We start from the raw sequence: 57671 nt of genomic DNA, 5'->3' as shown, positions 1-57671 counted from the left end.
AATTTCAGCTGTGGTAATCTCACCATCAAATTTTAAATCTTGAGGTTCCCCAGAGATTACTGCACCGGGATATATTTTACAGTTTTTTCCAATTCGAGCTCCATCCATGATCGTCACATTTGATCCTATCCAAGTGCCTTCACCAATGACGACATCTTTATAAATGGTTACAAATGGCTCGATGACCACATTTTTAGCAATTTTTGCCTCCGGATGAATATAAGCTAATGGCTGTATCATCTATACTACTTTAGTTGTTATTTACTCTTACGATCTGTGCCATAAGCTCCGCTTCACACACGATTTTCTCTCCTACCATAGCCACACCTTTCATTTTTGCGATACCTCTTCGGATCGGCTCCATCAAGTCACATCTAAAAATAACAGAATCCCCTGGAGTTACCTGCGCTTTAAAACGTGCATTTTCAATTTTAAGGAATAAGGTCAACCAATTCTCTGGATCAGGAACCGTCTTCAGTACTAAAATTCCCCCTGTTTGTGCCATAGCCTCTACTTGCAAAACACCAGGGAATAATGGTGCACCAGGAAAATGTCCCATAAATAAATCTTCGTTCATGGTAACATTCTTCAAACCCACAACATGTGTTTCTGTCAATTCAAGAATTTTATCGACCATAAGCATGGGTTGACGATGAGGTAAAATCTTCATGATTTCAACCGTATCGTATAATGCCGGCATATTGGGATCGTAAACTTTAATTTTTTTACGTGTTTTATCTTTCTTGATCTGCTCCTTTATCTTTTTTGCAAAAGCCACATTCGCTGCATGGCCTGGCCTTGCAGCCATAATATGCCCTTTCAAAGGTCTTCCGACTAGCGCTAAATCTCCAACCATGTCCAACAATTTATGTCGAGCAGGTTCATTTTGGTAACGCAATTGATTATTGTTTAATATTCCTTCCTTAGCAACTGCAACGGTTTCTTTATGAAAAAGATGCGCTAATTTTTGCAATTCCTCAGGAGAAGTCTCCTTGTCCACAATAACGATTGCATTACTTAAATCACCACCTTTAATAAGGCCATGATCAACCAACATTTCCAATTCGTGTAAAAAACAAAACGTACGCGAAGAGGCTATTTCAGATTTAAAATCCTCAATCGATGTTATTGCTGCATGTTGACTTCCCAACACAGGCGAATTAAAATCGATCATACAAGTCAAACGATAACCATCCATTGGCATGCCCAGTATTTCGACTTTGCGATCTGGCTCTGCATAATGAATATTATTCGAAATCTCATAATAATCCCGATCAGCATCTTGTTCTTCAAATCCCGCTTCCTCTAACAACTTCACAAAAATAGCTGAACTACCGTCTAGAATTGGTATTTCAGGACCATCAATATCAATCAGCACATTATCAATTTGTAAACCAATTAACGATGCCATCAAATGTTCAATTGTACTCACACTTGCTCCATTCTGCGTTATTGTCGTCCCCCTGGAGGTATCCGTAACATTATCCGCATCAACCAAAATTTCTGGTTGCCCCTCTAAATCTACACGTCTGAACTTAAACCAGTGATTTTCCGGAGCGGGTTTAATAGTCATCGATACAATTTTTCCTGTATGAAGACCTACCCCCGAAATTTCAACCTCGTTTTTGATGGTTCTCTGTTTTACATTCATTTCTAATAACATATTTTTAAATCAAAACTTCTTTTGACAAAACATTTATCCTTTAAGCTATATCGATGTTCGCCATCGCCTTGCTAGGAATGATTATTTCATCACAATTAAAGAACAGTTTATTTTCAATGAAAAATAATTATTTCAATTTTTTTTCTACTAACTTTTCTAACTCTTGGATTCGTTTTTCCAACTCAGGAAGACGTGCAAAAATTACATTGGAGCGCAACTGCGGCTGGTAAGGCATCACTGGCGTACCGCCCCACTTTTTACCTTCTTCTTTAATCGATCTATTCACTCCTGATTGGGCTTGGATTTGAGATCCCTTTGCAACAACAATATGTCCAACGACACCAACCTGACCTCCTAAAACCACATGTTCTCCAATTTTTGAACTACCAGAAATACCTGTTTGCGCTGCGATTACGGTATTCTTTCCAATATCAACATTATGTGCAATTTGAATCAAATTATCCAACTTAACACCATCGCGCACTATTGTAGCGCCCATTGTTGCCCTATCGATTACAGTATTGGCGCCAATCTCGACATTATCCTCCACTTGCACATAACCAATCTGAGGTACTTTTTTATATGTTCCGTCTTCTTGTGGAGCAAATCCAAATCCATCCGATCCAATCACAACACCAGAATGTACTACCACATTTTTCCCAATCTTACAATCATGATAAATCTTTACGCCTGGGTAGAGTGTTGTATTATCGCCAATCGTAACTTTATCGCCAATATAGACTTGTGGGTAGATTTTCACATTATCTCCAATGGAAGCCCCACGCCCAATATATACGAATGCACCAATATAACCTCCTTGGCCGATCTCCGCTTCAGTATGTATAAAATGAGGCTCCTCACGTCCGCTTTTGTCAAGACGGAACTCATTATACATATTCAGAATAGTAGAGAAAGCAGCATATGCATTCTTTACCCGTATGATCGTTAAAGTCGGCTTAGTTGCTTGGGTCAATTGTAAATCTTCATTCACAATTACAATCGAGGCGTCAGTAGTATAAATAAAATGCTCATATTTTGGATTTGACAAAAAAGAAAGATCGCCTTTTTTACCTTCCTCAATTTTGGCAAGGTTACCTACAGTAACTTCTGGATTTCCTTCAATCCGTCCTTCTAATAATGTCCCTATTTGTTGAGCAGTAAATTGCATGGTACAAATCTATGTTTTTTTATTAAAAAATAACTACTTGATGGAAGTAATTGCAACATATCCCACCTCTTTTGGATAACATAAGGCGTATTTAGCCACATTTTTCGATAGTGCTTCTAAATTCCCTAGATCAGAAGCCTCTGTTATATCCACGAGCTCACCGGATTTCAATAATATTTTTATTTGATCCTTGGAAGAATTATAGGCACGGTTTTGAATTTCCTGCATAAATACATAATAATGAATATCCTCCTGAGCCACACCCAGCTCAGCTTGTACTTTCGATTTCACTAAATCTACATATGCTGGCGAGAATGGTTTATTGCTCATGACAGAGCGATATAGATTACGTTTCATAACGCGCTGGCACATTGTACTTAAAATAGAATCCTCATGATGTTCCCATGTTTTTATCGCAGACATAATATCCGTATCATCTAAACGAGTAAACCAATCCAAATGTAACGGATCATCCAAAAAATTAGTTTTGTTGACCTGCTGGCTTAAAAACCAATGAAACGCCGGAGTAGAAAAGAGCTTATGACCAGTAGCCGTTAAATATTTTGCCCGCTGCAGAATTTTAATCAATAATTGTTCAGCACCGATAACGGTCTTATGTAAATAGACTTGCCAATACATGAGCCGTCGTGCAATCAGGAATTTCTCCACAGAATACAGCCCTTTATATTCCACCACGATTTCATCCGCCACGACATTGAGCATTTTTATGATACGATCAAATGAGATCACGCCTTCCGATACACCGGTAAAAAAACTATCTCTATTGAGGTAATCCATTCGATCAACGTCCAATTGGCTCGACACCAATTGATGGAGAAATCTGCGTTCATATTTATTGTTAAAGATTGTAATTGCCAAGCTTAACCTTCCGTCCAAATCCTGGTTGATACGATCCATCAATAGGGAGGACAATAACTCATGTGAAACTCCTTCAATCAAACTATGCTCCAAGGAATGTGAAAAAGGGCCGTGACCTATATCATGCAGCAATATTGCCGACAGAACAGCCTCCTCTTCATCCCCTGAAATTATAACACCTTTACTCCTCAAAGTTTCCAATGCCATCGACATCAAATGCATCGCTCCTATGGCATGCTGAAAACGAGTATGCAAAGCTCCGGGATAGACGAGATGTGTCATGCTCACCTGCTTAATATAGCGGAGCCTTTGGAAATAAGGATGTTGCACTAGGTCAAAGACCAATCCTGTAGGAATAGCGACAAATCCATATACCGGATCATTAATAATTTTATTTTTGTTCAATGTGGAGACAAATTAATACGATCATCAACACTATAAATATGAAACCGAGCCCTTTAATCGTGAACTCCTGGTTAACACTAGTATAAACTTAAAACAAAGATAGTTAGTTCATCGTTAAGAAATGTTAAAAATAAAATCTGAAGCACGATATTTGCTTATGTTAGCATGAGATCGAAAATCCGATCCTCCCCTCTACTACTAATAGACATATAATAACAAGATGCAAAAAACACATATTCTTTGGGCTGACGATGAAATTGACTTTCTAAAACCACACATTTTATTTTTAGAAAGCAAGGGTTACAAAGTTGACACAGTCAACAATGGAAATGATGCCGTTGAAGCCTTTAAAAATGGTTTTTTCCACCTCGTTTTCTTAGACGAAAATATGCCTGGGCTAACCGGGCTCGAAACACTTGCCATACTCAAATCGATCAACCCTACTGTCCCCGTTGTTCTAGTCACAAAAAATGAAGAAGAACATGTCATGGAAGATGCCATCGGCTCCAAAATAGATGATTATCTTATCAAGCCGGTCAACCCCAAGCAGATCTTGATGACAATAAAAAAATTAACGGAAAACAAACGTCTTGTCAATGAGAAAACATCCATGGCTTATCAACAAGACTTCCGCAATTTGGGGATGATCCTGAATGACAATCTGGATTTCAACCAATGGTCAGAAGTTTACAAAAAACTTGTCTACTGGGAATTGTCCCTCGAAAAGCTTGAAGATAACAATATGCATGAAATTCTGACGATGCAAAAATCCGAAGCAAACATGCAATTCTCCAAATTTATAGAAAACAACTATATCCAGTGGATTAATCGCCCCGAAAACGCGCCCATTCTATCACACCAGCTATTTAAGAAGAAGGTATTTCCGACCATAGAAGATGATATACCGACATTTTTCTTTTTAATAGACAATTTGCGTTTCGATCAATGGAAAATTATCAATGAGGTAATCACCGACTATTTTAGACTTGAGGAGGAGATAAACTATTACAGTATTTTACCAACAGCAACACAATATGCTAGAAATGCCATCTTTAGTGGATTAACTCCACTGGAAATGGAAAAACGCTTCCCTAAATTATGGCAAAACGATGAAGATGAAGGTGGCAAGAATTTATATGAGGATAAATTTTTAGAAGATCAGATCAAGCGACTTTACCGCAAGTCTATAAAACACTCTTACACGAAAATTTTGACCCTGGAACAAGGAAAAGACGTGTTAGACAATCTCGGCAATTTGATGCACAATCAACTGAATGTATTGGTGTATAACTTTGTTGACATGCTTTCGCACGCGCGTACGGACAGCTCTATGATTCGTGAATTAGCAAACGATGAAGCGGCTTATCGCTCCCTCACTTTGTCATGGTTTGAACACTCACCTCTATTGGAGGCTTTAAAATGGCTCTCACAAAAGAAAGTTCGTGTGATTATTACAACCGACCATGGCACGATCCGTGTAAAAAAGCCAAGTAAAATTGTTGGTGATCGAAATACAAATACAAATTTGAGATATAAGCAAGGGAAAAATCTGAACTATATTGACAAAGATGTTTTTGCTATCAAAAATCCCCACGAGGCACAGTTGCCTAAACTTCATGTTAGTTCAACATACGTTTTTGCCAAAGAAGATTCGTATTTTGTTTACCCCAACAACTACAATCAATTTGTCAATTACTTTAATGGAACATTCCAACATGGTGGAATCTCTTTGGAAGAAATGATTATCCCCTTTGCGACATACTTACCGAAATAGTAATTTTGCAACATGGAAATCATTGTAAATACGACAGCAGATCTATCTCAAGCGGCTCAGACACTTTTAAATAGTTTTCCAAAGGACCGGATTTTTCTATTATATGGTTCAATGGGAGCAGGAAAGACAACTTTTGTAAAATACCTGTGTAAACAATTAAATGTACAAGATAGTACATCTAGTCCAACATTCTCCATTGTTAATGAATATGAGTCTCCCGCAGGCCCCATATATCACTTTGATTTTTACCGCATTAAAGATGAGCAGGAGGCATTCGATTTTGGCTATGAGGAATATTTCTATTCAGGTGCATATTGCTTTGTTGAATGGCCGGAGAAAATCCCCAATTTACTTCCTAAAGAAGCAAAAGAGATACATATTAGCATCATAGATGCAACAACACGTAAAATTTCTATTCGTTAACTACCTTTTCTCTACTATGGCTCATTTATCATCTTGTCAATATATTCCATCTGATATCCATGTTCCCGGACTAGCGGCTATACACGCCGAGCACCTTAGCTTTTCCTTTCATGAGAACAATATGCAGTTTGCTGTTGAAAATAGTTCTTTCGATATCGATGAAGGAAAAATAACAGCAATCATTGGTGAATCTGGCAGTGGAAAAAGTACATTACTGCGACTTATCTACGGTCTTTTGGAACCAACTGGGGGCATTGTGCGCTATAAAGGTTGGCAGGTTCCAACGCGCAAGGACAAGTTGATCCCCGGACATGATGCCATGAAATTAGTCTCGCAAGGCTTTGACGATTTGAATACTTATGCCAATGTATGGGATAATGTTGCATCGCAGTTGCCAAACACAGATATCAAACGCAAACAAGACAAAACTGCGGAAATATTACAACGCCTACGGATAGATCACCTCGCTAAAAAAAGAGTAGCAGACATCAGTGGCGGAGAAAAACAACGTGTCGCCATCTGTCGTGCTTTGATCAACGAGCCTGAAGTTTTACTAATGGATGAACCCTTCAATCAGGTTGATGCCTCTTTTAGGGATACCTTGCAACAGGACATAAAAGATATTGTTAAAGAAACTGGGCTGACCGTCATTTTAGTTTCACACGATCCTACGGAAGTACTTGCTTTAGCAGATAACCTCATCGTGATGAAATCTGGTAAAATCCTAGATCAAAACAATCCACATGTATTGTATAGCAATCCATCGCACCCTTATACGGCGCAATTACTGGCAAAAAGCAATATATTACAAGTTGAGCAAGCTCAAAATTTAGGCATAACAAGCGAAAAACCAGTCGCGATACACCAAGAATGGATTTCAATAAGTCCTTCTGAGCAGTCTACTTTTTTTGTAAAAGATGTGCGATTCAGAGGTTTTTATTATGAAATCGTAGTCAGTAATAATGAGATTAACTTACATGCGATTATAACATCGCAAATAATTCCACAAAAACTACAGGCTGTCGATCTAACAATATCTCACTGGATATCTTTTGACCATTAATTGTATATCCTAGTCTTGTGTGTCTAGCCAAGATAAAAATGCGTCAAACCATAACTTGTCTGAGGTTTTGTTAATTAACCCAAAGCCGTGCCCCCCTTGCTCAAAGGTATAAAGCTTGTTGGGCACTTTTGACTTGTCCAAAGCTGCCATCATTCTATAGCTATTTTCTATTGGCACAGCCATATCGTCTTTGGCATGCACAAAGAAAACCGGACAAACCTCAGAAGATACCTGCATATTGGAAGAAAACAGTTTGATTTGGTCTTCCGAAGGGTTTTCTCCAATCAGATTTATACGCGAACCTTTATGTGTTATATCATTTTCCATAGAGATTACCGGATAAATCAATCCTGCAAAATCAGGTCTTAGGGATACATGGGAAGGATTCGCTATATAATCTTTCTTAAACTTCGTAATTAAAGTGGAAGCCAGGTGCCCGCCAGCGGAAAATCCTATAACCCCAACCTTTCGAACTCCGGGGTGCAACGTTCGGATCAATTGCATCGCCCGCTGGGCATCTTGAAGAGGTCCTATTGATTTGTCACGCATGATATTTGGTGAAGGCAATCGGTATTGTAAAACAAATGCCGAATAGCCATTTTTTATCAGCTCTTTTGCAACGGCATGCCCCTCATGATCCATTGCTATATGAGAATACCCTCCTCCCGGAATAACCAGTACGGCAATATTTTTATCTATACTTTTATCTGCCATATATGCAAATAACTTTGGTACATTCTTTTCTAAATTTACCTGCTCTTTATCAGTCGCATTTGGAATGGAATCTGCATAAAGGTTGATTGTTTCCTGCGCCTTAACGAGAGAAATCAACGAACATAAAATCATAAAAATTCTTTTCATTAAAATGATATTTTAAAAGATAGCTCCAGACTACATATACTAGAAAAAACGAATCAAATATGAGCTGGATATCCATGGTTTATAAGGAAGAAACAACTAAAAGATCTAAATCTTTCGCCGTCATATTAAATCTTGAGGCCATGTCAACATTTGTAAGGTTTCCTTGGTACAAATAAATTGAACTCCGAATACCGGGATTCTTCCAAATTGCATTTTTCAGTCCCCCGAGTTCAGCAAAATCAAGCAAAATAGAAGTGAAGATATTGCTCATTGCATAGGTAGCTGTTCGCGCTACCCGAGACGCTATATTGGGAACACAATAGTGAATAACATCAAATTTACGAAAGATAGGTTTATCGTGAGAGGTCACCTCCGATGTTTCAAAATTGCCTCCCTGATCAATGCTTACATCTATAATAACGGAATTGGGTTTCATTTTAGAAACGGTTTCTTCCGAAATCACACAAGCCGAACGTCCATTACGCGCTCGTAAAGCGCCAATAACTACATCCGAACTGATCACGGCCTTGTTTAAAATAATCGGTTGTATAACGGAAGTGAAAACACGGCTACCAAGATTGTTTTGCAGTCGTCTAAGTTTATAAATCGAATTATCAAAAACCTTTACCTGTGCACCTAACGCCAAAGCCGTTCGGGCAGCTTGTTCACCTACCGTACCCGCACCTATAATAACGACTTCTGTGGAAGCTACGCCTGTCACACCACCGAGCATCAGTCCCTTCCCTCCAAATGCATTGCTCAGATACTCTCCCGCAATTAAGGTTGCCGTTGCCCCCACGATTTCGCTCATCGCACGCACCACTGCTAGGCAACCGCCCTCATCTCTTAAATATTCGTAAGAAATTGCAGTGATTTTTTTATGCATTAACGCCTTTAGTACCTCCAGGTTCATGAGTGAAGGTTGTTGAGACGATAACAACAGCTGCCTTTCTTTCATCAATTTCACTTCACTAAGGATAGGGCTACCAACTTTAATGATCAGATCTGCTTGGTACACCTCTTCCCGAGATGAAACGATACGAGCCCCCTGTTCACTATAATGATGATCTAAAAAATTGGCTCCAGCACCCGCTCCAGCCTCAATGATAACTTCGTGTCCATTTTCTACCAATAATGCAACCGCTAATGGCGTCAAGCAGATCCGCTTTTCCTGAAGCGAGATTTCCTTTGGAATGCCTATAAATAAACTCTTTGCATTCTTTTTCTTCTCAAACAGCATCTCTTTTGGAGAAATCATAGCCTGACTCGCAAGCTTTCCTAACTCATTCATCTTGTAAAATTGATAGTTAGCTAAAATTACAATAAAAAATCAATCTTATCAAACGAAGATAAATTTGGTTTGGCACGGCTTTGGAATGAAACAAATTTATCTACATTTGTTTAAATTAATCAGATATAGTACCATGCTCAGTAAAGTCAATATAGTGCCACGATGGATCATTTTTTTATTGGACATCTTTAGTGTTTCCATCGCTTATCTCTTCGCAAATGTTATTTACTATGATTTTAACTTCGATTTTCTGCTCGACATTGATTTTAGCATTCGTTACATTTTATTTATAGCCATATGTTCTTTATCATTCTATCTCTTCAAGATGTATACTGGTATAGTTCGTTACACGAGCGCTATCGATTCAATACGTATATTATCAACAATAACATTTAGTGTTTTCGTTCTCCTGGTTATAAAATTAGTGATCCAGGCAAACGAGATAGAGCGAAACATTCCAACTGCACTCATTATCTTCTTTGCACTCTTCTCCTTTCTTATTTTGACCGTCTATAGAACGATTATCAAAATTTTCTTTCTATACACCAAAAAAGTCAGCGGCTCCAGAAAAAAGACACTGATCTATGGTGCCGGTGATTTGGGGATTGCTGTAAAAAGAACCTTAGACCATGATGTACGATCCAAAAATGCTATTGTTGGATTCTTAGATGATAATGAACAAAAAATCAACAAGGTAATTGATGGGACCAAAATATATTCCTCGCAGAAGTTCAGCCATCTGATCAATACATTGAATGTTGAGGAGGTTATCATCGCTTCGCACAACATTCCTTCGGACCGTAAAAATGAAATTACAGATGTTGCGCTCGAAAAAAATGTCAACATATTAACGCTCCCTCCTGTTAAAAAGATCATGAATGGTGATCTTAATCCCAATCAGATCCAAAAAATAAAAATTGAAGATTTACTAGAACGGGAGCCGATTAAGATTAACGACGATCACATCCTAAGCCAAACGAAAGGTAAAAGAATCTTAGTTACTGGGGCAGCAGGCTCCATAGGTAGTGAGATTGCATCCCAATTGGGAAAATACGAGCCCCAAATGATTATCCTTTGTGACCAGGCGGAGTCTCCGTTACATAATCTCCAACTTGACCTTCAAGATGAATTTCCAAATCAAGTTTATCATACTTATATAGCAGACGTCCGAAGTACAAAAAGGATGCAATTACTTTTTGATACTTTCAAGCCGCATTATGTATATCATGCGGCAGCATACAAACATGTGCCAATGATGGAAAACCATCCTTTGGAAGCAGTACAGACCAATGTCATGGGTACTAAGAATCTAGCTGATTTAGCCGTGGAATTTCAAGTTGAAAAATTTGTTTTTGTCTCTACCGATAAAGCTGTCAACCCCACTAATATCATGGGAGCGACAAAGCGTATCGCAGAAATCTATGTACAATCGTTAAACAATCATTTGGAAAACTCCTTAGGGGCAACTGTGCACACCAAATTTATCACAACCCGCTTTGGCAATGTCTTAGGCTCCAATGGATCAGTTATCCCTCGATTCAGAGACCAGATTCAAAAAGGTGGTCCTGTAACAGTTACTCATCCAGAAATTACGCGGTATTTTATGACCATTCCCGAAGCATGTCGACTAGTCCTTGAAGCTGGAACAATGGGACAAGGTGGCGAAATTTTTGTATTTGATATGGGTAAATCTGTAAAAATAGTTGAGTTAGCTAAAAAAATGATTCGTCTTTCAGGATTTAAACCGAATGAAGATATTGAAATAAAATTCACTGGATTAAGACCTGGTGAAAAACTGTATGAGGAATTGCTGAATGATTTAGAGAATACCTTACCGACTCACCACGAAAAAATCATGATCGCCAAAGTCAGAGAAAATAATTATGATATCGTGTGTATGAAAATTGGCGAATTGCAACAGCGTTTAGCGACACAAAACAAAAACGAAGTTGTCTATCAAATGAAAATTATTGTACCTGAATTCAAAAGTAAAAATTCCATCTACGAACAGCTAGACAAGGAAATTGAACTATCGAATGAGTCGGAAAACCAAAGTTAATTCACTTTAAAATTTGCAAAACACTTGCAAATTTGCTCGAAAAGTGTATTTTTGCAATCCATATTTTACTGATTAGTAATGTCTAAAAACACAAATAATACAAATCAAGGTTTCAAACCTTCAAAAGGATCTTTTTTTCAAGATAACCAAAAAAGTGTAGTGTTCATTTTAGGTGGTATCGTTGTATTGATCTTACTTTATTTTGGATATCAAAAGCTGTATCTAGATCCAAGAGCAGAAGAAGCTTCGAACCGTATGTACAAAGCAGAACAGCTTGCTACAATTGATTCTTTACAAAGTAAAGCAATCATGGGCGATGGTGCGTTTCTTGGATTTAAACAAATTGCGGACGAGTATTCCAATACAAAATCTGCAAATATTGCAAACGCCTATTTAGGAGGTTTATATTTGCGTCAAGGTAAATTCGATGAAGCTGCGAAAGCGCTTGAAAAATATGCTCCAACAGGAAGCCAAATTCTAGACCCACTCGTAATTGGTTTAACAGGTGATGCTTTTTCAGAGTTAAAAGACTACAAAAAAGCCGCTGATTACTACAAGCAAGCTTCTGAAAAATCAAGCAACTCGTATACAACTCCACTCTTTTTGAAAAAACTAGGACTTGTATATGAAGCACAAAATGACTATAAAAGTGCAGAGACTGCTTACAAGAAGATTAAAACAGATTTTCCAGAGAGCCAAGAAGCTTCAACAATTGATGGTTTATTGGGGCGTGTACAAGCACATTTATAAGAGAATAATTATAAAAATATAATAAAAAGAGGCTATTTGATAGCCTCTTTTTTTGTGACCATCTAAAATCACTATCTTTGTTGCTATTATGGCAAGTAGCATTAAAAATTTATCCGACTTTTCGCACATCCAGGTTGCGGATGCAAGTCCATTCAAATTTGCAATCGTTGTTGCACAATGGAATGCAGAAATTACAGGTGCATTATTGAATGGTGCAATAAAGGGCTTGGAAGAGCATGGCGCTAAGGAAAACAATATCCAAGTCATAGAGGTTCCTGGAAGTTTCGAGTTAATTTCAGGAGCAGACCTCGCATTCAGAAATCAGGGTTTTGACGCTGTTATCTGTTTAGGTTGCGTCATTCAGGGTGAGACCAGACACTTCGATTTTATCTGCGATGCAGTTGCAAATGGCATTGCCAATGTAGGGCTCAAATATAATAAACCAGCTGTTTTTGGCGTATTAACAACTGACAACCTTCAGCAAGCATTGGATCGTGCCGGAGGGAAACATGGTAATAAAGGTGAAGAAGCTGCTATTACAGCAATACAAATGGCTCATATTGCCAAAAAATTCTAGTTTGGTATTAATTTTGCCTACCATTCAATGATGAAAAGTATTACTGAGCACGACTTATTACTCAGGTACTTATATTTTAAACAAATCGATTAATAAAATATTCAGTTATCTTATTAATCGATTTTTATTTTTTCACTAGAATAAATTGTTATTGAATTGTCTTGATTGTAGTGTAAATCGGTTATACAACAGTCGGTAGTTTTATAGACAATGACGCAATGATGAAGTTTCATGGGATCAATTTTGATACGAATTACTTGATGATTGTTTCTTTAAAAAATAGGATTATGAAAACATTATCGAATGTACTCTTGGTCGTTATACTGACGTTATTTTGTCAGTTGGATCTAGTGGCACAAGACGATAGTCTAAACAAGCAGATTTGGCAAAGTATCGGTGGCCAGGAAAAATGGGATTCTTTGCAGTTTTTGGCTTTCTCAGCAAAGGGAAATACCATCTCAGACCAGTTGTCAAACGACGAACGAAAGTTCCTGTTCAATAGAACAACTGGAGCATGTCGATTTGATGGTTATAAGGGAACGGATCAGGTGACCTATTTGTTTAATTTTAAAAACCCAGGGTCAGACAAACTCTTTATTGGAGGGAATTTATCTACAGATGGGCCAGAGCTCAAGAAATCAATTAAAAATCAGCTATTTTCGGATCTCAATCTACTACTTTTGCCTACTTTGATCGGACAGAAGAATGTGCAGCTGAAAAGCCAGAAGGAAAGTTTCAGTGCTGGACAGAAATTAGCGATAGCAAATATCAGCTCGTCAGGCCCTATCTTTGGTTCAAAGATTGATGGTTTGCTTTATATTGATCAAAATACCGGTGAGATTGTCCGTTACGAATACGCAGATAAGGGCGAAAAAAACACCTATGAAGTGAGCAAATATAAGGAGATTGGCGACGGGATACGTTTACCCAGTTTCTTCAATTCCACAAGCAATGACCAAAAGAGTTGTATATTCTCCTCTATTTCATCTTTTGTACAGGTAGAACAGAAAAAATTTACAGAACTATAATATGATTAATTGGATAGAATTAAATACAGAAGAACAGCTACAGGAGCTTTATCAATCCGATAAAGTTGCGGCCATCTTTAAACATAGCACGACTTGTGGTATTAGCAATATGGCTAAGCGTAGTCTTGAGCGTATGTCTGCTACTTCAGACCATGATTATGCGATTTATCTTTTAGACCTTTTGCGTTACCGCCCACTATCGAATGAGATTGCCCAGCGTTGGAATGTAGAACATCAATCACCTCAAATACTGATTGTTGAAGGAAAAGACAGTTTATATGACGCTTCACATGGTGATATCCAATTTGATGAGATAGAACAATACCTAACGGCAATTTGACATAATAGGCCATAACTGCTGTTCAATAAAAATAGTTAGCATAAAATATCCCAAGCGATCTTCAACATGTATTGTATTGATCACTTGGGATATTTTATGATGCTGAAAACAGCTGAATTGGCTATTTATAAATTTCTACTGTTATTTTACCGTCTTTAGTCACCGTACCCCGATACATGCCGGCGGTATTAAAAGGCATAGCAACATGTCCATTTTTATCTAATGCTATCATGCCGCCATTACCGCCCATTTCACCAATCCGATCGATTACTTGCCTGCTCGCTTGATCAACACGTTCACCTTTATATTCCATTAAAGCGGACACCGAATACGCGGCCACGGTGCGGATATAATATTCACCCCATCCAGTACAGGAAACAGCACAGGTATTATTGTTCGCATACGTTCCAGCACCAATAATTGGTGAATCTCCGACCCGCCCAAACTTCTTGTTTGTCATCCCTCCTGTAGACGTACCCGCGGCCAAGTTTCCTGCTTTATCCAAGGCAACACATCCTACTGTACCAAATTTAGCGTCTTTATTGATGATGCCTAAACGTGAGCTTTGTTTTTGATCGTGATCTAGTTGTGTTCGTGTACTGTCATCCTTGCTCACTTTCTGCAAAGCCTCCCAACGTGCTTCCGTCCAAAAATAAGAAGGATCTACGATGGTTAATCCCACTTGCTTCGCAAACTCTTCGGCACCTTTACCCACCATCATAACATGCTCAGATTTTTCCATCACCGCCTTGGCTGCCGAGATTGGATTTTTGATCGTCGTCACTCCTGCAACGGCGCCTGCGGCCAAGGATTTACCTTCCATGATGGAGGCATCCAGTTCGTTATGTCCGTCATGTGTAAAAACCGCTCCTTTCCCTGCATTAAACAAGGGTGAGTCTTCCATAACATGGATAGCAGATTCGACGGCTTCCAAACTGGATTTACCTTCTTGCAACTTTTGATAGCCCATACGAAGCGCTTGCTCCAAGACGATCCTATAAGCTTGCTCCATCGAATCTGTCATATTCTTTTTCAAGATCGTCCCCGCTCCACCATGGATCGCCAAAACAAATTCACCCTCCGTCATGGCTACAGGTTTTTTATACGATTTACAGGAAATTGCCAACAGGCTTCCCACAATTATCATGGCGCATATCTTGAGGTTATTCATCTTCCTTCTCCCACCATTCTGAAGATTGTAAATCATCTATCTCACGACGGTCTTTTTTAGTAGGTCGCCCTGTACCGCGGTCGCGTTTCAGGACAGGAGCATGAAATACGGATTTAAACCCTACAGTTTCTTCAACAGGTGTTTGATCCTCGTAGAATTGAACAGCAGTCTTGGCGTCAACACGACGTTCCAAAAGACCTGTCACCATCACCACTTTTTTCTCAATTCCCTTTTGGACATGGTATACATCTCCGATCTTAACTTCATAAGAGGGTTTTATATTTTGGCCTTTTAGTTTCACCCGACCTGCCTTACAGGCCTCTGTTGCCAAAGTTCTTGTCTTAAATAAGCGAATTGACCACAAATATTTATCAATTCTCAATTTTTCTGATGTTCCAGCCATAATACAAAAATAATTATATTTTTAGAACCATTATAACCAAAAGCAATTATGGAAAATTCCTATTAAACTGAGTTCAATTATTAAAACGTCTTTCATCCGTTCGCCGGAAGAGTTTAAGAGCTAATTGCGGACAAGTTGTCATCAAATCCATACCAACTCCTGACTGCAAGCGGGTTGTTAAAACAATGTCTGTAGCGTGAATGCACCTTAAAAAGGTGGACTCAACGTGGACTCACTGTGCACACACTGTGGTTGGAGTCAGAAGTTGATCATAATTTGGTAGGCTGTTGTTATCAGGAAAGTCTATTGCAAGGAACAATGGATAAAGTTGTTTTTAAGTCCAACTTTATCTAAGTTTGTACATCAAAATAAACTAATTCAAATAAGAAAATAAATAATATGGTAGAGCCACTTAAAAAACTGATTGAGGAAGCTTGGGAAGATAGGCAATTATTAGAATATAAAGAATATACAGAAGCCATCCGCGCTGTTATCATGAAATTAGATAGCGGTGAAATCCGCGTCGCTGAAATGATCGGTACAAGATGGCACGTCAATGACTGGATTAAGAAAGCTGTTATTTTATATTTTCCAATCAATGATATGCGCGAAATGACTGCAGGTCCTTTTGTGTTTCATGATAAAATGAAATTAAAGACAGACTACAAGCACACTGGAGTACGTGTTGTACCAGGGGCTTCTGCTCGTTTAGGTGCATATTTGGCTAAAGGAGTGATTATGATGCCTTCTTACGTTAACATCGGTGCTTATGTAGACGAAGGTACCATGGTGGATACTTGGGCAACTGTTGGATCTTGTGCACAAATTGGTAAACATGTACATTTAAGTGGCGGCGTCGGAATTGGTGGCGTATTAGAGCCCGTACAAGCAGCTCCAGTTATTATTGAGGACAATGTTTTTATAGGTTCAAGAGCGATTGTAGTTGAAGGTATTCGTGTAGAAAAAGAGGCTGTATTGGGTGCTAATGTCGTATTGACAGCGTCAACAAAAATCATCGACGTTACGGGACCTCAACCAGTAGAATATAAAGGTTATGTACCTGCCCGCTCTGTTGTTATCCCGGGTTCTTACACCAAAAAATTTGCGGCAGGGGAATATCAAGTTCCTTGCGCTTTGATCATTGGTCAACGTAAAGAGTCTACGGACAAAAAGACTTCATTGAATGATGCACTACGTGATCATAATGTAGCTGTATAAAGTTAAAACTAGTATAAAGATAAGATGAGTGCATTCGTAGATCGTGAGGATTTGAATAAGGCCTTGGAGACGTTAAAAAACGGCGGATTAATTCTATACCCCACCGACACCATTTGGGGGATCGGTTGTGATGCCACCAATCCTGATGCCGTGGAGAAAGTTTTCCAGCTGAAAGGAAGAGATAAATCCAAAAGTCTGATCGTCCTTTTACACAACGACAATCAATTAGCAAGTTATGTAAATGAAATCCCGGATGTGGCTTATCAACTTATTGAATACACTGAAAAACCCTTGACAATTGTCTATTCGAATGCCAAAAATCTTGCGCCCAATGCGATTGCTGAGGACGGTTCAATTGGCATTCGAATTGTCAAGCACCCTTTTTGTGAACAACTTTTACAACGGTTTCGCAAACCGATAATTTCAACTTCAGCAAATATCAGTGGTGAACCAACGGCGAAAGATTTTGCTGAAATATCTGATGCCATCAAAGATGGGGTAGATTATATTGTCGCCTATGACAGAGACGTAACAACAGATGGAAAATCATCTACTGTCATGAAGCTGGATCCAAGTGGTAAATTTGAATTTATTAGAAAATAGCATGAAAAAGATCGTTTTATTTTTTGCATTAGCATTTGCTGTTACCAATTTATCTTTCGCACAGCAAAAAGATATTCCCGCCGCCAAGCCTGGTGTAAAATATGGAAAAGAAATCTCTGCGTCCAATGCGATTTCAGTGGCAAAGCTTGAAAAAGAACTCACGCAAAAGAACGCATTCAACGGAAAGGTGACAGGTAAGGTCGTTGAGGTATGTAAGAAAAAAGGCTGTTTCATGACCCTGCAACGAGAAGGCGAAGAGCCTATTACCGTCCGTTTTAAAGACTACGGATTCTTCATGCCAGCAGACATTGTCGGCAAAACGGTTGTTGTCGAGGGTATCGCAAAGAAAAAGGAAGTTTCTGTAGCATCGTTACAACATGCGGCAAAGGATCTTGGTAAATCACAGTCTGAAATAGACCAGATTACACAAGCTAAAAAAGATATTAGCATTATTGCTGACGGTGTTTTGGTTGTCAAATAAGACGCTCTCACACCAAACCTAGCATTGTTCTGATGAAAAGATTCCACACTTCACCCTGTCACTCCATACTGGTCGATGGTACCTTAATGACCTTCGAAAAGCCCATTATTATGGGGATACTCAATGTGACTCCAGATTCTTTTTATGACGGAGGTGACAATACAACCGTCGAACTTGCGGTAGAGAAAGCAAAGAAGCTATTGCTTGAAGGTGCTCAAATTCTTGATATTGGCGCATATTCCTCACGTCCGGGCGCTCCATTAATTTCATCACAGGAGGAAATGGATCGAGCTCTTCCCGCTATTCGAGCAATTAAAACTGCATTTCCTGACGCTATTTTATCAATAGATACCTTTAGGGCAGACGTTGCTGCTGCTGCCATCAATGCGGGAGTGCACATCATAAATGATGTTTCGGGAGGTACACTCGATGATAACATGTTCGCCACGGTAGCAAAATATCAAGTTCCTTATATTCTCATGCATATGCGCGGTATTCCCGAAAATATGCAGGAAAAAACAGATTATACAGATATTGTAACTGACGTAGCCACCTTTTTAGGTGACCGCATTGCGACGCTAAGAAGTATGGGGGTGAAAGACATTATTCTTGATCCGGGATTTGGTTTTGCAAAGACAGTCGAACAGAACTATGAATTGCTCTATCGTGTCAATGAACTTCACTACTTCGAATTACCAATTTTGGGCGGAATATCCCGTAAATCTATGATTTATAAAAAAATCGGAATCACCGCCCAAGAAGCTTTAAATGGCACCACTGCTTTAAATACCTTACTTCTGGAAAGAGGCGTACAAATTCTCCGCGTACATGATGTAAAAGAAGCGAAACAATTGGTTGATCTCTTCTATTCATAAATCAGCATTATTTACCTACAAATTTGGGATCACTTAATGTCTTAATAAAAGCTATGATAGCTTCCTTTTCTTCTTCTGTCATCGAAATTTTTTTGCCATTTTCTTTAAGAATCGGATCAAGGTTAGCTGCATCCAAAACACCTTTGTCAAAATAATCCAGGACAGATTTTAACGTTGGGAACTGCCCAAAACTTCCATAAGGCGCTGTATATTCCGCATTTCTTAAAGAAGGTACCCGAAAAGCCATATAGTCCATTTCAATACCTGTGATACGTGCTCGCCCGGCCTCGTCTGGATGTTTATTTAAAGGAAACCCTACATTTCTAAAACTCTGATCGGTAAATAATTCTGTTGCATGGCAGCTTTCACATTTCAACTTAAACAGCTGATACCCCCGTTCTTCCTCAATCGTGAATTGCTCCCCTTCACCTCGTTTTACCTTATCATATTTACTGTCGGCCGAAATTAAGGTATACTCATATTGCGCAATACTTTTATAAATTCGTTCAGGTGTAATATTCTCGTCGCCAAAAGCCTTCTTGAACAATACTTTGTAGTCAAAATCCCCATTAATTTTACCGATAACCTCCAGAATAGAAGAGTTCATCTCCTCATGCGTGATAATTGGCACTAAAGGTTGCTTTTCCAGTTCAAGTATATTGCCATCCCAATTATAATATTTCATAAAAGCCAAATTCTGCAAAGGTGGAGTGTTCCGAAATCCGATGCGATCATCTATACCCACTGCCTGCATCTTTCCATCGGAAAAAGCCAATGAGGGATTATGGCAACTGGCACATGATATCGTATTATTTCCACTGAATCTTTTTTCATGAAATAGCTTTTCACCCAATTCAACACCATACTTTGTTGGCTTATTGCTATTAAATGTATTATTCAGACTCGGAAAATCCGCAGGAATACTGAACGTGACTGTTGGGTTGTCTTCCTGCGTAGATTCAACGATATCATCCCTACTACAGGATAAAGCAATCACTATAACTGTCAGGATTAAGATGACTTTTTTCATCCTTTTATTTTTATCAATGGCTGATGAATATTCAGAATGCACATTCGAAAGTCATGGTACAATCAGATGGCGTTCTTTTTTTTATGCACAACGTATTTTCAGCAAATGGCTACAACCTCATTCAAGATCATAGCCATTTACGTAAAATTTAGTTAGAAACACTCTCAACAGTGAACATCCCAGCTGTATCACTGCTACCGTTACCACCGAGATTATCAACAAACTTCACCATTTCCACTGCAGAATGAATACTAGGCACAGCATTGTTGGCACCCAGTGTAATGGTATTCGTTTTTCCGCTTAAGAGCTTATCGAAATCCGCCCTGATATTAATCTGTGGTACACTTTTTCCAACAGTAACTAAGGAAGGTAAATTCAACGTAATATCCCGATAAGCATCGACCCCCTGTTTATAAGTGGATTCATCACCATTTGTTCCGTTGATCGTACTTCCAGTGTGAATAGATAACTCTTTATGATCTGCATCATAAAAGCCTTCCAATTTCGTAAATCGGTAACCTGTCCCCCATTCCCAGTGCATTTTAGTATCGTTGGCCCCAGCTGTTGCATAAAACACTGGGAATCTTAACTGATCCAATGTATTTATTTCCTGTTTTACCCCCAAACCGAATTTGATCTGTTTATACTCGCCAACAGGTATATTACTCAGTACATAATTTAAAGTTGCCGCTTTCGCCTGATCAATTACTGCAGCCCCTTTATCCAGGTCATTTACATTATAAGGGATCTCCGATCCATCGGCTTTAATAAGTCTGATATTGCTAATTACATACTTCAGCTCAGAAAACTGATGCAGTTGCCCACTGGCTGATGTATTTGTTGAGGCAGCTGGTGAATCTGCACTACCCAGCACAATTGTTGTATTTTTAAATGTATTGTTGAAATGTAAGTTAACACTGTTGGCGACATCTTCACTTTTGCTACAAGAAACCATAACCAAAGAAATCATCAGGAGCTTAATTGCATTGTTTATCATTTTATTCTAAGTTTTAAGGTATTTAAAAATTGATTTTTAAGGATGTAAAAATATTCCTACCCATGCGTGGTATATTTCCCCAATCTGCATAGGTACTATAGTATTCATTGAAGAGGTTCTCCGCACCGACCTGAAACATTGCATTCAATTTTCCAATAGTGAAGGTATAGTCTGCCGAAACATTCCATATCTTATAGGATGCAGTTTGGTCCTCTCCGTATTCAGGGCTAAAATTGACCTGGCTAAAGTCCCCGTTCATTGAAGTTTGCACACCGATCATTTTGTATCGGTAATGCAGTGATGTTTGATAACTTAAGGGACGTATAAAAGGCAGGTTTCCGCCCATATTGTCTTGCCCTCTGGCATAGGTAAGTACGACTTTCCAATCTAGACCTGGCAAAACTTGATATTGCGCATTGAGTGCAAGATTAAACAGAGTCGCATGATCTAAAGAGGTATAGCCTTTCACGCCTACCGATTGATAGTTCATCGGGCTACCCAAACTCAAAATCCGGCCAATAATGTAGTCTTGGATAAAGAAATAATTGGCCTTGGCCCCAATGCTTAACTTTTCGGTCTTAAATCCGGCACTGGCATTGGCTTCATAAGAGACTTCATTTTTTAAATCCGGATTTCCGATATAGTCATAACGATCGAAACTGTTGTAAATGTAATAACCATACGCTTCCGAAACAGAAGGAGCACGATGCCCAAACCCTGTTCCTAAGGAAAAGTCAAACTGACCAATATTTAACTGATAGCTAGCATGTAGGCTCGGAAGAATTCTATTTTTCTTCTGAGGAGAACCAGGATGGAAGATCCAATTGAATTCAACGTATTTCGAATAGTTATAGTTCAAACCCAATGAACCTCCAAAGACAAGTCTACTGATATCAGAAAGATCTAACGAGTTATTAATGGCTACACTCGCAAAACGGGTGGTCACCCATGGCCAGCTATAGGCAAACATGGTCTGTTTGGATCGATCCTGCGGATACATGCGCATCTCAGCTATCGATAGATTATCGTAAGCATTTACCTGTATTTCCGAAGAATAGCGGTCTTTCTGCAGATTAATTTTAGATAAAAGACCATAGGTCGTACTCCAGCCTGGCATATCCATATGGACCAAATTTTCCGGACGGGTCGTATCATCCATATAGTGCTCAACTGCATTAAAATAAACTTTGGTGTCCCATACCTTTACCAAACCCTCTTCAAACAACTGTTTGTATGCAGCGGAAGTGATAATCGCTCTGGATAAGGATAAGTCCATTGGCAAAGCAGGAAATCCCACATCTTTTGCGCGATCAAAAATAGCATCAACCCGAACAGCAGAAAGCGGACTTGTTTTATAGGCCAAGCCCAACGACGCATTGAATTTATTATATTGCGAATGCCGTACTTCATCGTCATTTCCATCGTAATAATTTCCAGCCTTCCGGAAGGCAATACTTCCATCTGCCACGAATTTGTCACTTGAGTAATATAAATTCCCAAGATTGAAAGTCTGCTTATTATTGAATTCAAAACCTGTCTGATAGGCTCCGCCAATTTTTTTCTGCAGGCCAAACGACGTATTCCTTCTTTTTAGATCTATACTGCCAGCGACCGTAGCACCATGCAGATTACCTTCCTGCCCCGATTTAATATCTATCGCAGCAAGGTTATTACTTTCAACATACGAGGTTATCGGGTCCATTTTATCCGTACATGCTCCAAAAACATGCATCCCATCGATCGTAATTGTCGAACGCTCGCTACTCATATTATTGAGCAGGGGTTCCCAAGCATAGGCACCACGTTTTATGAAGCTGATATTACTTGCAGAAGCCAAATATTCATCTACGGAGACTGTCATCTTCAGATCGTTTTCAATCCTCTTTTTGGCAGCTGCATTGACTGTAACCTCGGCTAGACGTCTCGTTGTATCGCGGGTAACAGGATTGTTTTGTCCGTGTACGTTCCATCCCAAAGACAACATAAAGAGAATAATACTTATCTTCCTCATAGCCGCTAGAATAGAATATCAATGTATAACTCACTTTTACGACCTTCTACTCCAGGTGTAAAGTCCTTGGGTACCTCAGTTCCTGCTATTACCCTTCCATTTTGGTTGACCAAAATAAAATTCAATGTCCAGTTACCTGTCATTGTGTAATTCACAACACCATGGTACAACCCGTCGGCCTGTTGTACCAAGTCCTTATTATTGGGCGACGAATGGTTGCCCATCGAAGGTTCTGGCATACGCGGATCCAATTGTAAGGTATATCCATTCACTGTCGTATAAGACAATTGTGCAGCGTCTAACTTATAAATCCCGGCGACCAGTTTATTTTCAGAAACAGTTGGTTTCCAAGGAGCAATCAAGGCGATTAAATACTGTTCGCCATCTTTCCCAGTGAAAGTGGTTAGGTTACGATTTTTATTTACCTGCGGCTTCACAGTTACATGCTGTGTAGCGGTGAAGGTCTGACCACCAATTGTAAAATCGATTTCCAAACTCCAGTTTGCTGCTGCAGAGCTTTCATCTGTAAACACACTGTAACCCGAAAAGTAGCGACCATCCAACGTGTAGGCCATTTCGGACTGGTGCGGACAAACAATTTTCATTCCTTGCACATTGGTTTGGACTGGCAGCAATTTGACTGAGGAAACGGCTACAGGTTCATTATTTTGCTGCTTATTGATTATCACGCGGATATCATTATAACCGCGATACAATACCCCGCCTAGAGCCTCAACACGAATACTATACCCTGACGAAACAAGGCTTGTAACCTCTTCAAACGCTGTATTCTCTGCCACAGTATTTCCCCGCTCTGCCTCATAGTCTGTTTTCTCCTTTGTACAAGCGATTAGGAGAAAGGATATAATCGCGATATAAAAAACCATTTTTTTTATAAATAAATCTCTCATCTATAATTTTTCATTTGTTAGGAAGCTATCCGATTTATTGCGTGAGCTCCGGAACTCACGCAATAAATCAAAATGATATCCTATTGTGACGAACGGATATATTTCATCGTAATAGATGCGCTCCATTCAACTTCTAGCGAAATGAAACCATCATACTGATATTAAACAGATTATTAGCTATTATCAATATTCAAATGATTCGGATCCACACCGCGATGTAGCCCAAATAATTAGGAAGGTTTCATTGAAATAAATAGTTATTGAATAAATAGCTTAACCGAAAGATCGATTTTATGGACAAAGCATCACTAAAAGCAGTTTCACAGCGAAATTATAACGCGAAGGAAATCTTAGCATACCTTGTAATCCATCGTCAGTGATCGACTACTTAATCAAATAAATTATTAACTGGATTTAAACCAAAGGGGGGTGAAATATTGTAAAAATGGGATTATAGGAATAATCTTCTTTATATACTGGAAGCAGGCGCTCCACAGTGTCTTCATAAAGAGCCGTGTTTTTAAAAGTAAAATCTTGCGTATTATTTATAAAAACGACATCAATAATACGTAATTCAAGATTTTTTTGTTCCTTTTCCTCATGCTCGCGCATTTTCTTCATCAAAATACACTGGCCTCGACAGGCAAGCGCATTATCGTTAAAGCGATTGATACATTCGTAACGTGCGATATAATCTCGATTCAACTCGAAAACTGTCCATAGCCATACCGTTGAGAAGCTCTGCAGGAGCATCAAGGGTAATAGAATCCATATAAACAGTCTAATTTTCATTCGAATATTTTATTCTCAATAGCAGCTTACATCGTTAAGATTGTTTCTTTATCTTGTAAACTTACCAAATCGAGCTCATGATGATTCATCTTGAGTTTGGGCAAATATAACAAATGAATTTTGGAATAAACAAATGCTATTTAAAAGAAAAAGTCCTAGGCAGACTACTACCTAGGACTTATAAAACTCAATTTCAATTATTTTGATTCAACCGTCAAAACCGCTTTCTTATTGCCGGCAGTTAAATCCAATGTAAAAACATAGGTTTTACCTGCCTCTAAAACTTTACCCGTTTTGATACCCAGATTGCCTGAATCACGACCATTCTTGCCATCCCCCACAAAGACGATATCATTTGAGGTTGTCACATCTGTACCCCCAAATTCACCTCCCCATCCTTTTTGATGAAAAAATTTGAAGTTGATGTTATCAGAATTTATAGACTCTCCTGCCTTAACAGTTATCTGGTATTTCTTGTTACCTAGTGGAACCAGACAAAGCGCTTTATCCGTGTTCCAGCCCACTTGGTTACTGGATACTTTAGGCTTTCCGATTCCCTCACCAATAATCCACACAGCACCAGATCCATCATCTTGTAGTTTTGCCAAATCATTGCCTGTCATCGCCTCAACCACAAAGTATTTTAAGTTAAAGTCTGCGGTAACACGGTATTTTCCAGTTGATCCTTTAAACGATAGGCTTCCATCGGCCGCTTTGGTAAAGAAATCTGGATCGATCCACCAATCTTGCAGATCCGCAATCCCTTCAAAAGTCGTCGTTTTCCCTTGAGCCAGCTCGAGTTCAACTTTAGCATGTTTATCATCCAGTCGACTGAACTGCGATCCATTTAGCAGTACAACAATAAATGGAGATGCCTGAAATGTCAATGTATTAAATTGAATTGGATATACACCAGAGGTTGAATTTGAAAAAGGAATTTCAGCGGTAGACCCCAAGTTAATAACATTATTGACCCAACCAAAATTCATCGCATTGCCCTGTGTACCTACTTTTGGCGCTTGAATATAGCCTTTTACCTCAGCTGCAAAATTTTCTTTTGCCGCATATTGATTACGTCCTACCTTTTCCATGCGATAGGATTTGGATTCTGTGACTAAAGTTAAATATGGAAAGTCGGGTCTGCTCAGATTAATATCAAAAGATTGTTCCGTTATTTTTTGGCTAATATTCTGTAAGACAAACTTAAGGGTTGCTTTTCCATCGGGAATATCTTTCAAGAACGGAACATAAATTTTTCCAGCATAGTCTCCATTTTGTTTGGTACGGATGACGGTTTCTGTTACCTTGTCGTCTGTAAAATACAATTGTGCTTTAACAGTAGACAGCGCAACTTCACTATCCGACACATGGACCTGAAACTCGAGACTATCCCCAAAATTTGCAGCCGAGATAGGCGATTTCAATTCGATTTTAGGATCCCCTATTTGATAGGTATATTTTTCATCCTTTTTACAGGAACTAACTGCAGTAATAGCAGCAGTTCCCAATAGTATATTGATGAGATATCTTTTCATTTGTTCATAATTTATGCGCTATCAATGTGATAGCGCTTAGGGTTTATCATCCTCCAGTTAATAGGTCCAACGGTAAGAAACAACCGATTTAGCTGGCACATCATAGCTAAAATGATGTTTACCGTCTGCGACGGTAATTTTACGGCTATCTCCCGACTCGTTTAACAGAACAATAGCGTAGGTCCCATCTGTATTTTGAAAGGCTGTATAAACTAACCCTTCTGCTGTATACCCAGAAGTACCAATCCGCGAGGCTCCTGATTTGACAACCGAAGAAAGATGACCAACAATATAATAATGCGAATTGCGCGTTATATTCTTATAATTTGCCTTACTAATATCCACGGCGCCATAACATGTCTGACAGCCACCTTCGCGATTTGGCCCTTTGTCAGTATCAAGCATCAGGTTCCATACTATGACACCTTTACTCCAATTGTTGACGGTGCCCAATGCAACTTCACGCATATCCTCCATCAAACGTTTTTCAAGATTGCGTCCATCATTCCATTCCCCAATGGATGTTTCTGTAAATACCAGTTCCTTGTCTGGCCGTTGATTATGAATATCGATAAGTTCAGCTTTATCCCCACCATAATTATGGTACGCCGCTCCGGCGAAGAATGAAGCTGCTCCGGCATCGTTATAAATCTTTACTGGGTAATCAGTCTGATCGGCAATATTATCATAGTTATAATTATGATCAAATGCATAGATCTTTGTTGATAAGTTAGCCGCTTTTAATTGCGGGCCCAAAGCTTGTTTGACAAAAGCCTGTTGTTCCTGCCATGACATATAAAGCGAAGCGGAATTTTTTCTATTCAATGGTTCATTTTGAACAGTAATCGAATAAATATTAATGCCTTCTTTCTTCATTGCCTGGATCCATTGAACGAAATACCAACCATAGTCCTGATAATATTTTGGATTTAACTGACCACTGGTCCATGAATCAAAGGGCTTTAAATCAGTTAGATTGTTAACTTTCATCCATTTCGGTGGAGTCCATGGGGAGCCCATGATTTTTATGGATGGATTGATAGCAAGTATTTCTTTCAGCACCGGAATGATATATTGGGTCTCTTCAGACTGCAATCCAAAATTTTCCTTTCCTTCTTTGTCCCAACAGGTATATTCACTCAAAGAGAAGTCGGAACATCCAATAGCAATACGGATATAGTTCATTCCCATTCCATCTTTATCTGAAAAAGTCTCTGTAAGGAATTTTGTCCGATCTTCCTTACTCATTTTCATTAAATTATAACATGTTGAGCCTGTGATGGCTGCACCGAAGCCGTCCATCGTCTGGAATTTCTTAGTAGGATCTAGCGTAATTGTATTGGGCGACATATTAAATTTGGAGCTGAAATCAACAAAGCGCTTTCCAAAATCCAAAGACCGACTGCCTGTCGTCGTATAAATGGTAACATCTCCACTTTTTTTAATTTCATCACCTTGCGAAGGTGTATAGCTGTCACGGTTACAAGATGTTGCCGTCACTAGACAGGACAACAAGAATGTATATATCATAGTTTTTTTATTATTACGTTTCATCTGTTAATATATTTGTCTCCATCCATCAGATGGGAGATTCCACTTGTTAAATCAATTAATACCCCGGATTCTGAACTAAATTAGGATTCTGATCAATTTTTGGTTGCGGAATCGGTAAACGGTAAGAGTTCTTCGTGAAGGGATACACCTGTGGCTTTCTTCCAGCGTCTTTTGCATAGACCGCATTCATGACAGATTCCACCTTGTCCAAGCGCACGAGATCGAACCAGCGTTGTCCTTCGAAGGCTAATTCCAGACGACGTTCTTTCAAATAAGCATCTAATAAAGCATCCTTATTTGAACGTATCGCAGCTGACAATTTTGGTAATTTAACACGTGTGCGAATTTTGTCAATAATGTCTGCTGCGCCGGACAAATCTGATCCCTGTTGAATTAAAGCTTCTGCCTTAAGCAATAAAAGATCTGCGTAACGAAGCTTGACAATACTATTAAATGCAGACCGCAGTTTAAACATGAATGGATAATGATTGGAAGGATAATAGTTGCTCCAAGTAGTGGAATAATAGACAATAGATTGCCCCAAACGAATCTGATCCCCTTCATTCGTATATGCTTGTATCAAATCCCGTGATGGGGTTATCCATTTTGCCCATGTGAAGTTATTATCATAATTGGACAAATCCCGTCCAAACATCCAAGTCGCCCAGTTACCTCCACCTGAAGTAAACTGTGCCTCCAAAATCGATTCTTTCGTATTCCGTTGCGCAAGATCGGTGTTGCTTGCATTCATTGCATATAAATCCGAGTAATTGGTAGTCAGATCAAAACCATCCGCAGTCAATGCATCAACAAATTGGATGACTTTAGCATAATCGCGAATTGGTTTTTCGGCATAGATCTTTGCCAGCATAGCTCGCGCTACGGATTTAGTAAATAAAGTTTTATTTCCGCTATTGTTGGCTGGCGCATCTGCCAATCCATCCATCAAATCTTTTTCGATCTGTTTGTAGGCTTCTTCTTCGGTAGCTTGTTTTGGAAAATATTGCGGATAAACTTCATTGACATTATCACCGGTAATATCGGGTGCAATTGTGGTGATGACAGGGATAGATCCGAATATACGGACCATATCAAACATCGCCAATGCTCTGAATAGTTTAGCTTGTGCTTTATAAGTCCTAATTTCTGTATCGCTCACCGATTTATCGGCGACACTATCCACATAAATGATCAATCGATTTGCACGTCCAACATCTTCCAGATATCTTCCCCAATCCCGGTCAACCACAGAATTAGACCCTTCAATAGAATTATTTTCAAAAGGTACAACTTCCGCACCGGTTGTTCCCGCATAGGAATTATCGGCGTGCGAATCGCCAATCAAGAGCAGGTCGAGGTACCAATGTTCCTGCCGATCTTTCATCTGTTGGTAGATCCCCGCCAAGTAAGTTTCAACTTCGGCTTTGTTCTTGAAAACGATCTGCGTTCCTGTCTCTGTCTTTCCTTGACTAACATCCGAATAATCTGAAAGTGGATCACGGTTCAAAGAGCAAGAAAATAAAAACAAAGAGCCGGTTAGCAAAGAAAGAGCGTTACTTATATATTTTTTCATGATACAGACAATTAAAACTCAATATTAAGACCTAAAACAAATGAACGATTCTGTGGATAGGTTCCCCAATCAATACCCTGGATTCTGGAATCAGATCCACCGGAATACTGGTTTACTTCGGGATCCATACCGGAATATTTAGTCAAGGTAAATAGATTACTTACAGATAGATAAGGCTGAATTTTATGGATACCAATACGTTTCAGTCTCTCGGGAGAAATGGAATAGCCTAGGGAAACATTTTTCATCCGCAAATAACTACCATCTTCAACAAAATAAGTTGAATTTTTCATGTCAAACCCAGCTTTCGGAACGTTGGTAATCTGTCCCGGTACACGCCAACGATCCAATACAACAGTAGTTTGATTTCGGCCATCATACATCCCCTCTGTTTCCATGCGGCTCGCATTGAAGATATCGTTTCCGTAAGTTCCCTGAATAAATATACTGAGGTCGAAATTTTTCCAGGAGAAGCTGTTTGTCATACCATAGACAAACTTTGGAAGAGGATTACCGATATATGTACGGTCGCTCGATGAAATCTTTCCATCGCCATTCAAGTCGCGGTACATGAGTTCGCCGGTTTCAGGGTTTACACCATCAGAGATATAACCGAAGAATCCTGCAAGTGATCTTCCTGGCTCATTCTTCACGACAAAATCATTGACATAATCGTTTGTCTTTACATCGTAGTACACTTGTTGTAGATCCAGTTGTTTCAGTTTATTTCTGTTAAAAGAAATATTAAAATCGGTATTCCAAGTCAAGTTTCCGGTCAGATTTTTTGAATTTACCGCAAATTCAAAACCATGGTTATTCAACCTGCCACCATTTCTTTGGATTGTGGTTGCTTGCTGTCCTGCGGGCAAACTTGCATTCATTAAAAGATCTTTCGTATCCTTGTTGTAATAATCTGCACTGATGCTGAGTCGATTATTCAACATCGTGATATCAAAACCAATACTGGTTGTACTTGTCGTTTCCCAAGTCAAGTCTTTCGCCCTTAAGATTGTTGGCTTATTGATATTTGGCAATGAATTGTCTTTTCCCTCAACGAACCACTGTTGACGTTGGATACCGCTCAATTGCAGGTAAGCATAATCGCCTAATCCGTATTGATTACCTGTCTGTCCCCATCCCCCCCGGATTTTTAAGTCGTTTATCCAGGTTACATCTTTCATAAAATCTTCAGCAGAGATTCTCCAAGCAGCCGATACCGATGGAAAATAGCCCCAGCGTCGTTCTGGACTTAGCTTGGAAGAACCATCGGCACGCATATTTGCGGTCAATAAATACTTGCCATCATAATTGTACATTGCGCGTGCGAAATAGGACATAATCCCCCAATTGGATGCTGTAGATCCTGTTCTATCCCAAGAGATCTTATTTGCAGCATTAAGTGTCTCAATGATTCCATTTGCATAGTTTGAACCATAGATATAGCTTCTGGAGTACTTAGAATCCGTCCATGACGAACCGCCCATTACTTCCAAATTATGCTTTCCGAAGCTCTTCGTGTACGTCAAGAAATTGTCCCACGTTAACACGGTATTTGTATTACGAATATCCGAAGCTTCCCCGAATTGATTTCTTCCCCACGCTGTCGTCCAAGGATCCAAAAAGGTGGTCATCACCCCGGATCTTCGATCTAATGAAAATGAAGTTTTCCATGTTAAGTTAGGCATAAAGGAAATCAATGCACTTCCTGTGGCAACAAGTCGGTTTTCGCGGTTATTGTTATTCCTTGTCCGGGCTAGGTTTTCCAAAGGACTGGTGATGTTGTTGATCCCATAAAAATTATTATAGAATCGATCTGGATTTGTTGGATCCCATACAGGGGCGTAAGTAGGTGTTGTGATTACAGATGTAACTACTCCACCACGGTTAGAACCCAATCCGGAGGTAATTCCATTATCATTGTTATCGGAATAATTGATATTCGCATTCACCTTTAGCCATTTTCGAACTTGGTTATCAATATTAGCACGAAAATTATATCGTCTAAAAAAGGATCCTTGTAATGTTCCTTTTTCGTTCAAGTACCCTCCACCTAAATAGTAACGAAGCTTCTCATTACCATCCGAGATGGATATTTGATGATTTTGTTGAATACCTGTCTTGTAGGTTTCTTTGAACCAATCCGTTTGATCCAACAATCCCTCCGGCAGATTGATCATACCTATTTCATCCTGTAAGTCTTTGTATTGACTGGTATTTAAAACTTTAACCGTGTTATTGACAACATTGGCCGTCCACTGTGTTCCAAGCGTAATTTTTGCTTCGCCGGCTTTTCCTGATTTTGTCGTAACCAAGATGACACCGTTTGAACCACGCGAGCCGTAGATCGCTGCCGATGAGGCGTCCTTTAGAATTTGAATGTCCGTGATGTCATTGGGAGACAAGAACTTAATATCTTCCACAGGAACTCCATCAACAACATATAAAGGAGTGGTATTACTATTAAAAGACGTTATCCCCCGAATTTGTATCTGAGGTGCTGCACCAGGCTGGCCACTCGGTTGAATAACAGTGACGCCGGCAGCCTTACCTTGAATGGCTTGTCCAAAATTAGTCACAGGTCGCTTTTCAAGGTCTTTCGTGGAAACAGAAGAGATTGCAGTCGTGACATCTTTTCTTTTAACACTACCATAACCGATTACAATGACATCCTCCAGCATATTGGTTGATGAATTCAATTGGACGACCATGGTACTGTTGGCAGGTAATTCTTTGCTGTCGTAGCCAACAAACGTAAATTGGAGTATACTGCCGATGCTAGCAGAAATTTGAAAACGCCCATCTGCATTACTGGAGACTGCATTATTACTTCCTTTTTGTGTAATGGTTACTCCAGAGAGTGGTTTCTGATCTTGAGCATCCAAGATACGTCCACTGACTTGAACTCGGTCTTGGGCAAATACCAAATTCACCAAAGTAAACAAGAAAGCTAGCCCCATTGAAAAGGCAACTTTTCGTGTAAAGTAAATCATATGAAATAAAAAAATTGGTTATTGTTTAATCTTTTGGTTATTCCAAAATGGCAATGAGTTTCCCCTGCTTCATTGCTCAAAACAAAACTAAGATCAGCTTGACGGAGAAAAAAGAGCTAGTACTTAAAAAGTACCGAAGAAAAAACATAAATAACTAAAAACAAGATACCTATAAAAAATACACACCCTTAAAAAGTACCTAAAGGAGCGTACAATTGTCTTTAACATAGCTAATTTTCGGGTATTATAGCACATTTTATGCCCGGTCGATCACCGCAATCTGACATACAGCCGCCTCGAAAGCATCACGATTTCCCGCGGCTTTATTCCGTACTTTTGTTCTGTAATTATAAACCGTTCGAAGCGAGTATCGCAGGAAACTTGCAATCTTCACGGAATCATCGATCCCTAATCGAATCAATGCGAATATCCGAAGTTCGGTATTTAACAATTCTGTCTTTTTGGGATAGATCTTCTCCTCTTCCTGCAGTAGTGCATTGAATTCATCAACAAAGGTTGGATATAGATTTAAAAAGATACGATCAAAATTAACATAAAGCTGCTGCACTTCCCTTTCTTCCATTTGCGTTGACTTTAACTGTTCCCGCAGTGCATCCCATTGCTGATTTGTCGCTTTTTTCAGTAATGCCTTTCTGATATCTTCCATTTTATCGATGTAACTCGAACACATGTCAAAAAATTGGGCGATATATTCTTCTTTAATATGGTTGGATTCCGACAATTTAAGGTTAGTCTGGTTAATTTCGTTATTCAATGAGCGAAGCTGCTGATTTGTGGCAGACAATTCTGATCGTATTCGCCGCAAATGTTGTACCTGTCTATAGATAACAACAAGTCCAATAATGACACCGATCAATAAAATACTAACGATAATGACCAGTCCAACCAATTGTCGATTTTGACTACTGATTTTCTGCTGATAGGCGGCATTGATAATGGGATAAGAAGAGGTCCCCTCAATAATGCGATACCGTACTTTACATAACATCGCATCGTCGATTGCTTTTTCAATAAACTGAAAAGCCCGATCAAAATCCTGTTGGTCGTAATACGTTAACGCCAGATCATGAAAAGATGCGTTATCACGATTTGCCATTTCAATATCTGCACTGGCCGATATTGAAAGGTAGTAAATTTGGCTTTTCGTATCCTTTTCATATTTATAAATGAGCCCCATAAAATAGGCGATCAGCGCGCGCTGCTCAATATCCTTTTTATTCTCATTCCATAGGATTAACAATTGCTTTTTAGCGTCCTCCCGGTTACCGTTAAACAGCGTTTTTATCGCAATGGTGGTACGATATTCCAAGGAAGACTTCGGTAGTACCGTTAACAAAGAATCACGATATTTTTCACTTGCCTGGTAATATTCTGACCGATTATTGCTCTGACCGTAATGACTATAAAAGGAGCTGTAGGTATCGTAATATTTTGCCAGGAGATCCCGGCCAAGATGAGCAGATTCGACTTGCTTCAACAATTGTGAAGCTTCTATATATCGTCCGATGGTGGAATACACCCAGGCCAAATCGAGATGAATCACTGCCTGCAAGGAGTCATTATGCGGTGGAGCGAGCTTTTGACACAGTAAAATATAAGTAAGCGCTGCGTCAGAATCAAACTTCTTATAATTTTCAAAGATTTCGTAGTTCTTCTTCAAAAATTGAGCAGGATTGCCTTCTAATGCTTTTGCCTCCTGTTTTAATTTCTCCAATTTATCTTCACGGTTCTTGATGTAAATTTTCTGATTTTCCATCAGATATTCCAATCGTTGCAAAACCCGGGTGCTATCGGAAGCCACTTGTGCAGATAGGTAAAGACTAAAATGTGCGAAAAGAATAAAAAGAAAAATGCGCTGCAACATAATAAAATCGGTTCAAGATAGTGTAGACTAAACTACATAAAAATAACAACAAAAAAGAGGACGTCTCACGACGGCCTCTTCCCCTGACCCAGTTAAGGGTCCAAGAATTAACAAGTTAATTCTTTATCGCATGAAAAATAGTTTTCTTTTTAATCCTTAATCACCTATTTCCAACCTCCTCCCAAGGCTTTGTAAAGTAGAATCTGATTTAAAGTATTCTCTTTCTCCAATTCTACTTTTCCGATTTGGGCTTCCAGAGACTCTTTTTGTGCTGTAACGACATCGAGAGAAGTCACCCGCCCAGCAATAAATAGTTCCTGTGCCGCTTCAATAGAGAGGTTTAACGCTTGAACATGTTCATCGACAAAGCTACGTCGTTTGACGATCGCCTCTTGCGTCATGACAACATTGGAAACTTCGTTATAAGCGTTTACAACTGCTTTTTCATAGTCTACAAACGCAATTCCATAATCTGCTTTCGCGATCTCATACTGCGTTTTAAGCTGTCTTTGATTAAATATCGGCAGTGTAATACCGCCAAATAAATTATACGCAATAGATTTATCCAAATTAAATAACTTGTTAAAGCTAAAGCTCTGTAATCCGATAAATGGACTTATTGCAACAGAAGGCAAAAAAGCCAAACGTGACGCTTCCTGATTATTCGAAGATGCAATGACTTTCAAATAAGCGGCTTTAATATCTGGGCGTTGGTTCACGAGATCATCTGGCGTACCAAAACGCATTGCATGATACAAATCTGCATTTTCGGTATATGTACTTCTTACAATAGGTTGATAAAAACGCCCCAACAGGCCGTTGATATGGTGTTCCCAAAGTGCTATTTCCTGACTCAATTGTTCTTTGGCAGCTTTCGAGTTGGCTAATAGTGCTTTAAATTGTTGCACAGAAAGTTCAGTCGCATAACCGGCATCTTTTTTCACCTCAACAACCTCCAGTGCATTTTTATGTAATTCAATATTCCGATTGTAAACTTTTATCTTTTGATCCAAAGCAATTAGTTCATAATAAGCTGTCGCAATATTGGATACCAATTCCGTTTCTAATAGACGCTTGCCTTCCTGCTCAGCTAAAAAGCTAAAATAAGCGGCCTGCTTTTGACTCTTCAACTTTCCCCAAAGATCAATCTCCCAGGACGAACGAAGTCCTATAAAATAATCTGGGATAAATGGTTCGGGCAATTTTTCATCACTTTTCAAGTTCTCCGAAAAATTTGAATCATAATTACCTATTCCTGATTCTGTATAATGCCCATATTTCCGAATTCCTCCTTCTACTGCAGCCTCTACAGTTGGCCCCAAGGCCGCCTTCCGTTGTTTAAAATACGCTTGTGCAGATTCCAACCGCAAAATGGATTGACGTATATCTAAATTGTTCTGCAGCGCAGAATCAATTAGAGAAACCAACTTCGGATCTTTAAAAATTTCCTTCCAAGACCGGCTTCCTACATTTAAACTATCTGGAGAAAGATGTTTGGAAAAAGAAGTCGGTACATTTAATTTCTCCGGTTGAAGCGTTTTTTTGGGAACCGAGCAACTACCAAATAAAATAAGTGCAGCTATGACTAAAGAAGCTTTTTTAACGACCTGTTTCTTGTTGTCTTTTTTTGAAAATAAGATCACTAATCCCGGGATGACAATTACCCCGAGTATGGTTCCGATAAGCATTCCTCCCACCGCAGCGGTACCGATACTTCGGTTACCCAATGCTCCTGCTCCACTGGCCATCATCAAGGGAATTAGACCTGCAATAAATGCAAAGGAAGTCATTAATATCGGACGCAAACGGGCAACAGCTCCTTCGATTGAAGCGGTCACGATATCCATTCCCTGCTTATATTTCAAATTGGCATATTCCACAATCAGGATCGCATTCTTACCTAGCAAACCAATCAGCATGACCAATGCGACCTGCGCATAGATATTGTTTTCCAATCCAAAGACTTTCAAGAAGATAAATGCACCAAAGATCCCTGCCGGAAGACAGAGCAGAACAGGTAAAGGCAACAGAAAGCTTTCATACTGTGCACATAACAACAGATAAACAAACAGAAGACAGAGTGCAAAAATATACAAGGCCTGATTTCCGGAGATTTTCTGTTCACGAGTCATCCCCGACCATTCGATACTATACCCTTGCGGCAAAGATGATGCAATTTTCTCGACTTCTTCGATAGCTTGCCCGGAGCTGAAACCAGCTGAAGACTGTCCAGTAATCATTGCTGAACTAAACATATTGTAACGGGTAATTTGTTCAGGACCATAAATTCTTTCCATCGAAATAAAGGCATTGTATGGTACCATCTCACCCGTCTCATTCTTCACATATAAGCGTAATACATCTTCTGGTCTTTGGCGATATTCGGGACCAGCCTGTACCATGACTTTATACATCTGTCCGTAACGGATGAAATTTGTCGCGTAAAGACTTCCCATTAAGGTCTGCAGCGTATTCATGGCATTCTCCACCGATATTCCTTTTTTTGCAGCCATATCGTAGTCCACCTTCAGCATATACTGTGGAAAGTTCACATCAAAACTGGAGTTGATGTCCTGAAGAACATCACTTTTTTCCATATCGTCCATAAACTTCTGTAATACCTCGGCCGTCTTGTTGAGATCCTCATTACCGCTACGGTCCAATAAACGTAATTCAAAACCCGAAGAGTTACCAAAACCGGGGACTGTTGGCGGCGGAAAGAATTCAATCTCTCCATCAGCAAAATCCTTTGTTTTATCCCGCAATTCTTTAATGACATCATTTACCGTTTGATCTCGCTCTTTCCAAGGTTTAAGATTGATCATCCCCATCCCATAAGAAGCACCAGATACTTCAGTTATGATACTATACCCCGACAATGTAGACACCGTTTCAACAATATCGAGTTTCCGTGATACGGAGTCAATTTTATCCAAAACACGTTCTGTACGGTCTACGGTTGCTCCCGGTGGGGTTGTTACAGCTACATAGATCATTCCTTGATCCTCGGTTGGAATAAAACCTGAGGGTAAGATGGCACTACTTCCCCAGGTCGCTAGAAAGAATCCTCCAAGTAGAAGGAGAGTCAGTCCACGTCGCGCACTGGTTTTTACCAAAATTCCCTTATAGCCGAAGGCAGTCTTGTCATAAATGGCATTGAATTTTTTAAAGAAACGGTCCAACCAGTTATTCGAAGGTTTACGGTCATGGGGCGATTTTAGGAAAAGCGCACATAAAGCGGGTGTCAATGTCAACGCGTTGATACCTGAAATAACAATGGCAGCCGCGAGCGTCAATGAAAATTGACGATAAAATATCCCCACCGGCCCTGAAAGAAAGGCAACAGGAACAAACACGGCAGACATTACCAACGTAATGGCCACAACAGCGCCACCGACTTCTTTCATTGCCTCCAATGTCGCTTCCATAGGTTGAAGATGTTCTTCTTCCATTTTTGCATATACAGCCTCGACAACGACAATTCCATTGTCTACTACAATACCTATGGCCAGTACCAAGGCAAACAAGGTCAGTAGGTTGATTGAGAAACCTAACATCTGCATAAAAAATAATGCCCCAATCAAACACACTGGTACAGCCAAAATTGGTATAATAGTCGCCCTAAAATCCTGTAAAAAGATAAATACAACGATAAAAACTAAAAGAAAAGCCTCCAATAAGGTTTTGATGACAGAAGAAATTGAGGCATCCAAAAACCGCGACACATCATACCCCATGGTATAGGTCATGCCAGTCGGGAATTGCGTTTCTTTCAATTCTGCCATGCGGTCTTTTACACGCTGAATAACCTCTTGTGCATTTGATCCCGGCAATTGCTTTAGCATGATGGATGCGGATGGACGTCCATCAGTTTTGGATACCATTTCATAATCCAATGAACCAAATTCAACATCTGCTACGTCTTTTATACGGATAATAGAACCATTTGAAGTAGCTCGAATAGGTATATTGGCATATTCCTCAATTTCAGTGAATTTACCTGGATAACGCAATACATATTGTTGCATGTTACGCATTTTATCGGAACTGATACCGGTTTGTCCTGGCGCAGCCTCGATATTCTGTTTTCGTAATGCGGCCACCACATCCTCCGTAGAGATATTATAAGCTGCCATACGGTCAGGTTTAACCCATACACGCATTGCATAATCACGCATTCCCATAATCTGAGCGAGACCGACACCTTCGATCCGTTTCAGTTCCTTTAGAATGTTGATATCTGCGAAATTGTAAATGAATCTTTCATCCGCAGTTTCATCATCGGTAAAAACATTCAGATACATCAGCATGGAGTTGACCTCTTTTTCGGTGGTTACCCCTGCTTTGATGACCTCTTCAGGGAGTTCATCCAATACAGTAGTTACCCTATTCTGTACGTTTACAGCCGCAATATCTGGATCTGTACCAACTTCAAAAAAGATTTGAATAACCGTGCTGCCGTTATTGGTAGACACTGAATTCATGTAAGTCATCCCAGCTACACCGTTGATTGCTTTTTCCAAAGGAATAGCGACAGCATTTGTACTCACCTCAGCATTGGCACCTGTATAATTGGCATTGACGACTACCGAAGGTGGTACAATGTCCGGAAATTGTGTGATGGGCAATGTAAATAAGGCCAACAACCCTAAAAGTGTAATAAACACCGAAATAACCAACGACAATATGGGTCGTTTTATAAATGTTTCAAACATAATTTATCCTCCCCTACAGTTTCCTCATTTTTGGATTAATCTTCATTCCACTCCGCAGTCCCTGTACTCCCTCATAGACAATCTTGGCGTTGGGATCTAAACCTCCATCCACAATGTAATAATGCCCCACACGCGGGCCCGCTGTAAAAGGTGTCATTTTTACGGTACTATCTGCCTGTACTGTATAAACGTATGTCTTATCCTGAATTTCAAATACTGATTTTTGGTGTACAAAGGTATGTTCCCCTGTCTGCATTGGCACCGCAATCTTACCTGTTGCGCCATGCTTTAAGATATGCTCGGCATTGGGAAATTGAACCCGAAGGGCAATGGATCCCGTATTGGCTTCAAATTCACTTTCTACCAAATGGGCAATTCCCTCGTGTGGATACAGCTCACCATTGGCCAAAATTAACTTGACCGATTTTTGCGTTTCCTTACCGTCCAGTTTATCACGCATAAGTGTCAGATACTCTCTTTCAGAAATATCAAAATAAACGTTCACTTTGCTTAAATCGGAGATCGTCGTAATTAAGCTACCCTCGGTCAATAAAGAGCCTTCTCTCAATAAGATACGGTCTATACGGCCGTCAAAAGGAGCCTGTATAACAGTATAGTCCAATCTTGTCTGTGCCTGATTAACCAAAGCTCGGGCTTCTTCTATCTTAGAATTGGCCGCTTTTAATTGAATTTTTAATAAATTATATTCGGAAGAGCTTACAATATTCTTGTCAACCAATTTTTGAGTTCGTTCCATTTCCAGCTTAATCTTTTGCGCTTCGGCAATGGCATTATCATACTGTGCTTTGGCCTTGGCTAATTCCGAACGATATTCCTCATTATTATACTTAAACAGCATTTGGCCTTTCTTTACCCAAGCCCCCTCGTCTACATAAATTTTATCCAAAAAGCCATTCAATTTGGAACGAATTTCGACGTTTTTTAGGGCTTGAACATCCGCAATATACTCCTGATAAACAGTCGTATCCATTACCATTAAAGGTACTACAGGTATATTTTTGAGTTCTTCTTTCGAATCAGCGTTAGCGTTGGATGAATGGCATGAAGCCAGCATCCCAACCATACCCACGAAAAGGCACAGTAAAAGTAATTTCTTCATAAACGATAAAAAATGTAAAATGTTAAACCCTCCTACGGTATTTTAAAATCAGTCGTTAGGAGAATGTGTTAGATGGGAGCTACAGCAATTCTATAGCGTAAAGAGCGGCCCAAAGCCTTCCATACCATATATAGAAATAAAACTAAATTGTTGCAGCCTCCGCTAGAAAATTAGAGGAGCGTAACTAGAATGGCCTAAAACGGGATAGGAAGCGATAATACCCTGGTAAGCATAGGGTTTTAGATCGGTAAAAAGGATGTTCATCATCTTTTGCAAAACATAATGCAGTAAAGACGATTCCAAAAACAAAAATAAAAATTGGTAGTACTTGACTATTGAGTGAAAATATACGATAATCATCTTGCAATAGTACTTTTTCTTCTTGGGAAGAATGAATGGGTTCCAAATCCAATACGTCATCCAGAAAATACTCCACAATGGTCTCACCTGCATGCAGCACCTGTCCAGTTGCCGAAGAGAAAGACTCATAGGTCAACAGATTAAGGTATGCAAAGAGTGTTAAAAAATGAAATATTTTGCCTAACATATCGAAATTTCGAATCACAAAGGTATGACTTTAAATAGCTAAGATTATTTTATTCGTGTAAAAAAACCATGACAGCCTAAAAAATTAGCTGTCATGTCCTTAAATATCTCTAGTTTATTAGATTAAAGGCGATAAATTTCAAATGTTACAATTTGATTTTCACCACTAATGGAAAATGATCCGATGGTAATCTTGTCTCGTACTGTTTAAAAGAAAGTTCTTTAGGGAAATCACCCTTTTTAACCTCTTCACTATTTTCTTTAGCACTACGATAAGATTCTGTTAAAACAGCATAATGCTTTACTTTAATCCGAGGAGTTACGAATACATGATCTATACGGCTGTCTGTCCAAAGATTATTATCGAAAGCATTAAATGTACCGTTCCATGTAAATTTAGTCGGAGCAAGCTCAAAACTATCTTCTATAAAATCGGATTCTTGTAGGATGTTATAAATTTCATTATTTTGATCGACATTGAAATCACCGGTCAATATAGCTAGTTCCCCTTTTACAAACTCTTTCATTTTTTTGACAACCAACCGACTACTTTTTCCCCGGGCTTTGACACCAACATGATCCATATGCAAATTAAAGTACCAAAATTTCTTCCCAGAATTAATTTCCTGCAACTGCACCCAAGTACAAATACGAGGTAAGGCAGCATCCCAACCTTTTGAAGGGCGATCTGGCGTCTCAGAAAGCCAGAAGACGCCACTTTTTAATTTCTTAAATTTCTTCTTTTTGAAAAATATAGGCGCAAACTCTCCCGCAACTTTACCGTCATCCCGACCAACACCAACATAATCATAATCAGTAAGACGTTTTTTCAAATCTACCAATTGATTTACCAATACCTCCTGTGCTCCAAAAACATCGTAATCCACAAAATCAATTAAAGAAGTGATTACTGGAAATCGCTGATCCCAACCGTTACCATTTTTACGATCTCCGTCATTGTCATAACGGATGTTGTAGCTTCCTACTGTAAGACCTATTGAATTTTGTGAAAAGGCATTTAAAACAAATAAATTGATTACAAAAATAAGACTTAGCGATATAATACGTAATTGCTTCATAATATATTATTTTATTTTTTCGTTACTAAAGGAATATGGAGCATCTTCTTTTTTTGTACCTCTATTTTTATTCGGTGCTTCGCTCATTTTGAAATCAAGTTTGGCACCCTGCAATAAATCTTTATAACGGATATAATTATGACTATAAGGCTTTCCATTCCAAGTTAGTTGATCTACGTAGACCTGATTTGCTCCCTGTTGTTTAGCTTGGATATTCACTTTTTTCCCATTTTCGAGATTTAGTGTCACCTTATCGAATTGTGGTGAACCAATCACGTATTCGCCCGAGGCAGGAGAAACAGGATAAAATCCCAGCGAAGAGAAGACATACCAGGCTGAAGTCTGCCCATTATCTTCATCACCACAATAGCCGTCTGGTGTAGGCAAATAAAGTTTATCCATTATTTTGCGTACCCAATATTGTGCTTTCCAGGGCTCTGCAGCATAATTATACAGATAGGGCATATGTTGGATAGGCTGATTTCCATGCGCATACTGCCCCATATTCATCACCTGCATTTCACGCATTTCATGGATCATTCCGCGACTTTTCATGCCCTCATAACTCGGAATAACAAACACCGTATCCAACATGGACACAAATGATTTATTACCACCCATCAAATTAATTAAACCCTGAGGGTCATGGAACACACAAAAACTCCAATGCCAAGCATTTCCCTCCGTATATTCTCTTGACCAGGCACTTGGATCAAAATCTGAGACGAACGATCCGTCTGCTTTTTTTCCACGCATAAGTTTTGTACTTGGGTCAAACAGATTTTTATAGTTCATCGCGCGTGTTGCATAAATAGCTGTTTCAGCTTCCGGTTTGCCCAGTGCTTTGCCAAATTGATAAATACACCAGTCATTGTATGCATATTCCAATGAACGTGCTACATTTTGGTCTACTTTTACATCAGCAGGTATATAGCCCAATTTATTATAATATTCATAACCGAAGCGTCCCGTCGAAGAGTGTTTCGGATAGGCACTATTGGCCCCATGCTTGAGCGCTTCCCATAACAGGTCTTTATCATAGCCTTTCCGATCAGTCATCAAGGCATCTGCGACAATAGAAGCAGAATTGTTTCCAATCATCGATGCACGATGTCCTGGCGAAGCCCACTCCGGAAGGTAACCACTCTCTTTATACGCATTCACCAAACCTTCTTGCATGCGATCGTTCATGGATGGATATAATAAATTCAACAGCGGAAACAAACTTCTAAAGGTGTCCCAAAAACCTGTATCTGTAAACATTTCACCAGGTAGGACCTGCCCATTGTAGGGGCTATAATGCATACGCTTGCCTGTTCCATCAATTTCAGAAAAATCCCTTGGAAAAAGTGTTGAACGATAGAGGCTGGAATAAAATGTACGTAACCGGTCAATATTATGGTCTTCAACCTGTACACGTCCGAGGATTTCGTTCCACTGTGCTTTACCTTCGTCAACAACCTGTTGAAATGTTTTGGACTTCACTTCGTTTAAATTAAGTTCTGCCTGCTCAAAACTTATAAAGGAAGAAGCAATACGGGCGGTGACCTTTTCCCCTCTTTTCAAGGAAGAGAAACCAACGACTGCTCCGGCGTGATTATCCTGAATTTCCAATTCGTCTTTACTTATCGCTCCACTTTTAACAGCAGCTTTGTAAGAAAATGGTCTATCGAAAGTAATGACGAAGTAATTCTTGAAATTCTCTGGAACACCACCGCTATTTTTTGTTGAATACCCGATAATCTTATTTTCCTGCGGAATTACTTTAATATAAGACCCTTTATCAAATGCATCAATAATAACATAAGCACTGTCTGTTTTGGGGAATGTGAACTGAAAGATTGCTGCCCGTTGTGATGGAGACAATTCTGTTGTCACATCGTGATCCGCAAGGTAGACGCTATAATAATAAGGTTTTGCAATTTCCGCTTTATGCGAAAACCAGCTCGCCCGCTTTTCCTGATCAAATTGCGGTGTGCCTGTTATTGGCATGATTGAAAACTGACCATAATCATTGTTCCAGGGGCTTGGCTGGTGGGTTTGCTTAAATCCTTTAATTTTATCTGCCGTGTAAGTATATACCCAGCCATCGCCCATATTTCCAGTCTGTGGGGTCCAAAAATTCATACCCCAAGGCCGAGCGATCGCAGGATAAGTATTGCCATTAGACAATTCATACTTCGATTCAGTACCGATCAAAGGGTTAACGAAATCAACAGGCGAGGTTTGTTGCGCCATTCCAGCATGCGCCGCGAATAGAAAAAGAATACTACCTGTTAGTTTTTTAATATTAAACATAAATGAAGCGTTTGGTTAAGCTTAAAATTATTAGCAAAAAAGCTAAAACGTATTAGTAAATATAGGTAAGAAATTTAAATATAGTCGATTGCCTAGGTCTTTTTCACAAGATGGTTACAAAAAAAGAGTAGATCGTATCCCTACCCAACATAAAAATAGCCGTAGAGTATTCCTCTTTCAAGCGAATACCTTACGGCTACTTTTGAGCCAATCACCCTCTTGTCGCTAACTAGCGTGCTGATGTCGTTCTTTAGTATCTACTGAGGTAGTTCCAAAAGCCTAAATTCGCTCATTTGGAAATTTGATCCAGAGGAGACTGATTTCACAACATACCGATAATGGGTGTAAGGTTTTGAATTCGTAAAGGTGAAATTGACCGATTTATTTCTATCTGCCGGCATAGTACCAAAACCAATTCCTTTCATTTCGTGCAACGTTGTCCAGGCCACACCATCTTCCGAGGCCTGTATTTCCCAATCTTTAGGATCCCTTTCAGGAGAATCATTTCCGGTTGTTATGGTATAACCATTAATGATTTGTGGTTGATAGAATACAAATTGCCAATACATTCCCGGCTGATACCCTCCAATAAATAATTTCGTCTTGGTATCACCATCTATTAACTTCTTCGATCCTTCACCTGCATCAGGGCCGCTCGAGTTGTCCTGAGAGATTCGAAAGGTATTATCAATATTTGTCCAGTCTTTTATAATGCCTAGATCTGTAAGCATCTTGGTAACGATGATTTGAGATCCTTTAGGAGTTTTTACATTTAGCTGGTAGGTTTCGAATTTTCCCACCTCAATCGAAATATCGGCTTTCTCCTTATCAGAAACTTGCTCATATTTATCTTTATCAGTCATCTTTGACCAAATGACTCCTTTAACTGCAATATCACTAGCATAACTTAGGATCAACTTTCCTGTTCCGTTCTTTGTCGCATTGAATCGAATTAGCTTCTCCGCATCAATTTTAATGACCTCCTCCCGTTGAGCCCAATCGCCATTTTCATTGAGCACTTTAAGTCTAACAGTGAAATCACCCGTCCCTAAAAAAGTATGTTGCGGCGAAGTTTTCGAAGAGGTGCTATCGTCACCAAAGCTCCATCGCGTTTCAGTATAATCTTTAGACTGATTTGTAAATTCAAAAGTAAATGGGTCATCCTTCGCAACCTGCTTAATAGAAAAAGCAGAAACGGGATTGGGAAGCTGAGGTTTGTCAACAACCACTTCCTTTTCTTTACTGCAACCTAATAAGGTAACCAGTAAAAGTATATAAAAGTTATATCTTACTAATTTCATCTTCATAAATTCATCGTTGTAATACCATAAGTTACCGTCTGTCTATAAAAATTCGATCATCCTCCATTCAGAACACTGGAATAAACTACTTCCCACGTTTTCTGTAATATTTAGGCGATAAAATTTATAATTACCTGGTTTTTGGATATTAAATCTTCTTGTTTGAATTCTATTTGGGAAACTTTCATTTACTCTGGTATCAATAGTGACCCAATTTATACCATCTAATGATCCCTCAAGAAACCAACTTTTTGGATCACGTTCTATCGCGTCATTTCCAGATGTAAGCGTATATGCTCCAATCTTCAGCGTTCTGGTAAATGTAAGTGTGCACTTCAGATCACCTGTAAATGCGCTCTGCAAGAATTTTGTGTTCGTTAGATCATCCACCAGCTTGAGACTTCCCTCACCTGCATTTGCGCCGCCATTATTATCACGATTTACCGTTAGAGTTGCTTCCCCAGTTACATCGAATTCGACAACCTTTGCACAATCAATTAAAATCGTAGTATAATTTTTCTGAGGATTGATCACATGCAGCGTAGGATCCTTCAAGTAGACCGTTACAGCGAGAAACTTATCTTTATTCTTGGTTATAACATCCCAAGGAATTGATATATTGAACGCCGCTGCAGATTTATTACCCAAAACCTGCACGCGTGAAGGAATGGAATATTCATTCTCCTTTAAACCGATCGTGTTAACAGGTACCTTTTTCTTGGTTATCCAATTTGAAATTGAATCAGTTGTTCCTCGCACTTCAACATAAAAAAATTTACTAGGAAAGGATGCTAACGAAACACCGATCGGTATTTCAATTCCAGAAGGTGTTGTATTGTAATTATTATGATCGCTTGCCAGGATAATATTGCCAGGTGAATTTGTTATCGAAAGATAATGGATATCTTGCGCAGTCAGCAGATCCTTTGAGTCCATCGTTACAATTATGCTATTTGGATTTCCCAACTGATTACCTTTTCCTGGATTAGACAACTTATACGACAGTGCAAACTTCTTACCGTAAACACGTTCAATTTCTGTTCGCGAAATCGTTAACAAAAAAGAGGTGGTATCAGCACCATATTGAAACTTCACTACATTGGGAAAAGAAAATGCCGAATTCGGAAGTGTAACCACATCTTTTAGTGTTCCCGATTCAATTAATTTAGTAACTGTATCGGTATTCAATTGAAGCTCAACATCAAAAGTCTGGGACGCAGGACTACTCAATTTCACTTTCATCGGAACTTGTACATAATCATTTGTTTTGATCAGATCTTTTCCCTCACCTTCTGCGATAACCTGAACAGGAGCCCCTCCTTGTAAATTAAACACTTCTAGATTATCTTTTGAACAAGCCAAAAATTGACTACAGCCCAAAATTATCGTTATATAATAAAATAGTCTTTTCATATTAGCTTTTTTAAGATTATTTGTCTACCCAAACTCGTCCATCTAGTTGCCAATTCTCCTGTCTAGCGATCTGCAACCAGCTAAATATCTGGGCAGTTATATCGGTATTTTTCGGCACTAGCGTACTTATTGTTTCAACAGAAGGAGCGCAAAGGAAATCATTCAGCTTAGAAATTTCATAGGCGGAATTCCCAATCTTCAATGTATTTCCATAGGGGCCATCATCATAAAGTACACCATCAGTAACAGTTCCCACAATAGGCCAATTTGCTGCAAGATTTGGATAATAGGGATGTTCTTCACTTACTCCTACTTGGCAATTATATTGCGTAATAACTGCCAAGGGCAATGCTACTTTCCAAAACCGAACATCCGCCAAGTAGTAATCGCCTTCATTCCAATTGCTTCCCCCATTTAACAGTCCCAACCTAAATTTTGCTGGACTACTGATTGAACCCCATGAACTAATGTCCATCTCATTGCCCGGGAGACCATTTGTATAGGTTTTCACTATGCGTTTACCGTCGCTTGTCAACGCTCCGACTATTGTTACATTATTCCATGTTGCATTGTTCAATTTCGGACCATTCACCTCACCAATTCCATTCGGACCGCGACCATTGAACATCCAATAATCGTCTTTGAAAGCCATAATCCATCCATTTGTCGGCGCGCCTGATTCCCATTTCTCTCGTTTACCAATAAAAGATGGATAATTGGGAAATTTATAGGTATTATTTGGTCCTTTATTCTTCTTAACTTTTAATTCAATGGTAAACTCCTCATTATCGCCGAGATCAAAAACAGGATTATCCCCTTCGGTCAACTCTGCGTAAATACCGCCTTTAAACCTTAAAAAATCTCCCGAAAAGCGACTGCCCAAATAAGGTTTATTGATATACCTTGAATTATATTTCGGCGAGTAGAAAATAGTAAAGGTATTAACATTTGGGTTGCTAAAGATTGTATTGTCATTCTGCGTGGGAGGAATTTCAAACGGGCCGCCTTTACTCGAAGTGATGATTACCAACCAATTCTCTTTTTTAAAAGCGGGACGTTGCTCCAACGCTTTAATAACTTCCCCTACCTGCTTATCGAAATTTTCTATGGCAGCTTTATAAAAAGTACTGCTATTGTCATAGGCACTAGCCTTTCCCGCTTTATCAACCGCTGTAAAATGTGCAGTTAGCATTGTCAACTCGGGTTGCTTTAATCCCTCCTTAACACCATTGACAACCTCTTCGTCTGTACTCTCCAATTTAGCTACCGCAACTGGAGTTAGATTATCAACAAATAGTTTAGAACTGCTATACACCTTAAATTCGGGGTTTTTCATATTTGAAGCGACCCTCGTATAGACAGTCGGAAAGGTCTGAAAATTATTGTTCTTAAAATTATCACCAATGACCAAATGTTTATTTTGGCTTACCCCGGTAATAATACTGGATAAATCAGCGCCAGTAGCAGTTGCATCGTCATGTTCTTCGCTTAACGAAACCCATGAATAAATCGAATGGCTGAGCAAACCGTTCATTGTTGGAATATTTGCCGTTCGAACCGATTCTCCTCTTGCTCCATCCACAATGAGCATGAGCACTTTAGGTTTACCATACACCAGGTCCACGGTATCTTGTTTACCCTCATTATCCGGCAGCAAGCGACCGAATTCATCTTTACAGGACATGAACATCGATAACATGACCAAAGACATTAGCCAGCGGCTTATATTTTGAAAATTAGCTTGAGATCTCATCAGTTTAAAATTTAAGTTACTGTTCCAATTTAATTCGAATCAGATTATGTACTTCTTCATTATTAAATCGGCTAAAAAAGCCCATCAAAAGTAATGCGCGTTTTCCATCTTCTGTTTTTGTCTCGACAACTTTATTGATAAAGCCAGAGAAATAACCAGAAGTATTATAATCTCCATTCAATTCTCCATTGGAATTCAGGATCATAAAGCCATTTCGGGCAATATTACTGTAGCGTGCAAAATCTCCCGAAACGACAACTAAACCATCATTTAATTGCATCGCATAGAAAGGACTTCCTCCTTCAAAAGTTTTGGCCTGGAAACTTTGGTCCACTGTTCCATTTGCATTCAACATAACAACTTTTATTGCAGCTACACCGTTGTATTTACTAAAATCTCCAACAACCATATATTTATTCGTGACATTATTGTAAGTAACCGAAGACACATTGTAGTCCGCTCCAACTCCACCAGGGTTAAATGTAGCATCTAATGTTCCATCAGCATTTAACCGTGTTATATATCCTGCGGATTGTCCATCAAATCTATTGAAAGAACCATAAGCTAAAATTTTCCCCTTTAAAGCCCCACTATTATGATAAACAGTTGCTACAGATCCATTTCCACCAGCCATTGCTTTGCCATCTGTCCCAAACCTAAAAGACTTATCCAGTGAACCATCGAGATTCAATCGGGCGATATGCCTGATTTCTGTACTATCCAAAATAACGGTATCTCTTGTCTCAAGCCGATTTGGTTTATCATAGGTGCGATGAATGTAATATCTAAAATTTCCTGTCGCTAAGATTTTTCCTTCAGACTCATAAATATTTCCAATATTTCCATCAAACCCGCCATTAAATGTCGGATAATACTTTAGTGTATCTGTTTGCCCAGGGCGTCGGAATGGTTTAATGCCCATTGTATCGATAGCTCCTGTTGTATAAATTCGTGTCAGATTGCTGATATCTGAATTACGCTGCCCATACCCCGAAAAAGAACCTGCCAAAAAATAGTAATTCCCCAATTTTAAGATGCTATTTAGCGAATTATTGGCGCCAGTACCTATACGAAAGCTTGCATCATACGTTCCATCTGCAAAAGTTCTGACGAGACGATTAATTGGCCGGATCGATCCTTTATTATTATAATTTGTAAAGGACCCTGTAAAGATCATTTTACCATCTTCCAAAAAAAGAACATCAGACACGGTATTATTTGTTCCTACCCCCACTTGAAAAGTTGGATCTATAGATACATTTCCTAAAACCGTAAATTGTGGTCCAAAAAATACAATATCGTCAATTGCAACAGAAAGCACTCCCGTACTAGCAAAAGGCGGAACCTTAAGCTTTACGTAATCTGCTGTTAACTCGACAATCTGTGCTTTCTCGCCGTTAAATCGGATGATAGCTTTATCTTTATATTTATCTAACCCCTTAATCCGCATGATGGTCTCAACTCCCGTTTTACCCGATTCTGGTTGCATTTTATCGGTTGGATTGATTTCTATATCCAAAGGCGGTAGCCCTTCCTCATAAGGAGCTGAAAACATCTTATTATTCTTATTGCATCCCAAAAAAAGAGCAATAACAAACAACAGGGCTGTAAATTTCCAAATCGTATTGTACATAACTTTCATAATTTAAACTACAACTGGTTATTGTTATTAACGCTTACTTTCTAATATATCCCATAGAATATCGCTCTGATTGAACCCAAACTGAGCTTTGGTATAATCGATTACATGAACAACGCCATTATCCGGTTGAATATCTGATGAAGCGACCGGACATGACCGCCATTCATTTGGCCTACTGATATCTGGAATATAGGAGATATACAATTGTCGGTACCCCATATATTTCAACCGGGTGATATTGTTTTTATCAGAATCATTTATTGCATCGTTATAGACAACTCCAATATTGGAAACTGTATTTGCAAATGAGGTGTAATTTTGTCCTTTATAGACATTTAGTAAATCAAAATCGATCTGGGGATAGTCCATTAATTTTCGTTTTCCATTAAACATATAACGCAGTAAATACTTACGCCAAATCGCACTATCTACATCTGCCAATGTTTTGATGGTATCTCGCCCTAAATTATAAAGTAACCAATTAACACTTGACTGATCGATACTGGAATTTGATTTCGCTCGACCAATCAACCTCTTTATATTTTCATCCCTCGGTGCAAAAAAAGTAAATTCCTTGGTCTTAAAATCTTCTTCCAGACCTGCCAGCCTAATAATTTTGGCGATCGAATCAAATTCCCTTGGTTTTGAATCCAGGTAATCTATAATGGAGCCATCAAATTTTGCCTGCGCCAATCCGCCATCTTTGTAATATGCATCCTTTTTGCATGATCCCAGGCCAAACAGTAACATCGTTATGAAGGCATATCCTATAATCTTAGCTTGTCTCATAATAAACTGATTTAATTTCCTCCTGTCCAATAATCGTTCAACACGATTTTTGAATTAAAATTTTTAGCTGAAGCATCCAAAGGCCAAGTCCACGCACGACGGTTATACTGATCAATTGTCATGGGATTCATGGTCCATTGTGGATTTAGTATTCTTCGGGTCCGGATCAGATCAAAGTATCTTGCCCCTTCTCCAATCAATTCACGACAACGCTCTTCGAAAATAAAATTCTTAAGATCTGTACCACCACCAGCATAGCGAGGGGCTTCAGCCCGATCCCGAACAATATTAAGTACTGTGATTGCCTCAGCCTCACGTGCAGCACCTAAATTAGCTAGCGCCTCCGCTTCTAATAGCAGCGCATCAGCATAACGAAATATCATAAATGTATTATCCGGATTAGAGTCTTCATTTCCCGACGCAAAGACATTGGCTGCAAATTTCTTCAAAACAAATAATCCATCATTCGCATACATATCCTCATACCAAAGCTCTTTTCGCTTATCTGCAGGACCATTTAGCGGATAAATCCTGTACATGAAAATGGAGGAATAATAAGCAATGCTGAATTGCTGGTTATAACGAGGAAACTTATATGGCCAACGTAAAAAATGATCCCATAAAGGCGCATATGCATTGTTCTGATCATCGTAATTGATCGTCCGGTAGAATTCGAACAGCGACTCCTCCGTACGTCCTTTTGAGACTTTAGCCCACTCCTCGGGGGTTAGTTTGTACAGATGGTGAACGCCACTAGCACGCAACTCTTTACCTAAGCTAGCCACACTTTCATAATACTTCGTTGCATTTGAAGAATCAAAATTCGCATTCCACATCTTCATGTGCATCAACAAAGCGATAATGCTTCCCCGGCTTGCTCGGGCCCCGCGCTGTGATGACTCCCCAAAAGTCCATGGCATAATATCTTTAACAGATTCTAAGTCGGCAATACTTTTGCTAATTACAGAAACCATATCCTCGCGTGGAAGTTGCTTTGCGAAGTATGCATCGGTATAATAAACCACATCGCCATATAGACGAACCATCCAAAAGTAACTTAAACAACGCATAAAAGTGGCTTCAGCTTTATAGCGATCTTTATCCGAAGCAGATAAGCCTGGAATTCCCTCTTCCAATTTGGAGATTAAAATATTACAACTCTGAATTACCTTATAATAAGTATCCCAAATAGAAACCTTATACATGGCATAACCTTGGGAACGACCGCCACTCAGTGTATTGTTATACACGGCATTCATGTTATTTGTTCCTAAGTCGCGAAGTATCATGCGATCCGTTCCAGCTGTAGGGGAGGGAAAAATTTCTCCCGACCTCGCCTCGCCAATGGCACCGATTACCCATGACTCGTTCAGTTTTTCAAAAAATTGACTGTAGATACGTGCTATATTTGCTTCTACATCCTCCTTTGACTGATAGAAATTGTTGCCCGTAAGCCTGTCGATCGGCTCCACCGTCAGAAATTTCTTACAGCCCATCATTACGGTTGTACATAGACATATGACAAACGCTATTCTTCCTATATTTCTTTTTATTTTCATAATACAGCTCGATTAGAAATCAATATTGACACCAACATTATATTGCCTAGGTACAGGGTAACCACCAGAAGCATCCCTACCCATCGTGCTTACATTTTCGGGATTAGGTCCACTGTACTTGGAGAATGTGTTTATATTTTCAGCCGAAACATATACCCGTAGACGCTCAAGTCCATATCTTCTGATAGCATTTTTTGTAAACATGTAAGACAGCGTAACACTATTTAACTTAAAATAAGACCCATCTTCAGCCCAAAGATCTTGATCCATCCGAAACGGGTTAACACTTGAGTATCTTCTGAAATCGTAAGCATAAGGATACTTCGCAATATCGCCGGGTTTCATCCACATATTAACATCATCTAATGGAACCACTGCTCTATCACCATAGGGATCGCTCATCAATTGCAGTCGCTCGGCAAGTGCATTGTTCAAGATGGTGCGTTTTGCCGTATAGGACGCATATAAGTTCAAACCAAATGATCCGAGAGTTTCATGATTGTAATTAAAATTAAATTGCATACCGCCAGTAATCAATGGTTGAGAATTCCCGGTGCGGGCATAGTCATTTTCATCTAAAACATAGTTACCATCTAAATCTGCAAAAATGGGATCACCCGCCTGAAATTCTGTACCATTGGCCATTCGATAACGTCGTCCAGTCGCTGGATCAACCGGTACATCTGCATCTGTGCTGTATACGCCTCTATTTAATAACATGTAGTTGGACATCGTTGAGGTTCCCACTCTAAAAACAACGTGTTGCTTATATTTGTCATTATTTTCCCAACGAACAAATTGCCCACCATAGTGCTCAGGTAGTTTTAACAAAACATCTCGGTTATAGGCTCCGTTTACCCCTATGGACATGGTAAAACGACCTTCGGTCAAAGGCCTTAACATAACAGATAACTCATGTCCATAATTGGCAATGGCAGCCGAGTTGCTATTTACCTTTTCAAAGCCGAGCGACGAAGAAAGTAGTTCTTCAAATAGAATATTGTTTACTTTCTTATAATACGTATCATAAGTCAATTCAAATCTATTTTGAAAGAAAGCGAGGTCCAAACCTAAGTTATACTGGCTTGTTGTTGTCGGTTTTAGATCAGGATTCGGAATTTGCTCATAATTGATTCCGATGCCTATCTTATCATTATAGCTTCCTGCAATATCGTATTTTCCGTAAACGCGCTCCAAGGTACTATTCGGCATAACATTCACCCCCCAGCTGGTTCGAATGGAGAGCAAATTAATCCAGTCCACATCTCTCAAGAAATTCTCATGATAGGCATTCCATCGAAGACCAACAGCAGGATTTTTGGTATACAGGTTTCCAAATCCATTCTGTGACGACCCATCCATTCTGTAAGAGAGGTCTACCACATACTTCTTCATGTAATCGTAAGTCCCAGCGATTGCAAAAGATAATCCTCTTTCTTTTCCGAATCCACGGCGCAATAATCCTCCTCCTTTGGAAAAATAGCCATCAAATCCAAGCGGTCCTTCAAATTGATCATTTGGTGTACGGGCCTGTAAGGTTGCATTCGCTTGTTTTTCCAAGGTCCGAATCTCATTGAATAGATTGAAAAATACGGTATGCTTTTCATTAAACGTGTGACTATAATTGATAGAGTTCCTATTATACAATGAATTGTATCGACCATAATAAGCATAAACTTGTGCAAATTGACCATTTGCTGCCGCCGGTGTAAACGTGTTTTCATTATCGGAAGTAGACTCATAACTCATTGTTGTTGTTGCCCGCAAACCCGGAATAATTTCATAAGATGCTTCAATGAAAGGCTTGATCGATTTAGACGAATTATCATTTCGGGTCTTCAATGCTGAATTATATCCTGAGGATGCCAGATAAAAAGACGGACCAGGCAACAACGTTGATGCCATCCCGTTTGTTGCCACACCAGATTGTAAAATACCTAACCCGTTCCCCTTACTTTTAGAGCCAAGTGAAGCACTTATCTGCGCTGTAAACTTAAATTTCTCGTTGGGATAATATTCAAATCGCATATTGGTCATATAGCGATCAAAACCCGTATTTTTGATGATACCATTTTCATTATAATAATTCAGGTTCGCCTTATAGTTTAACTTCTGGTTCCCACCATCAATTGCGACATTATGCGTTTGGTTGTAGGTTGTCGCATAAAATAGGTCCTGCCAATTGGTTGAATTATTATAATAAGCGTTCAAACTATCCGATAACATGGGTGTTTGTGAAATTCGGTCCAGGTCATCCTGCGACAACGCATTTCCGTAGATCTGCAATAGTTTTAAACGGCGTTCTAGATTTCCTCCCAAAGTTGGACGTAACTGGGGTGGGGTTTTCAGGAAGAAATTTCCCGTATACCTTACTCTGGGAACCTCAGAATTACCACGTTTCGTATTGATAATGATCACACCATAGGCAGCCAACGATCCATATAGCGATGTAGCCTGCGCATCTTTAAGCACCTCTATACTTTCTATATCCTCAGGAGGAATTAATGACAATGGACTGATTCCTGGCCCCTGCTGGCTTAATCCAAGTTCATTGGCTCTATCCGCATCCATTGGTACGCCATCGATCACATATAACGGTGAGGTGGGGGTCAGAAATGACTGATCACCGCTACCTGTCACACTGATTGTCGAAAGTCCACGGATCTGTGTGGATCCTCTAAATCCCGGTGCTCCGGTATTTACCTGTATATTTAACCCTGCGACCTTGCCTTGAAGCAAATTTTCTACATTCGCCGATGGAATATCTTGAATTTCTTTTCCACTGATCTTAGTCGAGGACCCTGTAGTTGTCTCTCTTGGACGCTTCACATACCCCCTAACAACAACTTCATCCATTTGATTATCGATCTCCTTCAATTGAACGACTACATTTCTGTCGGCCTTCACAGTCATCGTAGTTCCATCATAACCAATTAATCTAAAGGCAACGGAAGTTCCGGTTGCCGTTGTTAAGCTAAATGCCCCCGAGGAATTTGTCGAAGTTGCTTCCTTTCCAGATTTGCCAAAACGTACTGTTACACCCGCCAGCGGCCTCCCTTTATTATCTGTTACCTTACCAGACATAATGACCGTCTGCGCAAAAACCTTTGTAGAAAGAAACACACACAATATCAACAGCATGCAGCTGTTATAAAATATCTTAAATTGCATAACTTTTTCAATTATTCATTATCAAAACGTGGATTCTCCCTTTGAAAATGGAAAACAATCTCCCAATCTCCTTTGGTAAAAATTTTAAAATTCAACCCAAAATTGGCCGTAATTAAACCGCCGCCAAATCCCTTTCTGGAATAGGAAAAATCGACCTTTGCACTGTTCCCATTGCTATACTTTGTTGGGAAACTTGTTAAGGGAATTGGATAAGCTACATCATATTGCACATAAGCAGACGTTTTTTTCATGTTGAAACCATGTACCAGTTCATTCCACTTTGTTTCATTAAAACTATCCGGATTTATCGGTTCTCCATTTTTATTCAAAAAGACAAAGCGCAAATTATGTCCATTTCCTCCAGTAAATCTGCGGATATAGACAACCAGATCTTTAAACTGATCATCCGTGCGTAATAACTGATTGGAAGATTCCCCATACACCCCATTCATGTAGGAAGGCCATATATAGCTTTTCTTGTTTGGATTTTTAGGGTCATTTGGATCAGGTGCAGTTTCGCCATTATATGGATTTTTATCCGAATAAGGTTCATAGTCCTGAACACGCCATGGCAGGATCATAAAATCCTTGATCACTGTAGACCCACCCGAATTGGAGACCTTTAGATCAAAATATCGTATATTCTGCACCAGATCTATACTGTCTTTTGAGCGCGGCTCGATCAGCTCGTTTGTCGAAGAATTCCACAAAATAAAGCTACCTGTAGAATCTACCTCAAAAAGAGGTCGATACACCAACTGGCGCTTGGCCTCAATTTCTTCCAGGTTCTTTTCAGTACCATCGTAGCGGGATATCCACCGATAGACAGGTTTTACTTCGAAAAGGTCCTTGTAGGGGCGTCCATCACCATAACGGGGATTAACAATCTCAAATCGTAGCGGTGTGGTCGAATGATCGGTATTAATATTCCCCATCAGTGAGGTTCTTCCCAAGATGGGATAAAAAGATTTTCCGTCGTAAGTCAAGTTGACACTTAAAAATTCCTTTTCATCAGGTAAATTGTAAAGCTTTTTACATCCATTTAAGCCGACGCACATCAAGATGAGCAGTCCCAAGTTGCATGTCTTATTTATTGTGTTAAATTTTCTAGCAATTTTCATGTCCATACATTCTTAAATTGGTTATTGATTACGATTCATTGTCCAATCTGCCAGCTGGAAATCGTTACCACCGTACATACGTGCAATATTCAAACGATAAGCTTTGTACGTCTTCGTATTTGTAAAAAAGAATACGCGCAATTGAAACCTCTCGTCAAACTCCTCCCCTTGTCGAGAGTCCAATAAGATCCATTTCCCACTTTCTCCATCAAGTCCCTGTAAAGTCCAGTCTGTTGGATCTCGGTCTTGAATATCATTAGCTGAGCGGAGTGTGTAACTGTTGGCAAGTACTTCGACAGGAAAATCCCATTGCAGATAGAACTGCCCAGGACTTGATAAAAAGAATTTTGTTTCTGGATTACCATCGAATACATATTTTGATGCTTCTACTGCATTGGGCCCACCTGAAGTTTCTTTCGATGCAGAGCCCTGTCCTTTGAATTTTATGAAAAGATTTTCTGGCGGTGGGATGTAAATGATCTGACTAACAAATTTGTTAAATCCAAATACATGGTCTGGGTTCAACACATGAACAACGGCATTATCTGTCTGGATATTTAACGAACTGGTTTCAGTCGTTACCCAGTTACGATTGAAAACAGATCTTCTTGTATCGGACAGGTCAACAATCGTAGGGCCGCCATTCATATAGCCAGATGAAGGTTGTTTATTCAGCCCAATATGCATTGGATAGCCATAGCGAATTCCCAATACATCCTTTCCATCCTGACTATTAAGGGAATCACTCGCAATTTTTCCTTGGATAATATATTGGCATAACAAAGAATCCAGTATTTCATACTTGACCGAATTCAGGTATTGTGCAGGCTTGTCAGACACACTCAATGTATTAT

General features: G+C 39.3%; 44 protein-coding genes (2 of these 44 cut by a window edge). 12 read left to right on the top strand and 32 right to left on the bottom strand.

Annotated features, from left to right (window positions below; all coding sequences use genetic code 11):
* The 4 genes from lpxA to L1283_RS02330 form a co-directional block, all read right to left on the bottom strand.
* Window positions 1-240, bottom strand: the 5' portion of a protein-coding gene (gene lpxA, locus L1283_RS02345) for an acyl-ACP--UDP-N-acetylglucosamine O-acyltransferase (RefSeq protein ID WP_075990789.1). The gene continues 549 nt to the left of window position 1, outside the view; only the first 240 of its 789 coding nucleotides appear in the window; the start codon lies at window positions 238-240; the stop codon falls past the left edge of the window.
* Between the two features lie 10 nt (window positions 241-250).
* Window positions 251-1651 carry a bifunctional UDP-3-O-[3-hydroxymyristoyl] N-acetylglucosamine deacetylase/3-hydroxyacyl-ACP dehydratase gene (locus tag L1283_RS02340; protein ID WP_172840641.1) on the bottom strand — a complete coding sequence of 467 codons (1401 nt, stop codon included), beginning with the start codon at window positions 1649-1651 and terminating at the stop codon, window positions 251-253.
* A 139-nt stretch (window positions 1652-1790) separates the two neighbouring features.
* Window positions 1791-2831, bottom strand: coding sequence for a UDP-3-O-(3-hydroxymyristoyl)glucosamine N-acyltransferase (gene lpxD / locus L1283_RS02335; RefSeq protein ID WP_046674769.1), 1041 nt, complete (start codon window positions 2829-2831; stop codon window positions 1791-1793).
* 33 nt (window positions 2832-2864) lie between these two features.
* Window positions 2865-4115 (bottom strand): HD domain-containing protein, encoded by a 1251-nt coding sequence (locus tag L1283_RS02330; RefSeq protein ID WP_429625728.1) that lies wholly within the window; start codon window positions 4113-4115, stop codon window positions 2865-2867.
* 220 nt (window positions 4116-4335) lie between these two features.
* Here L1283_RS02330 and L1283_RS02325 point away from each other — a divergent pair, with 220 nt between their 5' ends.
* The 3 genes from L1283_RS02325 to L1283_RS02315 are packed head-to-tail and all read left to right on the top strand — an operon-like array spanning window position 4336 to window position 7375.
* Complete coding sequence (locus L1283_RS02325) at window positions 4336-5889, top strand: bifunctional response regulator/alkaline phosphatase family protein (protein WP_075990785.1); 1554 nt, start codon at window positions 4336-4338, stop codon at window positions 5887-5889.
* A gap of 12 nt (window positions 5890-5901) precedes the next feature.
* A complete protein-coding gene (tsaE, locus tag L1283_RS02320; protein ID WP_145327255.1) occupies window positions 5902-6312 on the top strand; it encodes a tRNA (adenosine(37)-N6)-threonylcarbamoyltransferase complex ATPase subunit type 1 TsaE in 411 nt (136 codons plus the stop codon).
* Between the two features lie 16 nt (window positions 6313-6328).
* Window positions 6329-7375 (top strand): ABC transporter ATP-binding protein, encoded by a 1047-nt coding sequence (locus tag L1283_RS02315; protein WP_286732254.1) that lies wholly within the window; start codon window positions 6329-6331, stop codon window positions 7373-7375.
* A gap of 9 nt (window positions 7376-7384) precedes the next feature.
* Here L1283_RS02315 and L1283_RS02310 read toward each other — a convergent pair whose 3' ends face one another.
* Together L1283_RS02310 and L1283_RS02305 are read right to left on the bottom strand one after the other, a co-directional pair.
* Window positions 7385-8236: an alpha/beta hydrolase gene (locus tag L1283_RS02310; protein ID WP_333886347.1), complete on the bottom strand. Its 852-nt coding sequence runs from the start codon at window positions 8234-8236 to the stop codon at window positions 7385-7387.
* Window positions 8237-8315: 79 nt separating this feature from the next.
* Complete coding sequence (locus tag L1283_RS02305; RefSeq protein WP_286732249.1) at window positions 8316-9527, bottom strand: alanine dehydrogenase; 1212 nt, start codon at window positions 9525-9527, stop codon at window positions 8316-8318.
* An 85-nt stretch (window positions 9528-9612) separates the two neighbouring features.
* Between L1283_RS02305 and L1283_RS02300 the strand changes: the two genes are divergently transcribed.
* The 5 genes from L1283_RS02300 (at window position 9613) to ytxJ (ending at window position 14281) form a co-directional block, all read left to right on the top strand.
* Window positions 9613-11586 carry a polysaccharide biosynthesis protein gene (locus L1283_RS02300; protein WP_429625727.1) on the top strand — a complete coding sequence of 658 codons (1974 nt, stop codon included), beginning with the start codon at window positions 9613-9615 and terminating at the stop codon, window positions 11584-11586.
* A gap of 78 nt (window positions 11587-11664) precedes the next feature.
* Entirely contained in the window at window positions 11665-12336 is a 672-nt protein-coding gene (locus tag L1283_RS02295; RefSeq protein ID WP_088159993.1) for a tetratricopeptide repeat protein, read from the top strand.
* An 88-nt stretch (window positions 12337-12424) separates the two neighbouring features.
* Window positions 12425-12913 carry a 6,7-dimethyl-8-ribityllumazine synthase gene (ribH, locus tag L1283_RS02290; protein ID WP_075990779.1) on the top strand — a complete coding sequence of 163 codons (489 nt, stop codon included), beginning with the start codon at window positions 12425-12427 and terminating at the stop codon, window positions 12911-12913.
* A 287-nt stretch (window positions 12914-13200) separates the two neighbouring features.
* On the top strand, window positions 13201-13941 hold the full coding sequence (locus L1283_RS02285) for a hypothetical protein (protein WP_157698354.1): 741 nt from the start codon (window positions 13201-13203) through the stop codon (window positions 13939-13941).
* Between the two features lies 1 nt (window position 13942).
* Window positions 13943-14281 (top strand): bacillithiol system redox-active protein YtxJ, encoded by a 339-nt coding sequence (gene ytxJ / locus L1283_RS02280; protein WP_198386024.1) that lies wholly within the window; start codon window positions 13943-13945, stop codon window positions 14279-14281.
* Between the two features lie 121 nt (window positions 14282-14402).
* On the opposite strand, the gene L1283_RS02275 is transcribed toward ytxJ, so the two are convergent.
* Both L1283_RS02275 and L1283_RS02270 read right to left on the bottom strand, forming a co-directional pair.
* A complete protein-coding gene (locus L1283_RS02275) occupies window positions 14403-15488 on the bottom strand; it encodes an isoaspartyl peptidase/L-asparaginase family protein (RefSeq protein WP_424544922.1) in 1086 nt (361 codons plus the stop codon).
* Entirely contained in the window at window positions 15445-15855 is a 411-nt protein-coding gene (locus L1283_RS02270; RefSeq protein WP_088159990.1) for an RNA-binding S4 domain-containing protein, read from the bottom strand. Before L1283_RS02270 ends, L1283_RS02275 begins: the two co-directional genes overlap by 44 nt.
* A gap of 399 nt (window positions 15856-16254) precedes the next feature.
* Between L1283_RS02270 and L1283_RS02265 the strand changes: the two genes are divergently transcribed.
* Genes L1283_RS02265 through folP form a run of 4 tightly spaced genes read left to right on the top strand, consistent with a single transcriptional unit; the run spans window position 16255 to window position 19032 of the window.
* Window positions 16255-17073 (top strand): 2,3,4,5-tetrahydropyridine-2,6-dicarboxylate N-succinyltransferase, encoded by an 819-nt coding sequence (locus L1283_RS02265; RefSeq protein WP_075990775.1) that lies wholly within the window; start codon window positions 16255-16257, stop codon window positions 17071-17073.
* Between the two features lie 24 nt (window positions 17074-17097).
* Window positions 17098-17676 carry an L-threonylcarbamoyladenylate synthase gene (locus tag L1283_RS02260; protein ID WP_336835435.1) on the top strand — a complete coding sequence of 193 codons (579 nt, stop codon included), beginning with the start codon at window positions 17098-17100 and terminating at the stop codon, window positions 17674-17676.
* Between the two features lies 1 nt (window position 17677).
* Window positions 17678-18157, top strand: coding sequence for a DUF4920 domain-containing protein (locus L1283_RS02255; protein ID WP_088159988.1), 480 nt, complete (start codon window positions 17678-17680; stop codon window positions 18155-18157).
* Window positions 18158-18189: 32 nt separating this feature from the next.
* Window positions 18190-19032, top strand: a complete 843-nt coding sequence (folP, locus tag L1283_RS02250) for a dihydropteroate synthase (protein ID WP_429625726.1) — start codon at window positions 18190-18192, stop codon at window positions 19030-19032.
* A 7-nt stretch (window positions 19033-19039) separates the two neighbouring features.
* On the opposite strand, the gene L1283_RS02245 is transcribed toward folP, so the two are convergent.
* The 24 genes from L1283_RS02245 to L1283_RS02130 all read right to left on the bottom strand — a co-directional run.
* Entirely contained in the window at window positions 19040-20062 is a 1023-nt protein-coding gene (locus L1283_RS02245; protein WP_429625725.1) for a cytochrome-c peroxidase, read from the bottom strand.
* A gap of 148 nt (window positions 20063-20210) precedes the next feature.
* Window positions 20211-21059 carry an MbnP family protein gene (locus L1283_RS02240; protein WP_429625724.1) on the bottom strand — a complete coding sequence of 283 codons (849 nt, stop codon included), beginning with the start codon at window positions 21057-21059 and terminating at the stop codon, window positions 20211-20213.
* Window positions 21060-21081: 22 nt separating this feature from the next.
* The gene (locus tag L1283_RS02235) at window positions 21082-23070 is read right to left on the bottom strand and encodes a TonB-dependent receptor plug domain-containing protein (protein WP_429625723.1); all 1989 of its coding nucleotides are present in this window, start codon (window positions 23068-23070) and stop codon (window positions 21082-21084) included.
* A gap of 5 nt (window positions 23071-23075) precedes the next feature.
* Complete coding sequence (locus L1283_RS02230) at window positions 23076-23957, bottom strand: hypothetical protein (protein ID WP_429625722.1); 882 nt, start codon at window positions 23955-23957, stop codon at window positions 23076-23078.
* Window positions 23958-24395: 438 nt separating this feature from the next.
* Entirely contained in the window at window positions 24396-24773 is a 378-nt protein-coding gene (locus tag L1283_RS02225) for a hypothetical protein (RefSeq protein WP_075990767.1), read from the bottom strand.
* 197 nt (window positions 24774-24970) lie between these two features.
* On the bottom strand, window positions 24971-26308 hold the full coding sequence (locus L1283_RS02220) for a DUF5125 domain-containing protein (RefSeq protein ID WP_075990766.1): 1338 nt from the start codon (window positions 26306-26308) through the stop codon (window positions 24971-24973).
* Window positions 26309-26365: 57 nt separating this feature from the next.
* Window positions 26366-27838, bottom strand: a complete 1473-nt coding sequence (locus L1283_RS02215; RefSeq protein WP_429625721.1) for a glycoside hydrolase family 30 protein — start codon at window positions 27836-27838, stop codon at window positions 26366-26368.
* Window positions 27839-27917: 79 nt separating this feature from the next.
* A complete protein-coding gene (locus L1283_RS02210; protein WP_286732228.1) occupies window positions 27918-29435 on the bottom strand; it encodes a RagB/SusD family nutrient uptake outer membrane protein in 1518 nt (505 codons plus the stop codon).
* Between the two features lie 11 nt (window positions 29436-29446).
* A complete protein-coding gene (locus tag L1283_RS02205; RefSeq protein ID WP_429625720.1) occupies window positions 29447-32392 on the bottom strand; it encodes a SusC/RagA family TonB-linked outer membrane protein in 2946 nt (981 codons plus the stop codon).
* A 289-nt stretch (window positions 32393-32681) separates the two neighbouring features.
* Entirely contained in the window at window positions 32682-34310 is a 1629-nt protein-coding gene (locus L1283_RS02200; protein WP_429625719.1) for a DUF6377 domain-containing protein, read from the bottom strand.
* Between the two features lie 164 nt (window positions 34311-34474).
* The gene (locus L1283_RS02195) at window positions 34475-39025 is read right to left on the bottom strand and encodes an efflux RND transporter permease subunit (protein WP_088159978.1); all 4551 of its coding nucleotides are present in this window, start codon (window positions 39023-39025) and stop codon (window positions 34475-34477) included.
* 13 nt (window positions 39026-39038) lie between these two features.
* On the bottom strand, window positions 39039-40145 hold the full coding sequence (locus L1283_RS02190) for an efflux RND transporter periplasmic adaptor subunit (RefSeq protein WP_088159977.1): 1107 nt from the start codon (window positions 40143-40145) through the stop codon (window positions 39039-39041).
* 184 nt (window positions 40146-40329) lie between these two features.
* Window positions 40330-40692: a hypothetical protein gene (locus L1283_RS02185; protein ID WP_070561742.1), complete on the bottom strand. Its 363-nt coding sequence runs from the start codon at window positions 40690-40692 to the stop codon at window positions 40330-40332.
* Between the two features lie 145 nt (window positions 40693-40837).
* Window positions 40838-41770: an endonuclease/exonuclease/phosphatase family protein gene (locus L1283_RS02180; protein WP_429625718.1), complete on the bottom strand. Its 933-nt coding sequence runs from the start codon at window positions 41768-41770 to the stop codon at window positions 40838-40840.
* A gap of 6 nt (window positions 41771-41776) precedes the next feature.
* Window positions 41777-44068, bottom strand: a complete 2292-nt coding sequence (locus tag L1283_RS02175; protein WP_429625717.1) for a GH92 family glycosyl hydrolase — start codon at window positions 44066-44068, stop codon at window positions 41777-41779.
* A 257-nt stretch (window positions 44069-44325) separates the two neighbouring features.
* Complete coding sequence (locus tag L1283_RS02170) at window positions 44326-45369, bottom strand: PKD domain-containing protein (RefSeq protein ID WP_429625716.1); 1044 nt, start codon at window positions 45367-45369, stop codon at window positions 44326-44328.
* A gap of 42 nt (window positions 45370-45411) precedes the next feature.
* Window positions 45412-46782, bottom strand: coding sequence for a discoidin domain-containing protein (locus tag L1283_RS02165; RefSeq protein WP_120333024.1), 1371 nt, complete (start codon window positions 46780-46782; stop codon window positions 45412-45414).
* Window positions 46783-46798: 16 nt separating this feature from the next.
* A complete protein-coding gene (locus L1283_RS02160) occupies window positions 46799-48535 on the bottom strand; it encodes an alkaline phosphatase family protein (RefSeq protein ID WP_429625715.1) in 1737 nt (578 codons plus the stop codon).
* A 16-nt stretch (window positions 48536-48551) separates the two neighbouring features.
* Window positions 48552-50168: a DUF5008 domain-containing protein gene (locus tag L1283_RS02155; protein ID WP_286732218.1), complete on the bottom strand. Its 1617-nt coding sequence runs from the start codon at window positions 50166-50168 to the stop codon at window positions 48552-48554.
* Between the two features lie 36 nt (window positions 50169-50204).
* On the bottom strand, window positions 50205-50966 hold the full coding sequence (locus tag L1283_RS02150; RefSeq protein ID WP_201666718.1) for a fasciclin domain-containing protein: 762 nt from the start codon (window positions 50964-50966) through the stop codon (window positions 50205-50207).
* 11 nt (window positions 50967-50977) lie between these two features.
* Entirely contained in the window at window positions 50978-52525 is a 1548-nt protein-coding gene (locus tag L1283_RS02145) for a RagB/SusD family nutrient uptake outer membrane protein (RefSeq protein WP_120333020.1), read from the bottom strand.
* 12 nt (window positions 52526-52537) lie between these two features.
* Window positions 52538-55666: a SusC/RagA family TonB-linked outer membrane protein gene (locus L1283_RS02140; protein ID WP_429625714.1), complete on the bottom strand. Its 3129-nt coding sequence runs from the start codon at window positions 55664-55666 to the stop codon at window positions 52538-52540.
* A 41-nt stretch (window positions 55667-55707) separates the two neighbouring features.
* Window positions 55708-56817, bottom strand: a complete 1110-nt coding sequence (locus tag L1283_RS02135; protein WP_286732210.1) for a DUF5007 domain-containing protein — start codon at window positions 56815-56817, stop codon at window positions 55708-55710.
* Between the two features lie 21 nt (window positions 56818-56838).
* A protein-coding gene (locus L1283_RS02130; RefSeq protein ID WP_286732208.1) for a fasciclin domain-containing protein crosses the window boundary here: on the bottom strand, window positions 56839-57671 show its 3' portion. 274 nt of this gene lie beyond the right edge of the window; only the last 833 of its 1107 coding nucleotides appear in the window; its start codon lies beyond the right edge, outside the window; its stop codon occupies window positions 56839-56841.

This window comes from Sphingobacterium sp. HSC-15S19 (genome assembly GCF_050433745.1).
Classification (GTDB): Bacteria; Bacteroidota; Bacteroidia; order Sphingobacteriales; family Sphingobacteriaceae; genus Sphingobacterium; species Sphingobacterium siyangense.
Note: the sequence above shows the minus strand (reverse complement) of the source record. Positions and strands in the feature narration are given on the sequence as shown.

Excerpts from the sequence above, each read along its gene's own strand:
- L1283_RS02340 (WP_172840641.1), bottom strand. The coding sequence starts at position 1,651 with ATGAATGTAAAACAGAGAACCATCAAAAACGAGGTTGAAATTTCGGGG.
- lpxD (WP_046674769.1), bottom strand. The coding sequence starts at position 2,831 with ATGCAATTTACTGCTCAACAAATAGGGACATTATTAGAAGGACGGATT.
- L1283_RS02325 (WP_075990785.1), top strand. The coding sequence starts at position 4,336 with ATGCAAAAAACACATATTCTTTGGGCTGACGATGAAATTGACTTTCTA.
- tsaE (WP_145327255.1), top strand. The coding sequence starts at position 5,902 with ATGGAAATCATTGTAAATACGACAGCAGATCTATCTCAAGCGGCTCAG.
- L1283_RS02315 (WP_286732254.1), top strand. The coding sequence starts at position 6,329 with ATGGCTCATTTATCATCTTGTCAATATATTCCATCTGATATCCATGTT.
- L1283_RS02310 (WP_333886347.1), bottom strand. The coding sequence starts at position 8,236 with ATGAAAAGAATTTTTATGATTTTATGTTCGTTGATTTCTCTCGTTAAG.
- L1283_RS02305 (WP_286732249.1), bottom strand. The coding sequence starts at position 9,527 with ATGAATGAGTTAGGAAAGCTTGCGAGTCAGGCTATGATTTCTCCAAAA.
- L1283_RS02300 (WP_429625727.1), top strand. The coding sequence starts at position 9,613 with ATGAAACAAATTTATCTACATTTGTTTAAATTAATCAGATATAGTACC.
- L1283_RS02295 (WP_088159993.1), top strand. The coding sequence starts at position 11,665 with ATGTCTAAAAACACAAATAATACAAATCAAGGTTTCAAACCTTCAAAA.
- ribH (WP_075990779.1), top strand. The coding sequence starts at position 12,425 with ATGGCAAGTAGCATTAAAAATTTATCCGACTTTTCGCACATCCAGGTT.
- L1283_RS02285 (WP_157698354.1), top strand. The coding sequence starts at position 13,201 with ATGAAAACATTATCGAATGTACTCTTGGTCGTTATACTGACGTTATTT.
- ytxJ (WP_198386024.1), top strand. The coding sequence starts at position 13,943 with ATGATTAATTGGATAGAATTAAATACAGAAGAACAGCTACAGGAGCTT.
- L1283_RS02275 (WP_424544922.1), bottom strand. The coding sequence starts at position 15,488 with ATGATTTACAATCTTCAGAATGGTGGGAGAAGGAAGATGAATAACCTC.
- L1283_RS02270 (WP_088159990.1), bottom strand. The coding sequence starts at position 15,855 with ATGGCTGGAACATCAGAAAAATTGAGAATTGATAAATATTTGTGGTCA.
- L1283_RS02265 (WP_075990775.1), top strand. The coding sequence starts at position 16,255 with ATGGTAGAGCCACTTAAAAAACTGATTGAGGAAGCTTGGGAAGATAGG.
- L1283_RS02260 (WP_336835435.1), top strand. The coding sequence starts at position 17,098 with ATGAGTGCATTCGTAGATCGTGAGGATTTGAATAAGGCCTTGGAGACG.
- L1283_RS02255 (WP_088159988.1), top strand. The coding sequence starts at position 17,678 with ATGAAAAAGATCGTTTTATTTTTTGCATTAGCATTTGCTGTTACCAAT.
- folP (WP_429625726.1), top strand. The coding sequence starts at position 18,190 with ATGAAAAGATTCCACACTTCACCCTGTCACTCCATACTGGTCGATGGT.
- L1283_RS02245 (WP_429625725.1), bottom strand. The coding sequence starts at position 20,062 with ATGAAAAAAGTCATCTTAATCCTGACAGTTATAGTGATTGCTTTATCC.
- L1283_RS02240 (WP_429625724.1), bottom strand. The coding sequence starts at position 21,059 with ATGATAAACAATGCAATTAAGCTCCTGATGATTTCTTTGGTTATGGTT.
- L1283_RS02235 (WP_429625723.1), bottom strand. The coding sequence starts at position 23,070 with ATGAGGAAGATAAGTATTATTCTCTTTATGTTGTCTTTGGGATGGAAC.
- L1283_RS02230 (WP_429625722.1), bottom strand. The coding sequence starts at position 23,957 with ATGGTTTTTTATATCGCGATTATATCCTTTCTCCTAATCGCTTGTACA.
- L1283_RS02225 (WP_075990767.1), bottom strand. The coding sequence starts at position 24,773 with ATGAAAATTAGACTGTTTATATGGATTCTATTACCCTTGATGCTCCTG.
- L1283_RS02220 (WP_075990766.1), bottom strand. The coding sequence starts at position 26,308 with ATGAAAAGATATCTCATCAATATACTATTGGGAACTGCTGCTATTACT.
- L1283_RS02215 (WP_429625721.1), bottom strand. The coding sequence starts at position 27,838 with ATGATATATACATTCTTGTTGTCCTGTCTAGTGACGGCAACATCTTGT.
- L1283_RS02210 (WP_286732228.1), bottom strand. The coding sequence starts at position 29,435 with ATGAAAAAATATATAAGTAACGCTCTTTCTTTGCTAACCGGCTCTTTG.
- L1283_RS02205 (WP_429625720.1), bottom strand. The coding sequence starts at position 32,392 with ATGGGGCTAGCTTTCTTGTTTACTTTGGTGAATTTGGTATTTGCCCAA.
- L1283_RS02200 (WP_429625719.1), bottom strand. The coding sequence starts at position 34,310 with ATGTTGCAGCGCATTTTTCTTTTTATTCTTTTCGCACATTTTAGTCTT.
- L1283_RS02195 (WP_088159978.1), bottom strand. The coding sequence starts at position 39,025 with ATGTTTGAAACATTTATAAAACGACCCATATTGTCGTTGGTTATTTCG.
- L1283_RS02190 (WP_088159977.1), bottom strand. The coding sequence starts at position 40,145 with ATGAAGAAATTACTTTTACTGTGCCTTTTCGTGGGTATGGTTGGGATG.
- L1283_RS02185 (WP_070561742.1), bottom strand. The coding sequence starts at position 40,692 with ATGTTAGGCAAAATATTTCATTTTTTAACACTCTTTGCATACCTTAAT.
- L1283_RS02180 (WP_429625718.1), bottom strand. The coding sequence starts at position 41,770 with ATGAAGCAATTACGTATTATATCGCTAAGTCTTATTTTTGTAATCAAT.
- L1283_RS02175 (WP_429625717.1), bottom strand. The coding sequence starts at position 44,068 with ATGTTTAATATTAAAAAACTAACAGGTAGTATTCTTTTTCTATTCGCG.
- L1283_RS02170 (WP_429625716.1), bottom strand. The coding sequence starts at position 45,369 with ATGAAATTAGTAAGATATAACTTTTATATACTTTTACTGGTTACCTTA.
- L1283_RS02165 (WP_120333024.1), bottom strand. The coding sequence starts at position 46,782 with ATGAAAAGACTATTTTATTATATAACGATAATTTTGGGCTGTAGTCAA.
- L1283_RS02160 (WP_429625715.1), bottom strand. The coding sequence starts at position 48,535 with ATGAGATCTCAAGCTAATTTTCAAAATATAAGCCGCTGGCTAATGTCT.
- L1283_RS02155 (WP_286732218.1), bottom strand. The coding sequence starts at position 50,168 with ATGTACAATACGATTTGGAAATTTACAGCCCTGTTGTTTGTTATTGCT.
- L1283_RS02150 (WP_201666718.1), bottom strand. The coding sequence starts at position 50,966 with ATGAGACAAGCTAAGATTATAGGATATGCCTTCATAACGATGTTACTG.
- L1283_RS02145 (WP_120333020.1), bottom strand. The coding sequence starts at position 52,525 with ATGAAAATAAAAAGAAATATAGGAAGAATAGCGTTTGTCATATGTCTA.
- L1283_RS02140 (WP_429625714.1), bottom strand. The coding sequence starts at position 55,666 with ATGCTGTTGATATTGTGTGTGTTTCTTTCTACAAAGGTTTTTGCGCAG.
- L1283_RS02135 (WP_286732210.1), bottom strand. The coding sequence starts at position 56,817 with ATGAAAATTGCTAGAAAATTTAACACAATAAATAAGACATGCAACTTG.